This is a genomic window from Bradyrhizobium sp. BR 10261 (genome assembly GCF_019455395.1).
GTDB lineage: Bacteria > Pseudomonadota > Alphaproteobacteria > Rhizobiales > Xanthobacteraceae > Bradyrhizobium > Bradyrhizobium manausense.
Window position 1 is genome coordinate 56,348 of sequence record NZ_JACOFQ010000018.1, and the last position, 56,670, is coordinate 113,017.

Here is a 56,670-nt window from a genome sequence, read left to right on the forward strand (position 1 = left end):
GACAAGCCGTTCGCATCACTCTCGCGGACTTTCGATGCGACGCTTAATTTCGCGTCTTGGGAACACGATCGGCCGCTGCTCGGCTGCCTTCACGACGGTGCGTTCGGCCATGCCACGACGGTGCATCCGCTCCTCGGCAATTTCGATGAACTCGGCTGGGTACGCGGCGCGCTCAAGACAATGTCCGACAAGCGGGGCCACCGCGCCGCCTTGCCGAAGCGCGTGCAAAACTACCACTGGACAATCTTCAAGCCCGAAGCGGCTGCATTGGCCGAGCTGGGGAAACTGGTCGAGCAGCGGCGCATCTATCTCCCGATTGGCCTGCGGGCGCCACTGACGGACGCAGCGCAAGCGTTCGATTACGTTAGGGCCGGCAGGCGAGGACGGGTGCTGATCCTGCCGGACTCGTGACGCCCCCTAACATGTCTCTTAAGCGTCGGGCCACGGGCGCCGATCCGCCCCCTCAGTTCGCCTCCCGCTGCACCTCGCTCGGCACGGCCTGCGCGTTGCCGGGCCCGGGCAGGGCGACGGGGCGGAGGCCGATCAGCTCGGCGGTGCGGATCGCGCTGTCGCGCCAGAACTGGAACGAATTGATGCGGCTGAGCTCGAGGATCGCGATCGCGACCGCGGCCAGGAACGGCAGGCTCTGCAGCACCAGCACGCCGGCGAAGATATAGATCTCGGTGATCTGCCGGAAAGAGTTGGAGGCGATCAGCACGCCGGCGCCGACCAGAAGCAGGACGCCGATCACGGCCTCCCAGAACGCCTGGAACTCGATCGACATCCTGGAGAGGCCACCCTTGGAGGTGCGGGCGAACGCAATGTGTTCCGTGATCAGGCCCTGCGCGACTGCGCGCGACACCGTCCATTGCACGCTCATCGCGGCGATCATGGCGCCCAGCATCTGGCCGGGCTTGATCGCGACGCGGGCGCGATACATCGACAGGAAGTGCGCGAGCGAGACGATGAAGGCGCCGATGATCGGCAGCGTCAGGATCTTGTCGGGAATGGCGATGTCGGCGAAGGCGACGATCGGCACCCAGACGAGGTTGAGCAGCGCCACGACCACGCCGAGGCTTTCGGCCCCCAGCCAGTTGAGCCAGCCAAGGCCGTATTCGCGCTTCTGGTCGGGCGTCAGCCGGCTCCGTCCGGGCAGGAACTGCCGCCAGTGCTTCTTCACGATCTGCAGGCCGCCATAGGCCCAGCGGTGACGCTGCTTCTTGAAGGCTTCGTAGGTGTCGGGCAGCAGCCCCTTGCCATAGCGATAATTGGTGTAGTGGGTGGTCCAGCCGAGCTCCTGGATCGCAAGGCCGAGATCGGAGTCCTCGCAGATCGTGTCGGATGACCAGCCGCCGGCCATGTCCATCGCGGCGCGGCGGATCAGGCACATCGTGCCGTGCACGATGACGGCGTTGAGCTCGTTGCGCTGGACCATGCCGATGTCGAAGAAGCCGGCATATTCGCCGTTCATGATGTAGTGCATGATCGAGAGGTCGCCGTCGCGATGTTCCTGCGGCGCCTGCACGAGGCCAACGCGCGGATCGGCGAAGGCGGGCACGAGGTCCTTGAGCCAGTCGGGCTCGACCACATAGTCGGCATCGAGGATGCCGATGATCTCGGCGTCAACGGCGGTGCGGTCCATGGCGATGCGCAGCGCGCCGGCCTTGAAGCCCTGCACCTTCTCGGCGTTGATGAACTTGAAGCGCTCACCGAGCGCGCGGCAATGATCCTGGATCGGCTGCCAGAACGCCGGGTCCGGCGTGTTGTTGATGATCACGACGCATTCGTAGTTCGGATAGTCGAGCCGCGACAGCGCATCGAGCGTCTGCTTGAGCATCTCGACCGGCTCGTAATACGCAGGGATATGGATCGAGACCTTCGGGTAGTAATTGTCAGGCACGTTCTCGATCGCCTTGCCCTTGGCGAGCAGCCGCTGCGGCGGCCGTCCGAAGGCGACGGCCGCGATCTCGTCGATGCGGGCCATCGCGATGAGGACGAGAGGAACGAGGAGAATCATGCCGAGAGTCAGCGCGAAGGCCGAGCCGAAGATGAAGTAGTGGCCGTTCCAGAATGCGAACACGGTCGCGGCCCAGGCGCCGACGCCGTTCGCCGTGGCCGACAGCAGGAAGGCCTGTTTTGCGGTCGGCTGCTCCAGCCGCAGGATCGGCAACGACATCAGGACGCCGACCAGGAGCGCGATCGTCATCAGCTTCCAATAATCAGGGTTTTCGACCGGGCCGGTCCAGGCGAATTTCGGCTCGCGGCTGGCGTTGAGGATGCCCCAGTACGGACCGACGCCGCCTTCAAAATATTTCCAGGGCTGATCGATCGCTTCGACGATGTTGTATTCCATGCCCATGGCTTCGGCACGGCTGACGAAGTTGCGCAGCGTCAGCGCCTGCTGGAACGGGCCCGGGTCGGCGTTGCGCAGATTGTAGCCCGCGCTCGGCCAGCCGAACTCGGCGATCACGATGCGTTTGCCCGGGAACAGGTTGCGCAGCAGGTTGTAGCGGTCGACGGCCTGATCGACCGCCTGGTCCGAGCGGAAGTTCTCCCAATAGGGCAGCACGTGCGCGGCGATGAAATCGACGTTGGAGGCAAGGTCGGGATTGTCGCGCCAGATGTTCCAGATCTCGCCGGTGGTGACGGGCACGCGCACCGCGCTCTTCACCTTCTTGATCATCTCGATGAGGTCTTCGACCTTCTGCTCACCGCGGTAGATCACCTCGTTGCCGACGACGACGCCGTTGACGTTGCTGTTCTTGCGCGCGAGCTCGATCGCAGCCTTGATCTCGCGCTCGTTACGGTCAGGGTCCTTGTCGATCCAGGCGCCGACGGTGACCTTGAGGCCGAACTCGGCGGCAATCGGCGGCACCAGCTCCACACCGCCCGTCGACGAATAGAGGCGGATAGCGCGCGTCATCGTCGACAGCGTCTTCAGGTCTGAGCGGATTTTCTCGATGGTCGGAATGTTGTCGATATCAGGATGGGCCGAGCCCTCGAACGGCGCGTAGGAGACGCTCGGCAACAGGCCCTTGAAATCAGGCGCGGGTTCCCGGTCGCGCAGGACTCCCCAGATGCCGGCGTGAAGGACGGACACGAGCAACAGAACGGCGGCGACAGCGCGCATCGCGGCTAGACCAATAGGGGCTGAAATGGCAGGGCTGCGGATCCGACCCCGAGATCCGACCGAGTCCGCGGCAAAGGGAGCATACCTCTGCCGCGCGGTTTCTCAACTGTCATGGCCTCATGTCCTTATGAGGGCATGGCCTTTTGGGAGCGCGGCAGTGCCAACCCCAGCTATCGCCCATCGTTCCTGAACGACAGGTGAAACGATCGCGGCTATTTCTGGGGCGCCGGCGAGGGGCTTGCCGCAGGTGCCGGGCTCGTGGGCGGCTGGGGTGGCTGCGAATTGCCGGTCGTGGGCGCCGGAGGCTGGGAGGCTGCAGCCGCCGCCTGCTGCGGCTGGGCGGCTGGATTGATCCAGCAGGCATGGACGCGGCTGTCCAGGGTCTCGGCGACCTTGGGATCGATCTGGGCGCCGAAGCGGGTCAGGCAGCGGAACGCAGCCTGGATGTGGCCGCCGGGGCAGCCGAAGCGATCATAGAGGTCGAGATGGCGGAACGCGGTATCGAGGTCATCCCGCCACATCAGCCGCACCACACGCCGGCCGAGCCAGACGCATTCGGGATTGCCGGCCGGCCCGTTGATGGCCTGGGCGGCCTCGGCGAATTCGTCGGTGCGGCGCTGGTTCTGGGCGGTGGCGTCCTTGGCGGCGTCGGCAGGCTGGGCAGCGGCCTTGCCCTGGTCGGGGGCGGGCGTCCCGCTCTGGGCGGAAGCGCAGCCGAGGCCGGCCAGCAGGACAAGGGAGGAAACGGCCAACGAGGCGGCGAACTGCCGCAGGACCGCATTTCGTAACTCGAACACCCGTCGCCGCATGAATTCCCCAATGTCTCAGCCGTCCGCCCGCGGGAGGACCTCGCGGACGCCGGTCGTGATGGCGTCCAAATGGGTCTCCAATGCGGCGGAAAAGTCCCGCGAAATCCATTGGCCTGTATTTGGATTTTTGTCCAGCAAAGTCACGATCCTATGGGATGGTCGAACCGCCGCAGCCTAATTCGTCGGGGAGAGGGCGCGTGTGGCCGCGGTCCCCCCTTGGCAGACGGCGTGCGAGCGGGTAATCGACGGACCCTTCGCGGAGGACGGAACAAATTTCACTTCGTACGCCACTGGCGCTCCTGCTCGTCTCACTGGGTGCGATTGCTGCCGTGTGGTGGTGGCTTGCCACGCCGATCACGCTCGCGCGCGCCCCCATCGATCCCAATGACAAGGTTCAATGCGTCTCCTATGCGCCGTTCCGCGGCGAGCAGACGCCGTTGAACGCGTGGACTCAGATCGAGGCCGACCAGATCGAGCAGGACCTGCGGCAGCTCAAGGAGATCACCGACTGCGTCCGCACCTACTCCATTGAAAACGGGCTCGACCAGGTGCCGGCGGTTGCGACCAAGGTCGGCGGGCTGAAGGTGATCCAGGGCATCTGGCTCGGCAGCAACCGTGCCAAGAACTTTGCGCAGGTGGCGACCGCGGTCCGCCTCACCAAGGAATTCCCCGACACCATCTCCGCGCTCGTCGTCGGCAACGAGGTGTTGCTGCGCGGCGAGATGACGACGCAGGATCTCATCGCGATCATCCGCTCGGTGAAGGCGCAGGTCACCGTGCCCGTGACCTATGCCGACGTCTGGGAATATTGGCTGAAGAACCGCGAGGTCTATGACGCCGTCGACTTCGTCACCATTCACATCCTGCCTTATTGGGAGGATATGCCGGTGAAGGCGAAATTCGCCTCGTCCCATGTCGAGGCGATCCGCGAGCGGATGGCGGTGGCGTTCCCTGACAAGGAAATCCTGATCGGTGAAACCGGCTGGCCGAGCGAGGGCCGCATGCGCGAAGGCGCGCTGCCGTCGCGCACCAACCAGGCGCGCGTCGTCTCGGAGATTCTGGCGCTCGCGAAGACGCAGAAGTTTCGCGTCAATCTGATCGAGGCTTATGACCAGCCATGGAAGCGGCGGCTGGAAGGCACCGTCGGCGGCTATTGGGGTCTGCTCGATTCCGTGCGGCGCCAGCTGAAATATCCGCCGGGCGAGCCGATCAGCAATTTCCCCCTCTGGAAATGGTACATGGGGTCAGGCATGGGCCTCAGCGTGCTGGTGTTCGCGGTCGCCCTCATCACGCTGCGGCGCCGGCCCTGGACGCCGCGCTTCTCGGCCTGGCTCGCCGTCGGCATCTCCGCGACATCGGCGGGCATCCTGCTCGGGATCGCCGCCGACAAGATGTATTACGAGAGCTATGGCTGGGGCGGCTGGCTGCAATGGGGCGCGCTGCTGCTCGCCGGCATCCTCTCGCCGATCTTCTGCGCGCAGGCGCTCGTCATCGGCCGCAACCTGCCGAGCTTCCTCGATCTGCTGGGGCCGCGCGAGGGCCGCAAATGGTCGAAGCTTTCGGCCGTGCTCGGCCTGACCCTGGCGGTGACGGCGGTGATCGCGGCCGAGACCGCGCTCGGCTTCGTGTTCGATCCGCGCTACCGCGACTTCCCCTATGCCTCGCTGACGATGGCGGTGGTGCCGTTCGCGCTCTTGATGTTGAACCGGCCGCAGATCGGCGCGCGGCCGGTCGCGGAAGCGGTGTTCGCGGGGCTATTGGCGGTGTCGGCGCTCTACGTGCTTCTGAACGAAGGCCGCGACAATTGGCAGGCGATGTGGACCTGCGCGATCTATCTCTTGTTCGCGCTCACGCTGTGGCGGGCGCGGGCCGAGCAAAGCCAAGGATGAGCAGGCCGATCGCAAGGCCCGACAGCACGATGTTGTAGAGCACGATGCCGAGGCCGGCTGCGACCACGCCGAGCGTGAGCAGCACGATCGAAGGCCGCATCAGGTTCAGCGTGGCGATGACAAGCGCGACAATGCCGAACACCGAGTTCTTGAACAGCGACGTCGACACCGAGCGCGCCTTGCAGATCATGGTCTGCAGGCCGGCGTCGCATGCGAGCGCGACTTGCGAGAACTCGATCGCGAGATAGCGCACATAGAGCGCCCAGCCGACGGTGACGAACCCGACGACGATGAGAAACTGGACCTGATAGGGCGTGAGGCGAAACGGCTTCTTTGTCATGCCGGCAATATGGTCGGGATGGCGGGAGGGAGCAACAGGGGGCGGGGCATTTTTACACCGGGCCCATCCCTCGGGTCGCTGGCTTTTTTGCTGCACTCCGCGCCTCGGAACCGTAGCGATACGGATTTGCGAAAGTTTCGACCCGGCCTAACGTTCCACGTGAACGCGCCGAGCGTGACTGCTGATTCGATCAGGAGCGGATCACCTGGTTCCAGAGCGCGCTGATGAGGACGCGAGAGGATTGGCAATGACTGAAGCGTTGCAGATCAATTTTGCGCTGTGGGGCATGATCATCTGTGCGGTGATCAAGATCAGCCAGCTGACGGCCTTTTAGCCGAACGCGTCGCTCACGCGACGCTGAGCTCCGGCTCATCAATCAAGCGTTCTGATAGCCCTATCGCCTGAAGAAGGCTGATATCGTCGATCCCGCCGACGCCGTCTCCGGTGGCTTGGCTGCGGCCGGCGCCGGTTGCGGCGCGGGCGCCGGCTCCTCGCGCTTTGAGCGTTTGGAGGAGTAGCTGCGGCGATGCTTGTCGGGCTTGGCGGTCGGCGCGGGCGTGGGGGCCGTCTCGGCTTGCGGCACGGAGTCTTGCGCCTTCTCGGAGTTCTTCTCCGATCCCTTGTCCTGGGACTTGTCCTGGGATTTGTCTTGGGATCTGTCTTGGCTTTTGTCCTGAGATTTCTCTTGGGATTTGTCCGAGCCTCCGCGCATCGACAGGCGCTGGCCGTCGAACACCGTGGTCTCGCAATGGCGGTCGCTTTCGGCAAGGCCCGCACAGAGCTTTGCCGCGGCGGCGGCGTTGATCAGGGGACCTGCACCGAGCCGGAGCTGCATGCCGAGGCCGTTCGTGCCTTCCTTGATCATGATGATGGGCCGGAGTGCGGCGACCTCGGGGTTGGACTTGCTCAGCCCGCGCCAGAGCGCGCGCAAGCCGTCGACCGAATTCGCACCGCCGAGCTCGATGGCAAAGCGCGTCTGCTGAACTGCGATGGCGGGGACCTCGGCTTCTGTCGCCTCAGCTGGCTTGGCTGCTGCGACTTCGGTCGGAGCTGGCGCCGGCTCGGGCTTCTTGTCGGCGGCCTTTTCGGCTGGCTCCGGCTGGATCAGTTTCGACGCGGCAGGGTCGGGCGGTGCCATGATCGACTTCGATGGCAGCAGCGGAAGCATCGGCGCTGCCGATGGCGTTACCGGCGCCTGCTGAACCAGCGAGGCGGCAGCCGCTGTCTGTGGCGACGGGCTCGGCTGATCCTTCGCAGCCTCTTTCGAGCTGTCCTTGCTCGAACTGTCCTTGCTCGCGACGTCCTTGGGCTCCTTGGCGGCCGCGACGCGCAGCCTGTCGACCAGCGAGGCGGCCGTCGAGGCAACCGGTGCGACCTCCGGTGCCGGGGCCGGGGGCTGTGCAGCGGCGACGGGAACGTCCTGCGGCTTCGAGGCTGGCGCCGGCTGCGATGTCGCGTTCTGCTTGGCGATGGCGCCTGTGACGGAATCGAGCCCCTGCTCGAGCACCGTAACGCGCGAATAGAGCCGGTCGCGATCGGTGTTCAGCGTCTCGATCGCGGAGGCGAGGCGGCGGGCTTCGAGCTGGATTTGCTTGGTCAGCACCTGAATCTGATCGGACTGGCGGGCGAGGTCGGCGGAGGCGACCTGGTCGCGCCGCCAGCCGAGCTGGGCCTGGTTGGCCATCACGGCGACCACGACCGCGCCGACGGCGGCGACGCCCCACGAGCCCAGCCGCCACAGCAAACGACGATCGAACGCCGCTTCCTCGGCCAAAAGTCCGGAGAACAGCCCGCCGGTCTCCTTATCGCCGAAGGCATCCGCCAGTGGGTCGGAATCCTTTGCCATGAACGTTAAGTGCCCAGCCCTGTCTGGCTTCCCCGAATCAATCAAGGAACATTAACAGGAAAACCCACGCGCACTTGAATTCCGGGCGTTTGCGGGGGTAGCAAGGCGGAAAGCTCAGGCGGCGTCGGCGTGTCGCCAGCCGATGTGATGATCGATTCGGCCATATTGACAGGATTGCGATGACCATCCGCTCAAGCCTCACGATCGTGCTCGCCGCCGGCGAGGGCACGCGCATGCGATCGAACCTGCCGAAAGTGCTGCATTCCGTCGCTCACCAGTCGTTACTCGCCCATGTGCTTGGCGCCGCACCGCAGGGAACCGGCACAGCGCTTGCGGTCGTGATCGGCCCCGATCATCAGGCGGTCGCGGACGAGGCCAAGCGTATCCGCCCCGATGCGCTCATCTTCGTGCAGGCCGAGCGGCTCGGCACGGCGCATGCGGTGCTAGCGGCGCGAAAGGCGATTGCGCGCGGCGTCGATGACGTCCTGATCGCCTTCGGTGATACGCCACTGATCTCGGCCGAGACCTTTGCGCGGCTGCGCGCGCCGCTTGCCGGCGGGGCCGCGCTCGCCGCGCTCGGCTTCCGCGCCAAGGATCCAACGGGCTACGGACGCTTCATCGTCGAGGGCAATCGCCTGGTGGCGATCCGCGAGCATGCCGATGCCAGCACTGATGAGCGCAAGATCGATCTGTGCAATGCCGGGGTGATGGCGATCGACGGCCGCCGCGCGCTCGCGATCCTCGACAGAATCGGCAATGCGAATTCCAAGGGCGAGTATTATCTACCCGATGCGGTCGGCGTGACCAACGACAATGGATGGGAGTCCGTGGTGATCGAAACCAGCGAGGACGAAGTGCGCGGCATCAACACCAAGGCCCAGCTTGCGGAAGCGGAGGGCGTGATGCAGACGCGACTGCGCAAGGCCGCGATGGATGCGGGCGTGACGCTGATCGCCCCCGAAACCGTCTTTCTCGCCGCCGACACCGTGTTCGGCAAGGACGTCACCATCGAGCCGTTCGTGGTGATCGGCCCCGGCGTCTCGATCGCCGACGGCACCGTGATCCATTCCTTCTCGCATATCGTCGAGACCACGCTCGGCAAGAAGGTTTCGGTCGGGCCCTATGCGCGGCTCAGGCCCGGCACGTCGCTCGGCGACGGCGCGCGGATCGGCAATTTCGTGGAGACCAAGGCGGCGACTCTCGAGGCCGGCGTCAAGGTCAACCATCTCTCCTACATTGGCGATGCCACCGTCGGTGCCGCCTCCAACATCGGCGCCGGCACCATCACCTGCAACTATGATGGCTTCAAGAAGCACAAGACGGTGATCGGGCAGGGCGCCTTCGTCGGCTCCAACTCCTCGCTGGTCGCCCCGGTCAAGATCGGCAACGGCGCCTATATCGGCTCGGGTTCTGTGATCACGAAAGATGTGCCTGACGATGCGATGGCGCTGGAGCGCAGCCAGCAGACCATCAGGGAAGGCGGCGCGGCGCGCTATCGCGAGATGAAGAGCGGCGGGAAGAAGGCTGAAAAATAAGACGCGTTATTCGTCGTCGGCGAATTCGGAGAAGATGGCGCGCGTCAGGCGCCAGCCGCGCGGCTTGGCGCGCTTGATCGGCTCGCCTTCAGGATGCTTGATGAAGACAGGCTTGCTTTCCTTGCCGCGCTGGGGCGGCGGCCAATGCGCCAGGTGCGTGCCGGACGTCTCACTGGCACGTATATACAGCGATGACCGACCTTTGCGGTCGGACGTGGTGGCTTTCATGGCCTTGATCTCCTGGGCGGGAATCGTTGGCCAAACTTGTTGACGTCGGGTTAATGCGCGAGGTTAAAAGCCGGTCACATCGATACGGGACCCGGGATTGGCGTCAGCGGACGCTTGTCGCAATCGGTCATAATTATTGAGTATCTGGTTCCTTAGGAACTTGGCTAAAAAATGAACGCGTCGTTTAGGCGATTTTTCGACGGATTTGGGGGATATTGATCCGCATGTGCGGGATTGTCGGCATTCTCGGGCGCGAGCCGGTTGCGGAGCAATTGGTGGATTCGCTCAAACGTCTCGAATATCGCGGCTACGATTCCGCGGGCGTCGCCACGCTCGAAGGCAAGCACCTCGCGCGCCGCCGGGCCGAGGGCAAGCTGAAGAACCTCGAGAAGCGGCTGGAGGCTGAGCCGCTTCTGGGCACCACCGGCATCGGTCACACCCGCTGGGCCACGCACGGCAAGCCGACCGTCAACAATGCCCATCCGCATGCGACCGATCGCGTCGCGGTCGTGCATAACGGCATCATCGAGAATTTCCGCGAGCTGCGCGAGGAACTCGAGACGAAGGGCACGGTGTTCCACACCGAGACCGACACCGAGATCGTATTGCACCTCGTCGACGATCTCCTGACGCGCGGCAGCAAGCCGGTGGAAGCAGTCAAGCTGACGCTGGCGCGCTTGCGCGGCGCTTTCGCGCTCGGCTTCATCTTCGCCGGCGATGACGACCTCATGATCGGCGCCCGCAACGGGCCGCCGCTCGCGATCGGCTATGGCGACGGCGAGATGTATCTTGGCTCGGATGCGATCGCGCTCGGCCCGTTCACCGACACGATCAGCTATCTCGAGGATGGCGACTGGGTGGTGCTGACCCGCAAGAGCGCCACGATCTTCGACAAGGACGGCAAGGCCGTTGCGCGCGACAAGATCAAGCACGCCGCCTCGACCTCACTGGTCGACAAGGCCAACTACCGCCATTTCATGGCGAAGGAGATCCACGAGCAGCCGGAAGTGGTCGGCCACACGCTGGCGCGCTATGTCGACATGGCGACCGAGCGCGTCTCGCTGCCGGTCAAGCTGCCGTTCGACTTCAAGGATATCCAGCGCATCAACATCACGGCCTGCGGCACCGCGAGCTATGCCGGCATCGTCGCCAAATACTGGTTCGAGCGCTTTGCGCGCCTGCCGGTCGAGGTCGATGTCGCATCCGAGTTCCGCTACCGCGAAGCGCCGCTGCGCAAGGGCGATCTAGCGATCTTCATCTCGCAATCCGGCGAGACCGCCGACACATTGGCGGCGCTGCGCTACGCCAAGGCGGAGGGCGCGCACACCATCGGCGTCGTCAACGTGCCGACCTCGACCATCGCGCGCGAGAGCGAGACCGTGCTGCAGACGCTGGCCGGCCCCGAGATCGGCGTCGCCTCGACCAAGGCCTTCACCTGCCAACTCATGGTGCTGGCAAACCTCGCGATTGCAGCGGGCAAAGCGCGCGGCGTATTGTCCGATGAGGACGAAACCAAGCTCGTTCACGGCCTCGTCGAGATCCCGCGTCTGATGTCGGATGCACTCACCAATGAGGTTCAGATCGAGAAGCTCGCGCACCGGATCGCAAAATCCCGCGACGTGCTCTATCTCGGTCGGGGCACCAGCTTCCCGCTGGCGCTCGAAGGCGCGCTGAAACTGAAGGAAATCTCCTACATCCACGCCGAAGGCTATGCCGCCGGTGAGCTCAAGCACGGCCCGATCGCGCTGATCGACGAGACCGTGCCTGTTGTCGTCATCGCGCCCTACGATCGCGTATTCGAGAAGACCGTCTCCAACATGCAGGAGGTCGCCGCCCGCGGCGGCAACATCATCCTGATGACGGACGCCAAGGGTGCGGCGGAAGCGACGGTGAATTCGCTCGTCACCATCGTCTTGCCCGACATGGCCGCGGCCTTTACCCCGATGGTCTACGCCGTTCCGGTCCAGCTGCTGGCCTATCATACGGCTGTGGTGATGGGCACCGACGTCGATCAGCCGCGCAACCTCGCGAAATCGGTGACCGTGGAATAGGCAGAAGGGATCACGTCGCACTCTTCCAAAACCTGCTAGAAGCCCCTAGCTTGGACGAAGCGACCGACCTGGAACCCGAATGACCCCCCGCGACGACGCGCCTGCGCCACTTGATCCCATCCCGGAACCGCATACCGGCCTGATGGGCCGTTTTCGCAATTATTTCCTGACCGGGCTGATCGTCACCGGTCCGATTGCAATCACGCTGTATCTGGTCTGGTGGTTCGTCACCTGGGTCGACGGCGTGGTGCGACCCTTCGTGCCGCAGGCCTACCGGCCGGAAACCTATCTTCCTTACGGCGTTCCCGGCTGGGGACTGATTGTCGCATTCTTCACGCTGACGCTGGTCGGCTTCCTCGCGGCGAACCTGATCGGCCGCACGCTGGTCGATGTCGGCGAGACTTTCCTCGGCCGGATCCCTGCGGTTCGTGCCATCTATCGCGGCCTGAAGCAGGTGTTTGAGACGCTGTTCTCGGGCAAGGGTTCGAGCTTCCGCAAAGTGGGCCTGGTCGAGTTTCCTTCGCCCGGCATGTGGTCGATCGTGCTGATCTCGCAATCGCCGAACGAAGAGATCTCGCGCAGCCTGCCGGGGCAGGACGAACATGTCTCGGTATTTCTGCCGTGCTCGCCGAACCCGACCACCGGATTCTTCTTCTACGTGCCCAAGAGCAAGATCATCGAGGTCGACCTCACCGCCGAGGATGCCGCAACGCTGATCATGTCCGCCGGCGTGGTGCAGCCCGGCTCGGCACCCGACTCGAAGAAGGCCGCCGCGCTCGCGGGCATGGCCAATGCCGCGCGCATTGCCAATGCCTCCACGCTCCAGCCTGAGCCTGCGAAGGCGGAGTAGGGCTATTCCCCGTCGGGATGGCCTGCGGTCACGCCGGCGTTGGCGTCCTCTGCTATTGTTCGGTCGGACCGAGCGCAGCGCTCGGACGTCGAACTGGAGCGCTCCCGATGTCGAAGACCATTGCGATCCTCGCGCCCGGTGCCATGGGCAGCGCGGTGGCGCGTCGCCTGAGCGAGAACGGCGCGCGCGTGCTGACGTCCTTGAAGGGACGCAGCGAGGCGACGCTGAAACGCGCGGCGGATGCCGGCATGATCGGCGCCGAGGACGATGCGATCGCGGATGCCGATATCATTCTCTCCATCGTGCCGCCGGGCGAGGCGGAGAGGCTGGCGGAGCGGCTGGCTGCATTGATTGTGAAGCGCCGCAAGAAGCCGGTCGTGGTCGACTGCAACGCCGTCAATGTCGACACGGTGAAGCGGATCGAGGAGATCATCGGCTCGGCGCAGGCGCCCTTCGTCGATGGCGGCATCATCGGCTTCCCGCCGCAGCCGGGCGGCAAGAGCCCGGCCTTCTACATGTCCGGCGAGCATGCCAGGGATCTCGCCGTGCTCAAGGATTTCGGGCTCGACATCCGCATCGTCCAAGGTCCGGTGGGTGCTGCCTCTGCGCTAAAAATGTCCTATGCCGGCATCGTCAAGGGCCTCGCCGGCATCGGCTCGGCCATGGTGATCGCGGCGACCAAGGCGGGGGCCGCGGATGCACTGCGCGACGAGCTCGCGCTCAGCCAGCCCGCGATCCTGGCCCGGCTCGAGGTCGCACTGCCCGACATGATCCCGAAGGCCTATCGCTGGGTCGCGGAGATGCAGGAGATATCAGGCTTCCTCGGGCCGGACCATCCGGCAAGCCAGATCTACGAAGGCTTTGCCAGATGGTTCGAGCATCTGGCCGCCGATGCCAAAGGCGAGGCAGTCGATGCGTCGCTACTGAAGGCGTTCGCGACCGGTGTTGCAAAGAAGGCCTGATCTTCACTTGTTTGGCGGCCAAAGCTTTGGCCTGCCGGGAACATGGCACAGGAGTTCAGATGAGAGTGCTGGTGATCGGCGCAGGAGCGCTCGGAGGCTATTACGGAGCTTGCCTGGTCCGCGCGGGCGCCGACGCGACCTTTCTGGTGCGGGCCGGGCGCGCCGAGCAATTGCGGCGGGATGGATTGCGGGTCAAAAGCCCGCACGGCGACTTTGCCGTGCAGCCGAAGATCCTGATGGCGAACGAGCTGAGCGAGCCCTTCGACGTCGTGCTCGTCGGCGTGAAGGCCTATTCGCTCGACGACGCCATGAGCCAGTTTGCCCCGGCCGTTGGCCCGAGCACGATGATACTGCCGATCCTGAACGGGCTGAAACACATCGACGCCCTGACGGCGCGGTTCGGTGCCGAGCCCGTTCTCGGTGGGCTCGCCAATGTCAGCGCCGGGCTCGATGTGGATGGCCGTGTCGTTCAGTTCATGGCCAATCAGACCATCGTCTTCGGTGAAACCGAGGGGTCGCTGAGTGAGCGCACGCTTGCCCTGGAGAGGCTGTTCCAGGTCCCTGGGATCGACGTGCGCGCCAGCGAAGCGATCATGCAGGACATGTGGGAGAAGTTCGTCCAGCTCTCGACGCTCGCCGGCATTACCTGCCTGATGCGCGCCAGCATCGGCGACATCCTGGCTGTGCCGAACGGCGAGCAATCGATCTTCCGCCTGTTCGCGGAATGCTGCACTGTTGCGACCGCCTCGGGTTTCGAGCCGCGCGCCCCGTTCATCGAGTTTGACCGAAAGCTGTTCACGACCCTGGACTCGCCGCTCAAGGCCTCGATGCTGCGCGACATCGAGCGCGGCTCGATCACCGAGTCCGAGCATATCCTCGGTGATATGGCCAACCGGGCCCGCAAGCTGAATGTCGACACGCCGCTGCTGGATCTGGCGCGAGCGCATGTGGCGGCCTATGAAGTCGGGCGGCGGCGAGCGGCGAGCTAACCCGCCCCGATCAGCGGGATCGCCTCGTCCCGTTCATAGAGATACAGCAGACAGCGCAGCGCTTCGCCGCGCTCGCCTTTCAGTTTCGGATCGTCCTTCATGATGCGAAGCGCCTCGTCTCTGGCCTGCGTGATGAGCTGGCCGTGCACCTCCGAGCGCGCGATGCGGTAGCCGGGCAGGCCGCTCTGGCGGACGCCCAGCACGTCGCCTTCGCCGCGGAGTTTCAGGTCTTCCTCGGCGATGCGAAAGCCGTCGGTGGTCTCGCGGATCACTTTCAGCCGCGCCTTCGACATCTCGCCGAGCGGCTCGCTGTAAAGCAAAATGCAGGTCGAGGCCTCCGAGCCGCGGCCGATGCGGCCGCGCAGCTGGTGCAGCTGGGCGAGGCCAAAACGCTCGGCATTCTCGATCACCATGATGGTGGCGGCCGGCACGTCGACACCAACCTCGACGACGGTGGTCGCGACCAGAAGGCCGATCTCGTGGGCCGCGAACTGGCCCATGACGCGATCCTTCTCGCTGCCTTTCATCTGGCCATGAACCAGACCGACGCGATCGCCGAAACGCTTTTGCAGGCTCTCGAAACGTTTCGTTGCGTTGGTGAGATGCTCGGTGCCCTCGGCCTCGGATTCCTCGACGAGCGGGCAGATCCAGTAGACCAGCTTGCCGGAGTCGAGCGCGCGGCCGACGCCATCCATGACCTCACCGAGCCGGCTCATGGCGACCGCGCGGGTGTCGATCGGCTGGCGGCCGGCCGGTTTTTCGCGGAGCTCGCTGATGTCCATGTCGCCGAAATAGGTGAGGACCAGCGTGCGCGGGATCGGCGTTGCGCTCAGCACGAGAACGTCGACGGCTTCGCCCTTTGACGTCAGCGCCAACCGCTCGCGGACGCCAAAGCGGTGCTGCTCGTCGACGATGGCGAGGGCCAGACCATGGAAGACGACGTCGTCCTGGATCAGCGCATGGGTGCCGACAAGCAGATCGATCTCGCCCTCGGCGAGCTGGGTGATGATCTCGCGCCGCTCCTTGCCTTTTTCGCGGCCGGTGAGGATCGCCACCCGCATGCCGGCGCGCTCGGCCAGTGGCGCAATGGTCTTGATGTGCTGGCGCGCGAGAATTTCCGTCGGGGCCATCAACGCGGCCTGCTTGCCGACCTCGGCAACGGCCGCAGCGGCCAGCAGCGCCACAACGGTCTTGCCCGAGCCGACGTCGCCCTGGAGCAGACGCAGCATGCGCACGGGCTGCTTCAGGTCGTCGGCGATGGCCGCGGCGGCATTGCGCTGGGAAGGTGTCAACGCGTAGGGCAGGGCGTCGATGATCTTGTTGCGCAGATGCCCATCGCCGGCGTTGCGCACGCCGGCAGGCCGCCGCAGCTGCGCGCGGATCAGAGCGAGCGCGAGCTGGCCGGCCAGCAACTCGTCGAAGGCCAGGCGCGACCAGAAGCGCTGATCGGGCAGGATGTCCGTCAACTCGACCGGCTGGTGCACGCGATGGAGCGCTTCGGTCACAGGCGGGAAATTGCAGCGGCGCAGCACATCCGGGCTGATCCATTCCGGCAAGGCGGGAAGCTTCTGCAAGGCCTGCGCAATGGCGCGGCGGAGCGAGCCGAGCGCGAGACCCTCGGTGAGCGGATAGACCGGATCGATCCCGGAGAGTTTTGCGATCGCTTCCTCGTCCAGCACCCGGTCGGGATGGACGATCTGCGGGATGCCGTCATACATCTGCAGCGTACCGGAGACGTAGCGCTTTTCGCCCACCGGCAGCAGCTTCTCGACATAGCCGGGCTTGGCGCGGAAGAAGGTCAGCACGACGTCGCCGGTATCGTCGCTGGCATAGACCAGATACGGCGCGCGCGCATTGCGCGGCGGAGGCGGGCGGTGGCGGTCGACGGTGACTTCCAGTGTCACCATGGTTCCAACGCTGGCGTCGCGGATCTTCGGCCGCGCCCGGCGGTCGATGACCTGGCTCGGCAGATGCAGGAGCAGGTCGACCAGCCGCGGCGTCTCGCTCCGGCTGAGCAGATATTGCAGCAGCTTGTCCTGCTTCGGACCGACGCCGGGCAGGCTGGTCACGGGAGCAAACAGCGGATTGAGCAGGCTGGGGCGCATTCTCGCAACATTCGTCATGCGCGGGCTTGCCGACTTCGCTAGGGCTTCGCCGGCCCAAGATCGAAAGCCCGGCGAAGCCTTTGGCGGAGCAGGGAGCCGCGCATCCATCTTTCAATGACGATGGATTGCCGGGTCAAGCCCGGCAATGACGGTCTCCAAACAATTGCAATAACAAAGGGCTGACACAGCCAGTTCCAATGGCTATATCACCCCGGCCCGGCACGTCCGGGCTTTCGGCGTTTGACTGGATTTGAGACATGACGGGAACGACACGATCGAGCGACGGACTGGACGATCGCCGCAAGCGGCTTCTGTTCCGCTGCTGGCACCGCGGCACGCGCGAGATGGATCTGATCCTCGGCCGCTTCGCGGATGCCGAGATCGGCAACCTGTCCGATGCGGAGCTGACCGAGCTCGAGACCCTTCTCGAGGTCAACGATCCCGATCTCTATGCCGCCATCACCGGTGACAAGCTGCTGCCAGGAGATGTCACCGGCGCGCTGTTCGCCCGCATCAAGGCCTATCCGATCGCGGACGGCAACGTATGAAGCAAGGAATGAAATCTCCGGCCGAGCTGCTTACGCCCGGCCGCGCGTTGACGCTCGCCAATGTCGCGGAAGGAGCCGAAGGTCTCATCGTCTCGGATCTGGCGCGGGCCATCGCGGCGCGGCCGAAGCAGCCGGCCGTCAGCCTCGCGGTGGTCTGCCGCGACGGCGGGCGGATGCAGCAGCTCGAACGCGCGCTGCAATTCTTCGCGCCCGATCTGCCGGTGCTGACCTTTCCGGCCTGGGACTGCCAGCCCTATGACCGCGTCTCGCCGCACGGCGGCATTCTGGCGCAGCGCCTGACCACGCTGGCCCGGCTCGCCGCGCTCACCGGCAGCGACAAGCCGCTGATCGTGTTGACGACCGTGAATGCCGCTGTCCAGCGCGTGCCTGCGCGCGAGCTGGTTGCGGCGCAGGCGCTGTCGGTTGCGCCCGGCAACGTCGTGCCGATGGACACCATCGTGGCCTGGCTCGAACACAATGGTTACGTCAGGTCGTCCACCGTGCGCGAGCCCGGCGAATATGCCGTGCGCGGCGGCATCCTCGATCTGTTTCCGGCCGGCCTTGAGCAGCCTGTGCGTTTCGACTTCTTCGGCGACAGCCTGGAATCGATCCGGTCGTTCGACGCCGAGACCCAGCGCACGCTGCTCGACATGCGCTCGCTCGACCTGGTGCCGATCTCCGAATTCCAGCTCGTCACCGACACGATCAGGCGTTTCCGCATGGGCTATGTCGCGGAATTCGGCGCGCCCGAGCGCGACGATGCGCTCTACGAGGCCGTCAGCGAAGGCCGCCGCCATCCCGGCATGGAGCACTGGCTGCCGCTGTTCCAGGACCGCATGGATACGCTGTTCGATTATCTGCAAGGCGCGGCCGTCGCGATCGAGCCGCAGGCCGAGGACGCCGTCCGCGAGCGTTTCAAGCAGATCCAGGACTATTACGAGGCGCGCCGCGATGCGATGGAGCATCCGGGCGGCGGCGCCATCTACAAGCCGCTGCCGCCGGATAGGCTCTATTTGACCGAGGAGGAATGGGGCAAGCGCGAACGCGATATCCCGCTGATCCGGCTGACGGCATTCTCCGTGCCGGCCGACGGCATCAGCGTCGTCGACGCCGGCGCCCGCAAGGGCCGCGATTTTGCGCCTGAACGTAACGACTCCAAGGTCAACGTATTCGAGTCAGTCGTCGCACATGTCATGGCGCTGCAGGCGCAGCGCAAGAAGGTCGTGATCGCGCTGTGGAGCGAAGGCTCGCGCGACCGCATGACGTCCATGCTGCGCGATCACAAGCTGACCCACACCACCAGTGTCAATTCCTGGCGCACGGTGCAGGCGACGCCGCGCAACGAGACCATGCTCGCCGTGCTTGGCCTGGAGAGCGGCTTCGAGACCGACGAGATCGCTGTCATCAGCGAGCAGGACATTCTGGGCGACCGCCTGGTTCGGCCGCGCAAGGCCAGCCGCAAGCTCGACAATTTCATCTCGGAAGTCACGAGCCTCACCGCCGGCGACATCGTGGTCCACGTCGACCACGGCATCGGCCGCTTCATCGGCTTGCAGACGCTGGACGTCGCCGGCGCGCCGCATGATTGTCTCGAGCTGCATTATGCTGCCGAGACAAAGCTGTTCCTGCCGGTCGAGAACATCGAGCTCTTATCACGCTACGGCTCCGACCAGACCAATGTCGAGCTCGATCGCCTCGGCGGTTCCGGATGGCAGACCCGCAAGGCGAAGCTCAAGAACCGCATCCGCGAGATCGCGGGCGAGCTGATCAAGATCGCAGCCGCGCGCCATCTGCACGAGGCCCCGAAGTTGCCGGTGCAGCAGGGCCTCTACGACGAGTTCTGCGCACGCTTCCCCTATGACGAGACCGAGGACCAGCTCGGCGCCATCGAATCCACCCTCAAGGATCTTGAGCTCGGCCGTCCGATGGACCGCCTGATCTGCGGCGACGTCGGCTTCGGCAAGACCGAGGTTGCCTTGCGCGCGGCCTTCGCCGTCGCGCTCGAAGGCAAGCAGGTCGCGGTCGTGGTGCCGACCACGCTGTTGGCGCGCCAGCACGCCAAGACCTTCACCGAGCGCTTCAAGGGCTTTCCGGTCAACGTGGCGCAGGCCTCGCGCCTGATCCCGGCCAAGGAGCTGAACCAGGTCAAGAAGGGCATCGCCGACGGCTCCGTCGACATCGTCGTCGGCACCCACGCGCTGCTCGGCAAGACGATCAAGTTCCGCGACCTCGGCCTCGTCATCGTCGACGAGGAGCAGCATTTCGGCGTCACCCACAAGGAGCGGCTGAAGGCGCTGCGTTCCGAGGTGCACGTGCTGACGCTGTCGGCAACCCCGATTCCGCGCACGCTGCAGCTGGCGCTGACAGGCGTGCGCGAGCTCTCGATCATCGCTTCGCCGCCGGTCGATCGCCTTGCGGTGCGTACCTTCGTTGCTCCGCACGATCCCCTGATGATCCGCGAGGCGCTGCTACGCGAGCGTTATCGCGGCGGCCAGGCGTTCTACGTGGTGCCGCGCATCGACGATCTCGCGGAGGTCAAGGATTTCCTCGACAAGAACGTGCCGGAGATGAAGGTCGCGGTCGCGCACGGCCAGATGCCGCCCGCCGTGATCGAGGACATCATGACCGCGTTCTACGACGGCAAGTTCGACATCCTGCTGTCGACCACGATCGTCGAATCCGGCCTCGACATTCCCAATGCCAACACGCTGATCGTGCATCGCGCCGACATGTTCGGCCTCGCCCAGCTCTATCAGCTGCGCGGCCGCGTTGGCCGCTCCAAGCTGCGGGCCTATGCGCTGTTCACGCTGCCGTCGCAGCAGAAGATCACCGCGCAGGCCGAGCGCCGGCTCACCGTGCTGCAGTCGCTGGAGACATTGGGCGCCGGCTTCCAGCTCGCTTCCCACGACCTTGATATCCGCGGCGCCGGCAACCTGCTCGGTGAAGAGCAGTCCGGCCACATCAAGGAGGTCGGCTTCGAGCTCTATCAATCGATGCTGGAAGAGGCGATCGTCAACCTCAAGGCCGGGGTGTCCGAGCCCGCCGCCGATCGCTGGTCACCGACCATCACCATCGGCATGCCCGTGCTCATTCCGGAGGATTATGTCGGCGATCTCTCGGTGCGGCTGTCGCTCTACCGGCGCCTCGCCGATCTCGACAGCGAGGAGGAGATCGAGAACTTTGGCGCGGAGATGCGCGATCGTTTCGGCGTGCTGCCGGACGAGGTGCGCTATCTCTTCAAGGTCGCAGCGATCAAGGCGTTCTGCCGAAAGGCCAATGTCGAGAAGATCGATGCCGGCCCGAAGGGCGCCGTCATCACCTTCCGCGACAATTCCTTCGCCTATCCCGATCGTCTGGTGTCGTTCATCAAGAGCCACGGCCAGGCCGCGAAGGTGCGCCCGGATATGAAGGTGGTGTTCCTGCAGGATTGGGAGACGCCGGAAGAGCGGCTTGCCGGCACCACCGAGATCTTGCGGCAATTGGCCCAGCTCGCGACGAGGAAGAAGGCGGCCTAGCGTCCGTAGTATTGCGGAGATGGCGCAGCACGATACCGCTGTGCCGCGTTCCACTCTGAAACAGCGACATACGAGGCCTTGCGGAACGACGAAGCAGCCGCCAGATTCCGAATTCGCTAACTGAGTCCTGCGTACCGTATCCGTCGATCCGCGACTGGTTTACCGGCCGCGGTTTTTTTACACCGGTTTGCGGGTTGGCCCGCACGTCGAAACAGTCGAGGTCGCGCGCGTGTCTATCAGTACCGGTTCGGGTCAGGAAGCAGAGCACGGCCACGACGATGTCATGTATCCGCAGGTTCTGCCGTTCGTCTTGATTCACGCGGGATGCATTGCTGCGATCTGGTCCGGCATCACGTGGCAGGCGGTTGCGATGTGCGCCACGTTGTACGGGCTCCGCATGTTCGGGATCACCGGCGGATATCACCGGTACTTCTCGCATCGATCCTACACAACGAGCCGGCTGTTCCAGTTCATCCTGGCCTTCCTCGCCCAGAGCAGCGCTCAGAAAAGCGTGCTTTGGTGGGCCGCCAAGCACCGCCATCATCATCTGCATTCGGACACAGTGCAGGATGTGCATTCACCCCGGCACAAGGGGTTTGTGTTCAGCCATGTCGGCTGGATATTTTACCGGCAACATGATGCGACTGACCTGGTGAAGGTCGAAGACCTGGCCTCGTATCCCGAGTTGATGTGGCTGCACCGGCTGGAGCTCTTGCCTTCCGTCGTGCTCGCAGCGCTGTGCTTCCTTGTTGCCGGATGGTCGGGGCTCGTGGTCGGATTCCTCTGGAGCACGGTGCTGCTCTATCACGCCACGTTCTGCATCAACTCGCTCGCGCATGTTCACGGGCGCAAGCGTTATGTGACCGGCGATGACTCCCGCAACAACTGGCTGCTAGCTTTGCTGACGATGGGCGAGGGATGGCACAACAACCATCACGCCTATCAGGCCAGCGCGCGGCAGGGTTTCCACTGGTATGAGATCGACCTCACTTATTATGTGCTGGTGGGGTTGTCCTGGCTCGGCATTGTCAGGGATATGAAGATGCCGCCAAGTCAGGTTCTGCGCAATGAGCATCGGTTGGGATCACGGGTGGTCAAGCAGGCAGCCGAGCAGCTCGCCGCTCGCTTCAACCCCGAGCACATCGCGCATGCGATCAGAACGTCGATCCACGAAACCGAATTGTCGGTTCGGGACACGCTCAGTGAGTTGCAGCACCAGGCCGATCTGCGCCTGTCCAGCATGCCGACCCGCGAGCAGTTGCTGGCCGAAGCGCAGCGCATGTTCGCCAAGACGATCTCGCTCGACGACATTGTCGACCGCGCCTACGAGCTGCTGCATGACTCCGTCCGGATTTTCCTGGCCGCGCCCGCTCCCGCTTTGGTGACCAACGCTAAGTCCAGGGGGCGCGTTTAGCGCGCAGATATTTCTTTTGGAGGTGGTGTTCCTCCAGAATTGGGAGACGCGCAGTTCGCGCAAAAGGCGGCGTAAGAATCTCCGCCTGGGTTCCCACGGGACGACGTCCGAACCCTGCTGAGACGATCAATCGAGGTGAAATCCCAGGTAGAGGTTTCCAGCCGGTTCATTCTGGAAATACAAGAGCCCTCGCGCCGCCGCGCCGGTAAAGAAGCGAAGCTTCGGTGGCGGGTTGCTGGGCGCGATCCCCTGTGATCGCGCGCCGAGTTCGAAGAAGCAGCAGCCGGGCTTGCCCTCGATTTGAATGCGTGCATGGCCAAGGTCATCGCGAGACAGGAAAATGATGATCGTCAGGTTCAGCTTGTCGACCTTCACGCGGCAAACCCCATAGGGGCAGACCGTCGAACCTGCATCGCTGTCGGTCGACGTTTCAATGCCGTAGTCCACCCTGTAATCCTTGGCGCAGGCGGCAGACGCCACGAGCAGAGCCCCAGCCATGAATGCCGTTGCGAATTTTACAGATTGCGCCGCAAGCCAAGACATTGAGGCGCATCTAACTGTCATACGTTTTTTCACCCAAAGGTTGTTCCAAACGCGTTGTGGAACATATAGGGAACATTGTCAATCAGTTCGACATCAACGCTTTGGTGACAGCGCTGATGTCGTTGCGGGTGCCCGGTATCTGATGGACTATCTCAATCCGGGGACAATCCTACGGAGCGGATTTCCGCGGTCCCTCGTCCCACCAGGAGCCCTTGCCAGACACGTAGTGATCGATGACGTCGCGCGCGCGACTGGTAATGTCCTCCTTGTCTGACGGATTGATCGTGACAGACCCGGAGCCGATCGGCGGTAGAGGCTTTTTCTCAATTGTCGGCACGCTATTTCTCCTGTGCAAAATGAAAAAGCCCGCAGCGGATTTCTCCGTGCGGGCCGACTGACCTGTTTCGATGATGCCACTATACTGCTGTTTTGCCCGACGGGTCAAATACATTTCGCAAAATCCGCAGCATCTCGCCTCTAGCCATTGACGGTACTTTGCATGGGGTTGATTTTCAGATTCTGTGGGATCTCATGGGCAGCCCAAGGTCCTATGAATGGGTGATCCGTAAAATCAGGTGCGGCAAAAACTACGACGCTGCCCTTGACGCGTCCGCCGACAGCCGTGCCAGCAGCGACCTTGCCGTATCCGACGGCGACAGCGAATCCACTGATACCACGGGATCGCTGCGCATCTCGTGCTTGCCGTTCGACGTGTGCTTCATCACCGCCGACAGGCGTCGGGCGATCATGTGCGCCGTGCGGAAGTCGGTCTCGGCGAACACCACGATCACAGAGCCGTCCTTCTGCGCCGTGCCAAAGTCCATCTGCCGCATCAGCCGGCTGAGGATCCGCGCAGCATCGAGCTGCGCGCGCGGATTACCGGGATCGAAGGCGAAGCGCGCGACCGACAGGCCGCCGCCGCGGGCGAGCGTCTGCTCCACCGCCTTGGCGAAATCGCGCGCGAAGGCTTCTACCGTCAACAGGCCGCTGCGCGGATCGAGCCAGCCGCCGGCATCGATCGAGCGCAGCGTGCGGCTCAGCTGCGCCGCCATGGCGTGCTGGCGGATCAGGGGCAGCGCGTTGGCGGCGATCTTGGCGGGCTCGCCCGGGATCAGCTCGAGATTGGGCAGGTCGTAGCTCTGCGTGAGCTGGTGCGCGGTGACGACCACCGGCAGGTTGCGGAAGCGCGTATCCTCCGCGAGCACCGTGAGGAAGGCGTCGGTGACGCGCGGGGTGAAACCGTCGGACAGAACGACACCGTCGATCTCGCGCGTATTGAGATGCTTGGCGGCAGCCTCGATCGAGAGCGCGCCGACGACGCCGGTGCGTTCGCCGAGCGCAACCGATAGCGCGGGGTAGGCGGCGCCGCGACCGATCAAGAGCACGATGGCATCGCGCACCGGATCGGCCTCGGGCATCGCGACCTTCGCTTCCGGCAGGCGGCGCAGCACGGTGGCGTGCAGCGTGCGGACGCGGATCGCGGCGCTCAGGCGCGCGATCAGGCGCTCGGCGGCATTGCTGCGTGTGGCGAAGGGCAGCGCATTGTGGGGCAGCGCGCCTTGCGCATCCAGCGCGACCAGCGGCAGATAGAGCGGCTGATCGGCGATTTTCTTCGCGAGCAGGGGCATGTACGGCTCGTGCCCGCCGGACATCGCCGCAAGGACGGCGGCCGGCTGCACCTCCTCGACGGCGCGCGACGCGCTCGCCCAATCGCTGTCGACAACAGGAAACAGACGCGCCTCATCCAGCGCCGCAATGAAGGCCGGGCGCTCGGAACTGGACACAAAGAGGATCGGGCCCGCCTGGGACATCAGGAAACTCTGATCACGCAATCGATGCTGCGCAATCTAGTCCGGCCGCCTTAATGCGGCGTCAATGTTCCCGGCAAAACTGCTCTCAAACCGGGCCGGAGCGGTCGCGAAAAGCCTCAACCATCAGAGGGTTAAGCCCGAGTTCGCTGAGCGCCTCCCGGGCCCTCGCATTGTCCTGGGCCCGGCCCGCCAGCCGGTGACCCGAGAGCCGGTCTGGCAGGGCCGTCAGCAGCGCGCCCTGGCCGAGCCGGCGCGCCCATTCCTGCAGCTCGTTGGACAGGAAGCGATAGCCGCCGACCGCCATGATGCCCGATGGCGGCGCGGTGATGCAGATCGCACCGCTGGCGCGGTCGATCCGGGCGGCGTAGCCGGTGTCGACATAGTCGCGCGGCGGCTGCGCCGTCAGCGTCTCGCCGACCGGCTGCGGCGGCGCATAGGCCGCGATCGGCACCATCGGGCCGCGCAGGCCGAGCGTGCCCTTCGGCGTCAGCAGGATCTCGCCGGCGATCGAGGAGCCGGACTGCTCGCGCGGGGCGCCGTGCGGGCCGGGCATCACCGCGACGGGCACGCCGTCCTCGCCGCGCCTTGCGCCGAACAGCCCTGCCTCGCCGAACAGATAGACGTCCGTGAGCGGCGCATGCGGCGCGATCCAGGCCTCGCTCGCCGCCACCTGCTCCGGCGCGCGCCAGAGCCCGATGACGTTGCGCAAGGTCGGCATCCGCGCCGCCAGACCGGAATCGCCGAGGCGCAGGGCGAGCTGGGCCGGCGCGATCAGCACGTCGCAGGCGTGCTCGTTGACCTGCTGCTCCAGCACCTCGCTCTCGAACGGATGATGCAGCGCCAGCGTGCCGCCGCAGAGCAGCCACACCGCGAGCGAGGAGGCGAGACCCGCGAACGACATCGGCATGAACGCCGACATCACGGTCGCGCCCTGCTTGATATCGGCTTCCAGCGACATCGCGAGCCCGCCCGCGATCAGGCTGAAATGTGGCCGCGGCACCGGGCGGAAGCCTTCCGCCGTGACATCGAAGGAGATCATCGCCGCCTTGCGGCCGTCCTGGATCACGGCGCGGGTGGTGCCGGGCGGCCGCGCCAGCACGTCGTCGAGCGAGGCCATGCCTTCGGGCAAATCAGTGCCGAAGCCATACACGTGGCGAATCGAGAACGCCTCGGCGGCTGCGTGCATCGCGAGGTCGGCATAGCTGACGCTGTCGACCTTGCTCATGGTGACGATGGCGCGCGCCGCCGTGCGGTTGAGCGCGGCCGCCAGTTCCGCCTGTCGCCACAGCAATGGCAGCACGGCCACGACCAGGCCGGCGCGATGGGCGGCGAGCACCGTCAGCACGAACTCGACGGTCGAGGGCAGCTGGATTGCGACCACCGAATTGGCCGGCAGGCCCGATTCGACGAAATGCGCCGACAGCGCCTCGATGGCGGTGTCGGCCTCGGCATAGGTCATCCGCCGCGGCTGGTGGCCGGTGATGCGGGACTTGTTGAGGGGGTCGAGCAACGCGGGCGCGTGCGGCTGCCGCATCAGCGTCCGCTGGAACAGCGTGTCGAGCGTCGGCGATACGGCTGGCTGGTTCACGGCGTCACTTCGCTGGACTGGCTTGAGGCTCACCCTTGGACCACCAGGTCTCCGGCAAATAGCCTGAGAGCGCGGTGGCCTGTGGCCGTTCTATCCGATTCCAGCGCGCGATCCATTGTTCGGATACGTTAAACAGGGGGATTGTGTAGAAGCCGGCCATCATGGCGCGGTCGAGCGCCCGCACCGCGTCGACGAAATCCATATGATCGCGGGCCTCGAGCAGGGCCTTGATCATGGCATCGACCGCGGCATCCCTCGCGCCCATGTAGTTGCGGGTCCCCGGATTGTCGGCGGCAGCGCTGCCCCAATAGAAATACTGCTCGTTGCCGGGCGACAGCGACTGGTCCCAGCGGTTCTGGATCATGTCGAATTCGTAGGACAACCGGCGCTGGTCGAATTGCACCGGATCGACCGCGCGGACGCTCACATCGATGCCGGCACGCTTGAGGTCGCGCTGGAACGCGAGCGCGATGCGCTCCTGGTCGCGGGTCGTCACCAGCATCTCGAAGGTGAAGGGCGCTTTTGTCCGGCGGTTGCGCAGCACGGTGCCATCGAGATCGTAGCCGGCGTCCGACAGCAGCTTCAGCGCCGCACGCAGCGTCGTGCGGTCGCGGCCCGAGCCGTCGGTGACGGGCAGACGATAGCTGCCATCCATGATGTCTTCAGGGATCTGCGCGGCGAAAGGCTTCAGCAGCGCGCGCTCGCGCGCATCCGCGGGCCGCGCATAGGCCGAGAGCTCGGAGCCGGCAAAATAGCCGGCGACGCGAGAATAGAGCGAGAAGAAATAGTTGCGGTTGACCAGCTCGAAATCGAACAACAGCGTCAGCGCCTGGCGCACACGGATGTCGGCGAAGACAGGGCGCCGCGTGTTGAACACCAGGAATTCGGAGGGCTGCGGTACGCCCGGCCTGAAGGTATCGCGGATCACCTCGCCGCTTTTGGCAGCGGGAAAATCATAGCCGTCGTGCCAGCGCAACGGTTCGTTCTCGACGCGGAAATCATAGAGGCCGCGCTTGAAGGCTTCGAACTGGCCGTTGGCCTCGCGATAATAGTCGAGCCGGATCTCGTCGAAATTGAACAGCCCGCGATTAACAGGGAGATCGCGGCCCCAATAATCGGGATTGCGTGTGAGGGTCACGCTGGCGCCGGGTTTCACCGTCGTGACGCGGTAGGGGCCGGAGGCGATCGGCCCTGACAGCGTCGTCTCCTCGAAGGTCGCGACGTCCACTGCGTGCTTCGGCAGGATTGGCATCAGCCCGAGGATCAGCGGTATCTCGCGGTCGTTGGCCCCGGTGAGATCGAAGCGGACGGTGAGGGGATCGGGCGCCTCCGCCTTGGCGACCTTGGAATAGTACTGCCGGAGGTTGGGGCGGCCGTGGTCGCGCAGCAGCTGCCAGGAGAACAGCACGTCCACGGCGGTGACCGACCTGCCGTCGGAGAAGCGGGCACGGGGATCGATGTGGAATGTGACGTAGCTCCGCTCGTCATCGGTCTCGACGGATTTGGCGAGCAGGCCGTAGAGCGTGAACGGCTCGTCCTGGCCGCGCGCCAGCAGGCTTTCGACCACGTAGGCGCGGATCGGCTGCACCGCCAATCCCTTCACGATGAACGGATTGAGACTGTCGAACGTGCCGAGAATACCCCAGGTCAGCCGGCCGCCTTTGGGGGCGTCGGGATTGGCATAGGGCATGTGGGTGAAATCAGCCGGCAGCGCTGGTTTGCCGTGCATGGCGATCGCGTGCGCCTCCTCGGCGTGCCCAGCGCTTGCAGTCAGGCCGACGCTGAGGATCGCGGCGAGGCTGCAAAGACGGAGACCGGGCCCCTCGAGCAGGCGCTGGAACATGAACATTCGGACACGTTGATTCGAGGGGTGGTGAGGGCGAATCCTATCACAGGGATTTCACTGGGCGCCCAGTCGGATGTGGCCAAAGACGCTTGTCGGCATTGATCTTTCCGTCGACCACGTTAAGAAGGCACGCAATCGCGCAAGAGCGCCGAGCCCGTCACTTATCCGCCTCAATTGACGGGGAGAGAGCCGCGCCCAAGGCGGCTTGTTCGGTGCTTCGGAGCGGTTCGGGCACTTCCCGTTCAGAAAGGGTTTTCTGCAATGAATTTCCGTTATTTGGCCGCGTCCGTCCGGCCGCGCGGGCGAGTTCTCGCTCTGTTGACGGCGACGGCATTGGCCATCCCGTTTGCCGCCGAAGCCCAGACCCCCGCACCGGCCCCGGGCGCGCCCAAGGCTGCGCCGAAAGCCGCTCCAAAGGCTGCCCCCAAGGCTGCCCCGGCCCCGGCTCCGGCGCCCGCGCCGGCTCCCCAGGCCCAGCAGGCTCCGGCCCAGCAGGGCGCGCCGGCAGCGCAGGGTGGCCAGCCCGCCGATCAGCAGATCCAGCTGATCTACGCGCCCTGGACCAAGTTCTGTCTCAAGGGCCAGGATGCCAACGCCAAGCAGGTCTGCTTCACCGGCAAGGACGGTCGCATCGAATCGGGCCAGCCGGTCATCGCCGCTGTGATCATCGAGCCGGAAGGCGAGCCGAAGAAGATCCTGCGCGTGACGCTGCCGCTCGGCATGCAGCTCGTGCACGGCACCCGCATCATCGTCGACAACAACCCGCCGCTGCAGAGCCCCTATGTGATCTGCTTCCAGAACGGCTGTATGTCGGACTACGAGGCAACGCCCGACCTGATTGCCAACCTGAAGAAGGGCCAGAACCTTGTGGTGCAGGCGATCAACGCCAACGGCGCGCCGCTGACCCTGCCGCTGCCGCTCACCGGTGAATTCCAGAAGGCCTATGACGGTCCGCCGACCGATCCGAAGGTGTTCGAGGAAACCCAGAAGAAGCTGCAGGAAGAGCTTCAGAAGAAGGCCGAAGAGCAGCGCAAGAAGCTTGAGCAGCAGGGTGGCGCACCCGGCGCAGCTCCGGCCGCTCAGAAGTAATCGGGCTCAGATCCCGGACATGAAAAAGGCGCCCGATCGGGCGCCTTTTTTGCTGGCCGCTTTGTCGTCCGCTTGTCGGCGAAATTACTCTAAAGCGCGATGGGATGAGGCTTGATCGCTGCAACGGCGGAGGTGCGCTCCCTCTCCCGCTTGCGGGAGAAGGTTGGGGTGAGGGTGCATCCGCAATGGGACAGTCCCCTAGCGGAGAAAGCCCTCACCAGGCGCTTCGCGCCGACCTCTCCCGCAAACGGGCGAGGTGAACCGAGCCCGCGGCACTCGATCAACCCCAAAGCAATTCCGCTAGTTCAGCGAGGGATTGCGCGGGCGGTAGCCGCCATCCTTGTTCTTGATGAAGATCTCGGCCACCTGGGAATGCCGGATCGGCTCGCCGGATTCATCGGGCAGGAGGTTCTGCTCGGAGACATAAGCCACGTATTCGGACTCCGCGTTCTCCGCGAGCAGATGGTAGAACGGCTGATCCTTGTGGGGCCGAACCTCTTCGGGGATCGACAGCCACCACTCCTGGGTGTTGTTGAATTCCGGATCGATGTCGAAGATCACCCCCCGGAACGAGAAGATCCGGTGGCGCACGACCTGTCCGATCTGGAATTTGGCTGTCCGCGCTTTAATCATCCTCCGTCGATAGACCAGGATTGTGGCCGATGCTAGTGGCCTAAAGCTGGAATTAACCTACCGTTAAGGGGCGGATAGTCCCCAAGCCTTCAGAAAACACTTCATCAATGGCCGATATCCTCAATCTGGCGCTACCTTATTTCGGCTTGATCTTCGTTGGTTTTGCCTGCGGCAAGGTCAAGTCGCTGCCGGAATCGGGGCTCGCATGGATGAACTTCTTCCTGCTCTACGTCTCATTGCCCGCGCTGCTGTTTGCGATCATGTCGAAGACCCCGTTCTCGGAGTTGAACAACCCGCCGTTCCTGCTGGCGACCACGTTGTCGACAGTGGCGGCGTTCACCATCGCGCTGGTGGTCGGCAAGGTGCTCGGGAAGCTGACGCTGCGTGAGGCGACGCTCGCCGGCCTCTCCGGCGGTTACGGCAATATCGGCTATATGGGGCCCGGGTTGGCGCTCGCCGTGCTCGGGCCGAAGGCCTCGGCGCCGACCGCGCTGATCTTCTGCTGCGACAGCATCTTCCTGTTCACGATCGTGCCGCTTCTGATCGAGCTGTCAGACCGCGACCATCCCTCGATCATCCACGCCTTCGGCGTCGTGCTGAAACAGATCGTGCTCAACCCGCTGATCATGTCGGCGTGTTTTGGCGCCGCCGTCGCCGCGTTGCATATCGAGCTGCCGGTCGCGCTCGACCGCACCATCACCTTCCTTCAGAACGCGGCTGCGCCGACCGCGCTGTTCGTGCTCGGCGTGACGGTAGCGCTTCGGCCGTTCGATCGGGTGCCCTGGGAGGTGCCGGGCGTGATCGCGGTCAAACTCCTGATCCATCCGCTCGCAGCATTCGGCCTGATGCTGGCGTTCGGCCCGTTCGCCCAGCCCTGGGCCGCCACTGCCGTCCTGATGGCCTCGCTGCCGCCGGCGCTGAATGTGTTCGTGATCGCCCGGCAAAACGATGCCTGGATCGAATCCGCCTCCGTCGCCGTGCTGCTCGGCACGTTCGCGTCGGTGATCACGCTGACCAGCGTGATGTGGCTGCTGCAGACCGGACGGTTGGTGTTTCCGTAGTCAGCTATCGCCGCCAAATCATTTGCGCCACGTCGGCGTCAGCCCCTCGCGCATGGCAAAGCGGCGGAGCGGGCCGATGGCACCTAACAGGTGCATGCCGACGGCGCGGACCGGCTGGAGCGGCAGGAAATCGTTGAGCAGCGAGCGATTGGCGATGTCGATCGCAAAGGTCCGGCTCAGAATGTCCGGCCGCCGCGCCCGGTCGTAACGCCGCAGCACCTCATTCGCGCCGGGGTCCTGCCCTGATGCGATGGCCTCGCCGGCGAGCCGGGCGATGTCGGCCGCATCTCGCAGGCCAAGATTGAGGCCCTGGGCGCCGATCGGAGGAACCACATGGGCGGCTTCGCCGACCAGCGCGATGCGGTCACGGGCGAAGGATTGCGGCCGCTCGATCGCCAGTGGAAACAGATTGCGGCCGGGCTCGACCGTCATGCGGCCGAGGATGGAATGCGACTGCTTCTCGATCGCGGCGGAGAGATCATCGTCGCTGAGGGCGCGAAGCCGCTCGGCCTCGGCCGGGGCGGAGACCCAGACCACGCTGGAGCGGTTGCCGGGCAGGGGCACAAACACGCAGGGGCCGTGCGGTGTGTGGAACTCGGTCGACACGTTGCGGTGCGGCCTGATATGACCGACGTTGAAGGTCAGGGCGGTTTGCGTGAGCTCGCGCCTCGTCATCGCAATGCCGGCGGCCTCCCGGCACAGCGAATGCCGGCCGTCGGCACCGACCACGAGCCGGGCGCCGAGAAACTGTCCGCCAGCCGTGCGGATCGCGACGTCATCGGCTTCGATGACGACGCTCTCGGCTTCGTCATCGAAACGAACGAGATTGGGTAACTCGGCCGCACGCGCTTCGAGCGCCAGCATCAGTGAGCGGTTGGCGATGTTGTAGCCGAAGGCGTCGAGCCCGATCTCGTGACAGGAGAACCGGACCTCGGGCGCGCGGAACAGGCGGCCGGTGTCGTCTACGAGGCGCATGACCTCGAGCGCCGCGGCCTTGTCCTTGCAACGCGACCAGACGTCGAGGCTCTCCAGGAGATCGACGGAGGCACCGAGCAGCGCGGTGGTCCTGTTGTCGGCGTAGGGCAGGCGCCGCGCCACCAGTGCGGTGCGCGCTCCTCGCTGCGCGAGCGCAATTGCCGCCGCAAGGCCGGCCGGCCCACCGCCGATGACGCTTGCGTCAAAAAGTGTCGATGCGTCTGTCATGGAACGACATTTGACACGCCCTGCGGCAAATTCAAGCCCACCTATTTTGCCGGATTTTATGACTGGTTGCGCGGCGCAATGCCGCGCTGGCGGATGTGCAAACCGGTCCCGTTCTGGTAGCAGAAGCCATGGAAACCCAGATGGACAGCCAAGAGGATTCGCTGAAGCCGACGCCGGTGGTCCGCGCCGCGGCGTTTTCGGTGCACATCTTCACCGCCTTCGGCGCGGCGATCGCGCTGCTCGCGATGCTCGAGGCCGTGCGCGAGCATTGGGCCGCGATGTTCGGTTGGCTTGGCGTTGCCCTGATCATCGACGCCATCGACGGGCCGATCGCGCGCCTGCTCGACGTCAAGACCGTGCAGCCGAACTGGTCCGGCGACGTGCTCGACCTCGTGGTCGATTTCGTCACCTATGTCTTCGTGCCCGCTTATGCGATCGTTGCGAGCGGGATGCTGCTGCCGGTGGCGGCGCCCTTGCTCGGGATCGCCATCATCGTCACCAGCGCGCTGTATTTCGCCGATCTGCGCATGAAGGCGGACGACAATCATTTCCGCGGCTTTCCGGCGCTGTGGAATGCAGCGGCGTTCTATTTATTCCTGCTGCACTGGCCGCCGCTGTCGTCGACGCTGCTGGTCGCGGCGCTGGTGGTGCTGACCTTCGTGCCGTTCCATGTGCTGCATCCGGTTCGCGTCGTGCGACTGCGCTGGCTGACGATGTCGCTGATCGTGCTGTGGGGCGTGCTCGCCTTCTACGTGCTGGAGATGGATTTCCGTGTCGGCACCGGTGTGACGGTGGCGCTCTGCGCCATCGCGTTCTGGATCGCATTCAGCGACGCCTTGATCCGCCTTGTGAGATCGTTCGGATGATGCATCTGTTGACCAGCCCCGAGGCCTGGGTGGCGCTGCTCACCCTGACCTCGCTCGAGATCGTGCTCGGCATCGACAACGTCATCTTCCTGTCGGTGATCGTCTCGCGCATCCCCGAACCGCAGGCCCGTCGCGCCCGTCAGATCGGGCTGGCGCTGGCGCTGGTCTTCCGCATCATCCTGCTCAGCGTGCTGGTCTGGCTGATCGGCCTGACCGCGCCGGTGTTCTCGCTTCTCGGCTACGACTTCTCCTGGCGCGACCTCATCCTGATCGGCGGCGGCCTGTTCCTGATCGCGAAGGCGACGCACGAGATCCATGCCGAAGTCGACGCCGACGAGGAGGAGGGCGAGGGCAAGTCCGCTGGCAGCGCCTTCTTCTGGGTGATCGTCCAGATCGTCATCATCGACATCGTGTTCTCGCTGGACTCGATCATCACCGCGATCGGCATGGCGCAGGATCTCGAGATCATGATCGCGGCCGTCGTGATCGCCTGCCTGATCATGTACATTTCCTCAGGACCCGTGGCGCGATTCGTCGCCGAACATCCGACCACCAAAATGCTGGCCCTGGCATTTCTGGTGCTGATCGGCGTCGCCCTGGTTGCGGACGGATTCAAATTTCACATTCCGCGCGGCTATATCTATTTCGCAATTGCGTTCTCGGCCGCGGTGGAGTTCTTCAACGTGCTGGCCAAGCGCAACCGCAGGAAGGCCGGCAAGCCGTAACCGTTCAACTCTGGGGCGAGTTGACAAGGCAGGCGTGATGTCTTTCGCTGGCTGATGCGAAGAGGAGGTCAGGTGATGACCAAAGCGGTCCGTGTGCACAAGGTCGGAGGCCCCGAAGCGCTGGTCTATGAGAGCGTCGAGCTGCCGGCGCCCGGACCCGGCGAGGTGCGCATCCGCCAGCATGCGGTCGGTCTGAACTTCATCGACGTCTACTATCGCACCGGCCTCTATAAGGCGCCGGTACTGCCCTTCATCGCGGGCAACGAGGCCTCTGGCGAGGTCGTCGCCGTCGGGTCGGGTGTGACGAATTTTCATCCAGGCGATCGCGTCGCCTACTACCACAATCTCGGCGCGTACACGAGCGAGCGCAACATCCCCTGGGAGAGGCTGGTCAAGCTGCCCGATCACATCACCTACGAGCAGGGCGCCGTGCTGATGCTGAAGGGCCTGACCGTCTGGTATCTGCTGCACAAGACCTTCAAGGTCGAGCCGCATCATCGCGTGCTGATCCATGCCGCTGCCGGCGGCATCGGCCTCCTGGCCTGCCAATGGGCGAGGGCGCTCGGCGCGCATGTCATCGGCACGGTCGGCTCGCGCGAAAAGGCCGAGCTCGCGGAGGCCAATGGCTGCGATCACGTCGTCCTCTATAACGAGGAAGACTTCGTCGCGCGCGTCAAGCAGATCAGCCGCAACGAGGGCTGCGACGTCGTCTATGACGGCGTCGGCAAATCGACCTTCCCGGGCTCGTTGTCGTGCCTGAAGCCGCGCGGCATGTTCGTCTCCTTCGGCAACGCCTCAGGCCCGGTGCCGCCGTTCTCGATCGCCGAGCTGAACAACCACGGCTCGCTGTTTGCGACCCGGCCGAAGCTCAACGACTATATCGGCACGCGCAAGGAGCTGCTGGAAGGCGCCGATACGCTGTTCTCCGCCGTCATCAACGGCAAGCTGCACGTGCCGATCAACCACGCCTATGCGCTGAAGGATGCCGCGAAGGCGCATATCGATCTGGAAAGCCGCAAGACGACGGGCGCGTCGATCCTGAAGCCGTAGCTCGCGGCCACGATTCAGGTCTCGTAGGGTGGGCAAAGGCGCAAACCGCCGTGCCCACCATGTCTGAATGGTGGGCACGCGGAGCCTGTCATCGGGCGCGCATTCGCGCCGACTCGGTGGCTTTGCCCACCCTTACGGCAGTCACGCAACTCTTCGCGCCGCGCCCGCTTTGGTCAAGATCTCGTCGAGGCAGCCAATCATCTCCGCGATCTCAGCCTTCGTGACGTTCAGCGCCGGCATGAAGCGCAGCGTGTCGAGCTGCGGTGCGTTCAGCAGCACGCCGGCCTCGAATGCCTGCGCAACGATGCCGGGTGCGATCGGCAGCTTGAGGTCGAGCGCGAGCAACAGGCCGCGGCCGCGCACGCCGCCGAGGCCGTGCCGCACTGATACTTTTTGCAGCTCGCTTTCGAGCAGCAAGCCGGTCTCGGTCACCTCTTTCAGGAAATCCGGCTTGCTGACCTCCTCCAGCACCGCGAGCCCGGCTGCGCACATCACCGGGTTGCCGTTGAAGGTGCCGCCCTGGTCACCGTGCTCGAAGCAGGAGGCGCGTTCGGTCGCAAGCAGCGCCGCGAGCGGCACCCCGCCGCCGATGCCCTTGCCGAGCGTCATGATGTCGGGCGCGATGCCGGTGTGCTCGTAATGGAAAAGCTTTCCGGTCCGGCCCATGCCGGTCTGGATCTCGTCAAAGATCAGCAGCAGGCCGTGCGCCTCGGTCAGCGCGCGCAGCTCCCGCAGGAACTGATCGGTCGCCGGCCACACGCCTGACTCGCCCTGGATCGGCTCCAGCATCACAGCCACGGTGTTGCCGTTGATCAGCGTCTCGACCGAGGCGATATTGTTCAGCTTCGCCTTCTTGAAGCCGGAGACTTTCGGCTCGAACAGCGGCTCGAACGCCCTCTTGCCGGAAGCCGACATCGTCGCCAGCGTGCGGCCGTGGAAGCCGCCTTCGAAGCTGATGATCTCGAACGCGCCGCCTTTGTACAGGCTGCCATATTTGCGCGCGAGCTTGATCGCGCCCTCATTGGCCTCGGCGCCGGAATTGGCAAAGAACACCTGGTCGAACGTGCTGGTCTCGACCAGCGCCTGCGCGAGCTTCAGGCTCGGCTCGTTGTAGAAGGCCGGGCTCGGCGTCAGCAGCCGCTTGGCCTGCGCGGCGAGCGCTTCGGCGACGGCGGGCGGCGAATGGCCGAGGCAGTTCACGGCCCAGCCCTGCACGAAGTCGAGATAGCGCTTGCGGCTGTCGTCCCAGAGGTATGAGCCGGCGCCGCGAACGAACACGGCCTTCGGCCGTGCAGTGATGTCCATCAGCGCCTCATACGGATGGGTGGCGGTCGTCATGTCGAACTCCTCTGGAAGCGGGTGGAAAAGGGACGCAAAAGCAAGAAGGCCGCACTTTGCGGGTGCGGCCTTCTCGAAAACTGAAGCTGAATAACTGGTTCAGCGGCGTCGTCGGACATGGCGCAACCCATCATCGTCGCTGGAGCGACGACGGAAAGCTGCGCGGCGGTGGGTCCGAGAGTTGATCATGGGGCGCGTCCCTACAGCCGAAGGACAGGTCTGTCAAGCCGGTCGTTTTGGCTGCGATGTATCGCTCAGGTCGGATGCGCGGCTTCCTCGGGTGCCTCCTCGCCCCAATCGGCATCGGCAATCGCGCTGTCGATCAGCTCGCCGCGCAGCAGCTTGAGCGGCGAATTCCAGTACAGCGCGATGTTGTGGAAGGGATCGGTCAGCACCTTGAAGACCCAGACCAATCCTATGGTGACGCCGCGCGTCGCGAACAGCTGCAGCATGCGCGCCAGCCCGCCACTGACACCGATCGCAAGCCAGAGCACGCCGACATGGCGGATGAAGTCGAGGCGATCGACCGGTGGAGCAAACAGGCCGAACAGCGTCGGGTATACATACAGCGCAATCGGCGCGCTGCCCCAGACCAGCAAGAGGATGATCTTGCGGGTCTGGTTGTAGCCGACCTTCACCGCCTCCTTGTATTCATTGCTGATGTCGTTGATCGCGTCATAGCCGTTCGGCTCGAAGAAGAAATGGCCGGCCTGCCGCGTCAGCATCGCAAGCCAGCCGACCAAACCGGCGAGCGCGGGATCCCTGAACAGCAGCGCATAGCAAGCCAGGAAGATGATCGCGCTGAACAGATGCAGCGTCTGATTGACGGTGCTCTGGTGGTAGAAGCGGTAGTCGTCGAAGCGCTGTGTGCGCAGCATGTCCGGGAGGCGGCTCATCAAAATCCCTCGCTCGCGTTGAAAGCGCGCGAGGATTAGGTCGAGTCCGTGACCGCTGCGTGAATGCACTATAATGTCACATTCGCGCGCGAGACGGCAGCGAGGGCTACTCGACACCGTAATGCGAAAATACCTCGGCGATTGCGGGATTGATCGCCTTCGCCGCCGCGATATCGCGCTCCGCGCCGTCACTGTCGCCCTTCCTTCGCTTTGCAAGCCCGCGTCCGTAAAGCGATGAGTCGAGCTTCGGCTTTGCGCGCAGCGCGGCGTCGTAGTCGGCAATCGCCGCGTCGAGATTGCCGAGCTTGAGATAAATGAGGGCGCGGCTGTCCAGCGTATCAGGGTCGTTCGGGGCCATCCGCAGCGACTGCTCGCAATCGGCAAGCGCGTCCTGCAATCGGCCAAGGATCGCGCGCGTCATGCAGCGCGAATTGAACACGCCGGAATAGCTTGCATTGGCCTTGAGCGCGCGATCGTAATCCGCGAGCGCCAGCGCGTAATCATGCGTGTCGAAATACATGTTTGCGCGCGCATAGAAATCGCGGTCGTTGTCCGGGTTGAGCTCGATCGACTTGGCGAAATCGGCGAGTGCACGATCGCGATCGCCGCGATCGCGAAAGATGCGCGCACGGTTGCCATAGGCCCGGCCATAGGCCGGATCGAGCTTGATCGACATGTCGAGATCGGCCAGCGCACGATCGGCCTCGCCGTGTTCGCGATAGGCGCTGCCCCGGTTGTAGAAGGCGAGCGCGAATTTCGGATCGAGCTTGATCGCCTTGTTGTAGTCGGCGAGCGCATGCTCGTAGTCGCCTTTGCCGATGTAGGAATTGCCGCGGTTGTTGTAGTACCACGCGTCATCGGGAACGAGGCGGATGGCGCGGGTGTAGTCCATGATGGCGTGGTCGCGGTCGCCGAGATCGTCATGGACGATACCGCGATTGAACCACGCGATGGCATCGGTCGCGTCGAGATCGATCGCGCGGTTGAGATCGGCCAGCGCGCGCTCGGTCTCGCGCTTGCGCCGATAGATCTCGCCACGGTTGGCGAGCGCGCGTTGATTCGACGGATTGGCCTGCAGCACGGCCGAGCACCCGGCCAACCGCTGGTCGTCATTGACCTCGTCGGAACCGAAGCACCATTGCCGCCCCTGCGCGGCCGATGGGGATTGCGCGGCGGCCGGAAACGCGAGCAGGGTCAACGCGGTTGCCAGTGCGCACAGCGCTGGCCGGATATCGATCTTGTGATTGCATGTCATCTGATTGCTGCGCAGAAACCTATGAGCCTCTAGCGCGTTTGTGATCTCGGGATACGAATCGGTTCGAACCGGACTTGGGCCGGGGCAGACCAAAGGGGACGGGACCACCAAGATAGTTTTCAGCCTTGTCCGACACGCCTTACCCGATCGACCTCGACAGCATTCGCGGCGCATTCCCGCCGGGCATCGAGGCGCCGCCTCTGCTGCTGGATTTTGCCGGCTGGCTGAACGGTCGCCCCTGGGGCAGCGTCGGCTGCTTCTCACTGCAAGGCCAATTCTCCGATCATGCCCCGATCTTCGATGGCAGTCCTTTGCGCGACCGCTTCGCGCTGTTCATGCGCCTGCCTGACGGCTCAGCCGTCGGCGGCTGGTATGGCGCTGGCCTGGACCGTGACGATCCCCCCATCGTGGGGCTGGGCTCTGAGGGCGATTACGAGTTGCTCGCGCTGTCGCTCGACGCGCTGCTCGGAAAGTTGACGTCGCAGCAATTCGATACCGCCTGGAGTGACCTGCTCCCGGATGAGGACGTCGAATGTCAGACGGTCGAGCTGGCGCAATGGCTTGCCGGACGGCCGGTGGGCGAGAAACTGCCGTCCGAGGATCCGTCATCGGAGCTGCCCGACTTCCGTGGCTTCGTCGAGAAGTGGAGCCGGGACCGGGAGGAATATTGGACCAATCATCGCCTGATGGCCGAGCTCGGCTGGCGGCTCGCCGCGCATCTGCCCGAGGGCAAGAACGCCTGGGACAAGACACACTTTGAGGTCGCGATCGTTGGCCGGCAATACGAGGCGCGCGTGCTGTCGCGCGGGCCGCAGCCCTTCGAGGAAGCTGCCTCGATCGAATCCCTGCTACGCGATCTGCGCGAGGAGATGCGCCGCGCCCAGCCCGAGCTTGGCCTGTGGTACGCGATGAAATTCGGCCTCTATGCCGACGGTCGCGTCATGCCGAATTTCGAATACGATTTGCGGCCAACCATCGGCGGTGAACCGGCGCTGCTCGCTGAGGCCAAGGCCGATCTCGCCCGCGCCCCGCGCCCGGAGCGCTGGGTGCCGAAATGGCTGCTGGAAGCCTGACTGCCTCCACATCGTCATTGCGAGCGTAGCGAAGCAATCCAGGCTGCCGCTGCGGAGAAACTCTGGATTGCTTCGCGGAGCCTGTCATCGGGCCGCGCTTCGCGCGAACCCGGTGGCTCGCAATGACGGGAGGCGTGGTGACGGAGTCCCTCAGAACCCCGCGACGCTTCCGTGCAGATCGTATGCGTCCGCGCGTTCGATCTTCGCGGTGACGATCTCGCCGACGCGCAAGGGGCGGCGGCTCGACAGATACACCGCGCCGTCGATCTCAGGCGCATCCGCCTTGGAGCGGCCCTTCGCGACCGTCGGCCCGACCTCGTCGATAATGATCTGCTGGCGCGTGCCGACCTTGCGCTTGAGCCGGCGCGCCGAGATCTTCTGCTGCCGCGCCATCAGGGCGTTGTAGCGCTCCTGCTTGACCTCTTCGGGCACGGGATTGGCGATCGCGTTCGAGGTCGCACCGGCAACCGGCTCGTATTTGAAGCAGCCGAGGCGGTCGATCTCGGCTTCATCGAGCCAGTCGAGCAGATAGGCGAAGTCGGCATCGGTCTCGCCGGGGAAACCGACGATGAAGGTCGAGCGCAGCGCCAGATCAGGGCATTCCTCGCGCCAGCGCTTGATGCGCGCCAGCGTCTTGTCCTGCGCGGCCGGGCGCTTCATCGCCTTCAGCACTTCGGGGCTCGCATGTTGGAACGGGATGTCGAGATAGGGCAGCACCTTGCCCTCGTTCATCAGCGTGATGACCTCGTCGACATGCGGGTAGGGGTAGACATATTGCAGGCGGACCCAGGCACCTAACTCGCCGAGCTCGCGGGCGAGATCGAGGAACTTGGCGCGGACCTGGCGGTCCTTCCACGGGCTCTCGGCATATTTGAGATCGACGCCGTAGGCCGAGGTGTCCTGCGAGATCACCAGCAGCTCCTTGACGCCGGCGCCGACGAGGCGCTCGGCCTCGCGCAGCACGTCATTGGCCGGACGCGAGACCAGGTCGCCGCGCAGCTTCGGGATGATGCAGAAGGTGCAGCGGTTGTTGCAGCCCTCGGAGATCTTCAAGTAAGCGTAGTGGCGCGGCGTCAGCTTGATGCCCTGCGGCGGCACCAAATCGAGATGCGGATTGTGGGCCGGCGGCAGCGCGCGGTGCACGGCATCGAGCACGCTCTCATATTGCTGCGGACCCGTGATCGAGAGCACACCGGGATAGGCCTGCTCGATCGCTTCCGGTTCCGCGCCCATGCAGCCCGTGACGATCACCTTGCCGTTCTCGGCCATGGCCTCGCCGATCGCCGAGAGCGATTCCTGCTTGGCGCTGTCGAGGAAGCCGCAGGTGTTGACGATGACGATATCGGCTCCGTCATGCTTGCGGGCGAGTTCGTAGCCCTCGGCGCGCAGGCGCGTGATGATGCGCTCGGAATCCACCAATGCCTTGGGGCAACCTAGTGACGTGAATGATATGCGCGGCGCTCTTTCCATGTAATCGCCTGGAACCTGCATCTGAATTGTTCGGATATGCGATCCAACTAATTGATCCGATGGAAAAAATCAACCGCAACGCAGGAGCTTATGGGCGGATTGATAATGACAAGTTAGAGTTGCGCGATCCTAGTAGCTGTCGGTTACACGGTTAGGATGTATCTGACCAAAGGCGTGGCGGCCGCCATTGTCGGAGCTGGCGAAAGTCCCGTTCTTCCGGCCGACGCTCAAAGTGTGCGACTCGCGTTCGGCGGCATTGTTGGTCGTGCGCAGCCAGTCTCATGCGCAGCCAGTCATTGTCGATGAACCGCGTGAACACAGCGCAGCGCTTGAGGCAGCGGTCGATCGCTTGGCAGTCTCACTGTCGCCGGAGAGCTTGGCGCGGTACCTGCGCAGGAAGGCGTGAATCTCATTGAGCAGCGGGCGGCAACGTTGGTCGCGCACGGCTTTGCGCTCGCGGGGAGGGCATCGATTACGCGCTCGCAGCCTTGGGTTCCCCGCTTGATCACCAACCCGAGCGCCGAGATGTGGGACCAAAGCGGCCGACATGAAAGCGAGTGCCGGCCCGGCCGGCTATGTCGCAAAGACATACGGGAACCCGATCCTGCGTGGTCGCGGCCCTGTCCATGCGACTTCCGCCCCCTCCCGCGCATTTCATTCCGTGGCAGCGACCGGCGCCACCGCTCCTCCCCCTTCAGCAAAACTTGAAAGAGGGCTCTGCAGGCGTATTCAATTATCGATTGTAAAAAGTCCAGAACTCGCCTATGCTGTTTAGATTGAATGGGGGATTTTCGATGAAAGTCCTGTTGATCGCGCCGCCCATTATGGATGATCTGTTCTGGGATCGTCCCGTGTCGATAGCGATGGACGCGGTCCGCGAATGTCCTCCCTACGGGATTTTTCTGTTGCAGGCCGTGCTCCAGCATGCGCAGCACGAGGCTATTGTCGCTGACTTGATTGCCGACGGTTCGCACCGCATCGACCGCTATTCGCAGCAACTGGAGGATTGCGGTCTGGTCGGCATCGCGGCCACTTCAATGTCGTGGCCGACGGCGGTTGCCGTGATCAAGCAGGTTCGCGAACACCGTCCGGATGTCCCGATCGTGCTCGGCGGCATTCACCCTACGATGTTTGACTTTTACATCCTGAGCTCGTTTCCGGTTGACTACATTGTTCGCGGCGAGGGCGAGGTGGCAATCGTGGAGCTGTGCGCGGCGCTGGAACGCGGCGGCGGCGTCGAAGGCGTCCCGAACCTGTCCTGGCGCGATAGCGAGGGCCGGGTCTGCCGCAATCCCATCTCGGCTAAGATCAGCAAATATGAGCTGGCGGAATTCCCGGTTCCGGACTTCAGCCAACTGCCAATGAAGCTCTACAAGGGGTTGTCGATCGAATCGTCGCGCGGCTGCGCATTCGACTGTTCGTTCTGCAGCACGTCCTATCGAAAGACTTGGCGCGGCATGCCCGCCGATCGCTTCGTCGACCGTCTGGCGCAGATGCTGTCCCAGGTCGGGCGAACGCAACTCGGCATGATCCATGTGATCGACGACGAGTTCTCGATGAATCCGAAACGGACAATTGAAATCACCGACATCATGCGCCGTCGCTGCATGAAGGCGGAGCTGATTTACGATTCGCGAGCCACCGACCTGCTCTATGATGGGCTGATTCCCTCGATCGCCGAGTTCACCGGACAGTTCCTGGTGGGAGCGGAATGCGGTTATGACGAGGGACTTCTCAAGATCGGCAAGGGCACGACAACAAAGATCCTGGAAGATGCCGCGGCGCGGCTGCACGCCGAAGGCTTGGCCGGCTACGCGGATTTCTCCTTCGTGCTGGGCCTGCCATGGGAAACCGTCCACGAGGTTCGCAAGACCTGCCAGTTCGCGGCGCATCTGTTCGCCGCCTACGGCGTCCGCATTCTGCTGCAATGGTACTGCCAGATTCCGGGCTCACGGCTGTGGGAGGCCGATCGCGAGGCGGGACTCGTCAACGAGTCGATGTACAATGACTACGGCTTCTTTCGGAATCTCTATCTGTTCCGGACGGGCGTGAAACTTTCGCCTCAGGAAGTCTGGGAGATTTCCGACACGGTCAGCGCCTTGCAGCGGTTGTCGAAGCTACAATATCCCGATCGCCGCATGGTCGAATACGGGCATCCCGAACCGATCGGGCTGTATTATCCGCAGGAAGTGATGACGCGCCGGCCGGATGGACTGGCCAGCCTGCGCGAGGTCGCGCTGCCGGAGAAGAAGCACGCGATGCGGCGGTTCGATCCCGTGGCGCAAAGTGCAGTCTCGATGGAAAGGCCGTTGCGGCACATGTCCAATTGAGATCGGCCGCGACGGGCTGATAGGGACGGGTCAAATCAGAACTTGCGTGAGGCCACAACAGGAGGATCCCATGGCCCAGACGAGCAGTGCGGGAGACAAGGAATTTGCCGAATTGCTGGGGAAGGTCTTTACTGATCCCGGCTTTGCCAAAGCGCTCGAGCAGGACCCCGAGAAGGCGTTGCGCGACGCCGGCTACCAGCTCGATCAGAAGCAACTCGGTGCGATCAAGGCCGGTGAAGCCAAGACCGCCAATGTCGATGCCAACGTGGCGGCGTTTGTGCGTCCGGTCGTGAGCGTGCTTACCAAGGGAACACGGCCGGCGGTGCAAGTCGTGGTCAGCAGCGCGGTGGTAGCATCGAAGGCCGCGAGCGAGGAGAACCCCTGACGGCACAGGGGGCGCGACGACGGCTCGCATGGCGATCGCCGACGATATCCCACGAAGCTGGAGCCTGAGTTCGCTGGCGGCGCTGGTGACGATTGTGGTTGCGCCGCCGTGGCTTGCGATCTCGGCCGGTGCGTCCACGGTCTCGGTGCTGGCCGGGGCGGTGATCTGGTTCGGCTCCGTCATGCTAAAACGCTTCGTCGTGCGAGGCGCGCGGCGATGGAGTCCATGGCAAAACGGATCGCCCATCGCGATCGCGTTGATACAGGGCTTGGTGTCGGCAGTCGTCGAGCTGGCTGCGGCGGCTGCCTATTTGGTCACCTTGCCGGGAGCTACGCTGATTGAGGTGCTGGGATTCGGGGTTGGAGCCGGATCCGGCGAGGCCGCCTACGTTCTCGTGCTCGGCGTTATTTCACCCCAGGTCGATGAGGATGTGTTGCGCGCGTGGGTCGACGGCGCGACCGTATCTTGGTGTGTGCGGTTCGCTGTTCCGATCGAGCGGTTGTTCGCCCTCATCGGGCATGTCGGTGCCCGTGGCCTGCTCTATGTCGCGTTGATGCAGGCGACGCCGCTGCGGTTGCTGTGGGGCGTGGCGGCGGTCTCGCTCTTCGCCGCCATCGATGCGGTTGCGGTCTACGGCCATATGCGCCGGTGGCGTTGGCACGATCCGCAGACCTGCCGGCGCGCGCATTCGTTCTTTGCCGCTCTCAGCATGGTCGAGTTCGCATTACTGATCGCAAGCTTCCGCGAGTAGCCGGATGATCATCGGGTCGAACGGTCGGTGCGGTGCAGCCTGGCGTTTGGAGCCCGCCTGCTACATCCGAAAGTTTGTTTGCGAGGAGCTATCCAGCCCGGACCGCCGCACGTTTCTCACCGCTGCCGGAGGAGGCGACCCGGCTTGCCACCGTCGGTGGAGAAAAGGTGGGGCGGTCCATTCGGTGCCGTGATCGTCAAGGATGGAGAGATTATCGGGCGTGGGCAGAACCGCGTGCTGCTCACCGGCATTCCAGTCTTTCATGCTGAAGTCACGGCAATCATGGACGCGTCCGCACGTCTCAGCCCAAAGGCGCTGCTCGGCGCCGATTATGGAGCGGCACGATTCTCGAGATGATTTCGCGTGAAGCGGATTCGCCCGATCCGGTGGAGCATCGCGCGCATGTTGAAAGGGTGCGAGATCTACATCAACGGCGCGCCATGCCCGATGTGCATGAGCGCGATCTATTGGTCGCGCATCGACCGCGTCTATTTCGCCGCCAGCCTGAAGGACACGAGTACGATCGGATTCGACGATGCCTTCCAGTATGAGGATTTCGCCAAGCCGTGGCCGCAACGCCGGATCGAAGTGGCGGAAAACTTCGAGCGGGAAACCGGTCTGAAGGCATACAAGGCCTGGATGGATAAGAAGGACCGGCATCCCTACTGAGGAGCGTGCGAGACCGAGCTGCTACTCTGGGGCACGAGCCACGACCGGCAAGGACACGACCGGCAAGACTCGACCGGCAAGACTCGGATCGGGCACATGAGTACCGCTTCGCATCCGCGGCATCTCGGCTTAACGAGTACGTGCCCCAATTGACGAGTTGAAAGTCCAGATGACAGCCGCCTTCGGGCGGCTTTTTTCTTTGCGAGTGAGAGGCTCCAAAAGCTTAGGTTCGATGTTTCAGGCGCACCCGAGCGATACGAGGCTGACCTTGGGCGCAGCCGTCTGATCCATGTCTGATCTGCCTGATTGACCGGCCTGAGCTAGTCCCAATTGCCCATAATTACAACCCTTTGCATGGCCCTCCGGCGTGCTATGGATGAATCACCTGCCATGAGTGAGCCATGAGCGCCGAACAGTCGCCCAAGATCGTGATCGTCGACGAAAGCCCGGTCAGGGCCGCGATCCTCGAGGAGGGCTTGCGGGAGGCCGGCTTCACGCAAGTGGTCCATATCGGCGAGATGCAGAGCCTGCTCGCCCGTATTTATGCGGTGGACCCCGATATCATCGTGATCGATCTGGAAAACCCCAGCCGCGACGTGCTGGAGGCGATGTTCCAGGTCAGCCGTGCCGTGAAGCGGCCCATCGCCATGTTCGTCGACCAGAGCGACTCCGCCTCGATCCAGGCGTCCGTGGAGGCGGGGGTGTCCGCCTATATCGTCGACGGGCTGAAGAAGGAGCGGATCAAGCCGATCCTCGACCTCTGCGTGTCCCGCTTCAACGCCTTCGCAAAACTCCAGGAGGAGCTGGAGCGGACCAAGTCGCAGCTCGAGGACCGCAAGGTCATCGAGAAGGCCAAGGGCATCCTGATGAAGGTCAAGGGCCTTACCGAGGACGAGGCCTATGTGCTGCTGCGCTCCACTGCCATGCGCGAGAAGAAGAAAATCGGCGAGATCGCGCAGTCGATCATCACCGCGTCGGAGATGCTGAAATGACCGCACCCCTTCGCATCGGGTTCATTCCGCTGGTCGATGCCGCCGCACTGATCGTCGCCGTCGACAAGGGATTTGCCGCGGCCGAAGGGCTGGAGGTCGAGCTGGTGCGCGAGGTGTCGTGGTCGAACGTCCGCGACAAGCTCAATATCGGCCTGTTCGATGCCGCGCATCTGCTCGCGCCGGTCGCGATCGCGTCCTCGCTCGGGCTCGGTCACGTCAAGGTGCCGATCGCGGCGCCGTTCAATCTCGGCATCAATGGCAATGCGATCACGGTCTCGCCGGCGCTGCACGCCGCGCTGATGGAGGAGATCGGCGGCGACCGCTTCGATCCGATGGCCACAGCAAAGGCGCTGGCGAAGGTGGTGGCAAAGCGCCGCAAGGCTGGCGCCGAACCATTGACGTTCGGCATGACCTTTCCGTTCTCGACCCACAATTACCAGCTGCGGTTCTGGATGGCGGCGGCCGGCGTTGACCCCGACGAGGACGTCCGCCTGGTCGTGCTGCCGCCGCCTTTCATGGTCGACAGCCTCAAGAGCGGCCATGTCGATGCCTTCTGCGTCGGGGCGCCCTGGAACTCCGTCGCCGTCGATCTCGGCATCGGCCACATCCTGCATTTTGTCTCCGACTTTCTTGCGCGCGCGGCCGAGAAGGTTTTGGCCGTGCGTCAAAACTGGGCGGACAAGAATCCGGATGTGGTTGCAGCGCTGGTGCGCGCGGCCGTGAAAGCCGCCGAGTTCATCGAGCATCCGGACAACCGGACCGAGGCCGCGCAGATCCTGGCGCAGCCGGAGCGGATCGGCGTCGATGCCGAAGTCATCCAGCGCACACTCGATGGGCGACTGAAGATCTCGCCGGATGGCACCATGCGCGAGAGCGACCGTTATCTCCTGGTCGGACGTGAAGGGGCAGGGCGGCCGGACCCGGTCCAGGCCGCCTGGCTCTACGCGCAGATGGTGCGCTGGGGGCAGACGGAGCTGACGGCTGACGGCGTCAAGACGGCCATGGCCGTGTTCAGGCCCGATCTCTACGACGCCGCCCTTGGCCATCGGCAGCCCACCGAAGCGCCCGCGCCGTTCGGCGCGTTTGTCGGCCCGGCCTTCGACCCCGAGAACATCAGGGGGCACCTCGAAGCCTTCGAGGTTGGCCGCTGGAAGGCCTGATTCCGACTCTGCACCCGTTTAAGGCACTCGGGATCATCGGCTAAATTTTGAGCCGGCTGCTCGAATTTCGTGAAGGGCGGCCCCCCGCAAGTTCCCCGACATTCAATAACTTATTGAAATCGCGTATCTTTCAATTTCAAGGCGGCTGGCACGCAACTTGTATGGTGCAGTGCGGCCAGCTTGTCGCAGATGCCTGCTGAGCCAAGTCCCACAGCAACGAAGCTGATTGGACCGTGGAGTAACGAAGCAGGCTTCGAGCCAGCTGAGTTCCTCGCGGGTCATTCTCAATTCCGTCGATGCCGCCGCTGGTGGCCGCAGGAGCTTCGTTACCGACCATGAAAATCGAAACGCTCGCAGTCGACTTCACCGACGAACAGAAACGCTATCTCGAAGGCTTCACGACCGGTCTCCAGATCAGCAAGGTTGGTCGTGGTTTTGGCGGCGGCAAGGCGAATGCCGAGCCTGTTGGTCCTGATGCCGCGCATATCAAGGCGCAGGACAAGGTCATCGCCGCAGGCAAGAAGCTCGCCGACCAGGAGAAGTTCAAGCGCGACGAGCATCCCTTCGATGCCTATCCGCGGCTGCGCCAGCAGGCGCTCGACAACGCCCCGCCGAGCCCGGCGGACAATTTCCGCTGGCGCTATTACGGCATCTTCTACGTCGCGCCGACGCAGGACTCCTACATGTGCCGCCTGCGCATCCCGAACGGCATCATGAAGCATTGGCAGCTCACAGGTCTTGCCGATCTCGCTGACGACCTGTGTGGGCCCTACAGCCACGTCACCACGCGGGCCAACCTCCAGCTTCGCGAGCTCCCGCCGAAGAACGCGCTCCTGCTGATCGAGGGCATCCAGGAGCTCGGCCTGTGCTCGCGCGGCTCCGGCGCCGACAACATCCGCAACGTCACGGGGACGCCGACCGCCGGCATCGATCCGCAGGAGCTGATCGACACGCGCCCGTTCGCGCGCGAATGGCACTACCACATCCTCAACGACCGCTCGCTTTACGGCCTGCCGCGCAAGTTCAACGTCGCCTTCGATGGTGCCGGCAGAATCGCGGTGCTGGAGGAGACCAATGACATCGCCTTCACGGCCTATGAGGTGAAGGACGGGTTCGGAGTCGAGCCCGGGGTCTGGTTCCGCCTCGGCCTCGGCGGCATCACCGGCCACAAGGATTTTGCAAAATACTCCGGCATCATCGTCAAGCCCGAGCAGGCGACATCAGTTGCGGATGCCATCGTGCGCGTCTTCATCGAGCATGGCGATCGCACCAACCGCAACAGGGCGCGGCTGAAATACGTGCTCGACGCGATGGGCCATGACGGCTTCCTCAAGCTCGTCGAGGAGCGGCTGAAGACCCCGTTCACGCGGGTGCCGGAAGAAGCGTTTGCCGCGCGGCCCGCGGCGGACCGCATGGCCCATATCGGCATTCACAGGCAGAAGCAGGACGGCCTGAACTGGATCGGCGTGTCGCTCACTCTCGGCAAGATGAGCTGCGAGCAGATGCGGGGCCTCGCCAGGGTCGCGCGCGATCTCGGCGATGGCGAGATTCGGCTGACGGTCTGGCAGAACCTGCTGATATCAGGCGTGCGTGACGAGCACGTTGCGCTTGCGGTTGCCGCGATCAAGGACATCGGGCTCGCGGTCGAGGCCTCCCATATCCGCGCCGGACTGGTCGCCTGCACCGGCAATGCCGGCTGCCGCTTTGCCGCTTCGAACACCAAGCGCAATGCGGCCGAGATCGGCGCCTGGTGCGAGCCGCGTGTCGCCATGGACAAGCCTGTCAACATCCACGTCACCGGTTGCCACCATTCCTGCGCGCAGCACTACATCAGCGACATCGGGCTGATCGGCGCACGCGTGCCTGTTGGCGAAGAGGACACGGTCGAGGGCTATCACCTCTTCACCGGCGGCGGGTTCGGCCCTGACGCTGACGTCGGGCAGGAGGTCTATCACGACCTCAAGGCCGAGGACGCGCCGAAGACGGTCGAGGCGCTGCTCAAGGCCTATCTCGCTCACCGTTCCTCGCCCGACGAAACCTTCCTGGCCTTTGCGCGCCGCCACGACGGCGAAACGCTGCGCAAGCTTGCCGATGCACAGGTGTCCGCATGAACCAGATCACGCCTCCGCCGAAGCTCGATATCATTCCCGCCAGCGCGCCGTTCTCCGACGCGCAGCGTTCCTGGCTGAACGGCTTCTTTGCCGGTCTGCTATCGCCTGACGTGGCGACGCCGCTGTCCGTGGAGCAGGGCGCCGCTGTCATGCCAAGTGGCGATGGCGATGACGGCGAAGCGCCCTGGCATGACCAGACCATGCCGATCGCCGATCGCATGAAGCTTGCGGAAAGTCGCCCCGTCCGCCGCAAGATGATGGCGGCGATGGCGCAGCAGGATTGCGGCCAGTGCGGCTACAATTGCCACGATTATTCGGAGGCGATTGCGAGCCGCAGCGAAGCGCGGCTCAATCTCTGCGTCCCCGGCGGCAAGGAAACCGCGCGGATGCTGAAATCGCTCTACGAGGAGCTGGACAAGGCGCCGGCGGCCAAGGCGGCTGACAAGGCGGCCGCCGTCAAACCGGACGCGGCCGCGCCGGCCGTGACCGTGACCATCGCCGAGCCGGGCCGCTCACGCGACAATCCCGTGACCGCGACCTTCCTGTCGCGCCGCCTGCTCAACAAGGGCAAGTCGGAGAAGGAGACCTATCACGTCGAGTTCGATCTCGCCGAGAGCAAGCTCGACTACGTGGTCGGCGACAGCTTTGGTGTCTTCCCGCGCAACGATGTCGGCCTCGTCGACCAGATCATCGCGCTGCTCGGCGCATCGCACACCACAGAGGTCAACGGCAAGACCTTGCGTGAAGCATTGATCAACGACGTCTCGCTGTCGCCGGCGCCCGACACGCTGTTCGAGCTGATCTCCTTCATCACCGGCGGGGCGCAGCGCGAGAAGGCAAGGGCGCTGGCGCAGGGCGAGGATCCCGATGGCGATGCCGCCACGCTCGACGTGATGGCGGGGCTCCAGAAATTCTCCGGCACGCGGCCGCATCCGGAAGCATTTGTCGAGGCGCTGGAGTCGCTGCAGCCGCGGCTCTATTCGATCTCGTCCTCGCACAATGCGACGCCCGGAAAACTGTCGCTGACGGTCGATTCCGTGCGCTACGTCGTCGGCAAGCGCAAACGCCTCGGCGTCGCCTCGACCTTCCTCGGCGAGCGCATCGCCGAGGGCGACAAGCTCAAGGTTTATGTGCAGAAGGCCCACGGCTTCGGTCTGCCGCAGGATCCGAAGACGCCGATCATCATGATCGGTCCCGGCACCGGCATTGCGCCGTTCCGTGCTTTCCTGCTCGACCGCAAGGCGACCGGCGCGCCGGGCAAGAACTGGCTGTTCTTCGGCCATCAACGCAGCGATTGCGATTTCTTCTATCAGGACGAGCTCAACGCAATGAAGACCTCCGGTCTGCTGACGCGCCTGTCGCTGGCCTGGTCGCGCGACGGCGAGAACAAGTTTTATGTGCAGGACCGCATGCGCGAGGTCGGCCGCGAGCTGTGGACGTGGCTCGCCGAGGGCGCGCATCTCTACATCTGCGGCGATGCCAAGCGCATGGCCAAGGATGTCGAGCGCGCGCTGGTCGACATCGTCGCCCAGTTCGGTGCGCGCTCGACAGATGAGGCCGTCAGCTTTGTCGCCGATCTCAAGAAGAAGGGCCGTTTCCAGGCTGACGTGTACTAAGGCGCGACAAGAACAGCGTGAATCGCCGCCGCCGCGCAATCGCTCCGGCGGCGGCGTTCTACTGTGCATGGGGTTGTTTTCGAGGGTTTGGTCTGGGTGGCACCGGAACCGGTTCCATTTGGCTCGGACTCTAACGAATAGGATTCCTGGAACCCGCGGGTTCCGAGAATTTTCGCCTGCAAAGTGAGCCAGAGAAACAGGTCTATCGCTATTTGCACGACTGTCTTACGGCCGTCGTGGTGAATCGTTCATACTGGACGGATGGTGCGCTGGAAATCGACCATCCGGGAATTGTCGGCGGAAGCCAGGCTTCATCTCTATGCGCGATCGGTCTCGCGCAGGACAAAGGCGAGCGCGCGCCACATCGGCATCTACGGCGCGTGCGCGCTCATCGCGGTGCTTCTCTTCGGCACGCTCTCGGCGCACCCGTTCTGATCAAGACGCGCGCTTGAACGGCGCAACCTCGATGCCGGCATCCTTCAACGCTTGGCGCAATGTCCGCGCGATCTCGACCGCGCCATGCGTATCGCCGTGGATGCACACCGTGTCCGTGCGCATCTTGATCACCTTGCCTGTGACCGACACCACCGCGCCATCCTGCACCATGCGCACCACGCGCTCCGCGATCGCCTTCGCATCGTGCAGCACCGCGCCCGGCTTCTTGCGCGAGACGAGGTTGCCGTCGTCCTCATAGGCACGGTCGGCAAACACCTCGTGCACCATCGGCAGGTTGGCCGCTTCGCCGGCCTTCACCAGTTTCGAATTGGCGAGCACGACGAAGATCAGGCTGGGATCGACCGCCTTGATGCCGGCGGCGATCGCCTTCGCCGTCATGTCGTCCTCGCAGGCGACATTGGAGAGCGCCCCATGCGCCTTCACATGCGTGACCTTGTGGCCGGCGGCAGTCGCGATCGCCTGCAGCGCACCGATCTGGTAGGCGACGAGGTTCTCGATCTCGGAGGCCTTGAGGCCCGCGATCGGATGCCGGCCGAAGCCGTGCAGGTCGCGATAGCCAGGATGCGCGCCGACCGAGACGCCGCGCGCCTTCGCCAGCTCCACCGTCCGCCGCATGATGTCGGGGTCACCGGCATGGAAGCCGCAGGCGACATTGACCGAGCTTGCGAGCTCGATCATGGCGGCGTCGTTGCCCATCTCCCACGCGCCAAAACCTTCGCCGAGGTCGCAATTGAGATCGATCGTCTTCATGGTTGCTCTCCGCCTTTGGCCTTGTTGTCGCTTACGGCTCCGCCACGACCTGCCAGGTCCCGGCATCCATGGCACTCACCGCATAGCCCGCAACATTGGCATCGCTGAGTGCTTCGATGTTGAGCTCGACCGTGTCGGACGAGCGCAGGCGATCGGGCAGGGTGCGGATCAGCTGCTGAAACTTGCGCGCCTCGTCCTGCGCCTCGGCCATGCTGACCGCCTTGAAGCGGAACGCCGTGCCCGCCGAGGTCTGCGCCAGGCGGCCGACATCCGCCGTGATCACGGTCGCAATCTTCGGATAGCCGCCTGAGGTGCCGCGGTCCATCATCAGCGCGATCGGCGCGCCGTTGCCGGGCACCTGGATGCTGCCGTTGACGGTGCCGTCCGAGACGATGTTATGGCCATGCAGATGTTTTATGGCGGGGCCTTCGAGGCGGTAGCCCATGCGGTCCGAGGTCGCCGAGATCTTCCACTCGCTATCCAGGAACAGCGCCTTGTTGGCGTCGTCGAACTCGTCATCCTGCGGACCCAGCACGACGCGGATCGGGCCGCTCATCGGCTTCGGCAATTCGATCCGCAGCTCCGGCGCGCCGCTCGCGGCATCGACCGCGAATTCGTCACCGGCCTGCAGCGGCCGCGGGTAGGGGCTGCCGAGCCCGGCGCGGGCGTTGACCGCGAGGCTGCCGAACACCTCTTCGCCCTTGATGGCGCCTTCGATCGCGAGATAGGTGAACGCGCCGCCGCGGGCAAAGCCCAGCGTCAACGTCTCGCTGTCCTTCAGTGTGACGGACGTGTCCATCGCCACCGGTTTGCCGGCGATGTCGGCATTGCGCGGTGCGCCTGATATGGCGATGCGCACCGCGCCGTCACGGGCCGTGAAGGTGGCGCCGAACGGGCCGATCTCGACGGCGGCTGCGAACGGCGCGTTGCCAACGAGCGTATTCGCCGCGGCCAGCGCCAGCCGATCCATCGCGCCGCTGACAGTGAGGCCATAGCGCTGTGCGCCGAAGCGGCCGCCGTCCTGGACGGAGCTTGCGGGACCGATGCTGGCGACGATGAGCCGGCTCATGCGTCGACCCGCTCGGCGATGATCTCGCCGGCTTCCGCGGCGCGGTCCAGCTCCTCGAACGTCTTGTGGTCGATCGCAAAAAACGTCACGCGATCGCCGGGCTCGGTGAGGAAGGTCGGATTGCGGTGGAGCTGATAGGTCCTGACCGGCGTGCGGCCGAGCAGGTGCCAGCCGCTCGGCGCGGCCAGGCACTGGATGCCCGCTTGAATGCCGCCGATCGAGATCGTGCCGGCCGGCGTGAACAGCCGCGGGCTCTCTCGCCGCGACATATGCAGCGATTTGTCGAGGCCGCTGAGATAGGACCAGCCCGGCGTGAAACCGATCATGGCGACGCGATAATCGCCGCCGGCGTGGCGGGCGACGATGTCGTCGGGCGTGGTGTTCAGTGCCGTTGCGACATCCTCGAGATCGATGCCGTGCTCGCCGCCATAGGCGACGGGAATGCGCCAGCGCCGCGCCTTGGTGGTCGGCGGCAGCGGTCGGCTGGCGATCGCAAGCAGCTTTCCGCCGAGCGCGTCAAAGCCGATCTTGCCGGGGTCGTAATGCACCAGCAGCGAGCGATAGGTCGGGATCGTCTCGGAGATGCCCTCGATGGGGTGAGCTGCGAGCGCCTTGTCGAGCGCGAGCACGCGCTCATTGGCGGCGTCGTCGATGGTGCGGCTGAACTCGACCGTGACGGCGCTGTCGCCACTGGGCAGAAGGCGGGGCGGGGGAAGCGTCGCGGCCATGAGCTGTCGAATTCGGGCCTTGAGAAAATGCGCGGGCTCGACCCTGAGCTCCGCCTCAACCCTGCTTCGCGTAAATGCGCCCGCAAGTCCAATAAATTAATGCCGGGTGTGGCGATAAAGCGTTGTTATCGTGTCGCATAACCAGCCCGGCTGGGCCGCATTCTTGTCAGGGCTTTGGCCCTTGACGGGAAGCCCCCGGCTCGCAAGATGCGCGCGTTCTTTCCTGCACCTTGGAGCTCGTTCTCGTCCATGTCGCTGTCCCCCGAAGCCCGCAAGACCCTCGCCGGCATCACCACCGCCACCATCACCACGGTCCTGCTGAAGAAGGGCCTGCGCAATGTGTGGATGCGCGGCGCGCGTCCACTGCGCCCGGGCCTGCCGCGCCTGGTGGGACCTGCCTTCACGCTGCGCTTCGTGCCGGCGCGCGAGGATCTGGCGACGCCGGAATCCTGGTCGTCGCCGATCTCGACCCGCACCGCGATCGAGGCGATGCCCGAGGGCTGCATCGCCGTGGTCGATGCCATGGGCATCACCGACGCCGGCATCTTCGGCGACATCCTCTGCGCCCGCATGGTCAAGCGCGGCGTCACCGCGCTCGTCACCGACGGCGTCGTGCGTGACGTCGAGGGCGTGCTCGGTACCAATCTGCCGGTCTGGTGCGACGGCTATGCCGCGCCGCCGTCCGTGGCAGGCCTCACCTTTGTCGGCTGGGGCGAGCCGATCGGCTGCGGCGGCGTCGCCGTATTCCCGAACGACATCGTCGTCGCCGATCAGGACGGCTGTGTGCTGATTCCGGCAGCGATGCTCGACCACGTTCTCGCCGAGGGCGTCGAGCAGGAGCGGATGGAAGCCTGGATCGTCAACGAGGTGAATAACGGCGCGGTGCTGCCGGGCCTCTATCCCATGAACGCCGAGACCAAGGCGCGCTACGCCGCCAGCAAGAAGTAACAGGAAACGAGGACCCCATGGACATCACGCTCGCAGGTGCGCGGCCGACCCGCCGCGCGCCCAAGGAACACTTCACCGGCACCGTGTTGCAGGACCCCATCAACATGGCGCCTGCGCCGGCGCGGCTGAATGTCTCGCGCGTCTCGTTCGAGCCCGGCGCCCGCACCAACTGGCATCACCATCCGCTCGGCCAAACGCTCTACGTGATTTCGGGCGTCGGACGCGTCCAGACCAAAGGGGGCCCTGTCAAGGAAATCCGCCCCGGCGACACCGTCTGGATCCCGCCAGGAGAAGTGCATTGGCACGGCGGCTCGCCAGGCAACAGCATGTGCCATATCGCCATGCAGGAAGCCCTCGACGGCATCTATTCGACCTGGCTCGAGCCGGTGACGGACGCCGAATACGGCGCGCCGCTGGGCTAGAGCGCGCCGCCTACATCCGCTCCGCGGTCCACGTGCCCGAGCACATGGCGCCACGCCATGTGCCGGAGCCGGAGGCACCGCTGAGCCGGCCGGAGCCGACGGCGTGCTTGACGCCGGTGCTCAAGGTGACGTTGATGCTGCCGGCATCGGCGACGCGGCCTGACGCCGTCACCGCCGCGCTGCTCGAGGCGATCTGGCCGTTGTTGATGCCGATCGCGACCGTCGCGCCGTTGCCGCAGGTTTCACTGGACGACGAGATGCGAACATTCCATGTCCCGTCGAAGGTTGGGCCCGCGGCATCCGCCTGCGCGAGCGGGAAGGCGATGGCGATAATGCTGGCGAAGAGACCCTTGCGAAATCTGTTCATGACACGCCCCTTTTGGTTGACCGTGCCGGGATCGTGTCACCGCCGCGGAATCCGCGATGTGAGGACTGTCACGCGCGCCAGCTCCTCTGTGAGCTGACGCACATCCGTCGCAAAGCAAGGGAGCCCGGATCACGGGCCCCCAGTCTTTCTCGAAATTGTCGAACGCGAGCTAGTTCACGCGCGTCCAGGTCTGGCCGCCGCAGAACATGCCGCCAAAGGCGCAGCCTTGCACGCGCAGGCGGTCCGTGCCCCGCAACGTGATGGTCGAATCGTAGGTCGAGCCGCTGTTGGGATCGAGGATGCGGCCTGACCATTTCTGGTCCTTCCCGGGCTTCATGTTGATCAAGACCTGCTCGCCATTCTGGTTCGACTTGCTGTCGACCGAATAGCCGCACAGATTATTGCCGCACTGTTCGATGCGGACCTTGCCTTCCTTCTCCTCGGTGAGCCAGACGCCGAGCGGCGAATTGAGATCGCGCGCGGGCGCGGCTGCGGGAGCTGGCGGTGCGACGGCGGCCTGAACAGGAGGAGAAGCCGGCGCGGGGGCTGGTTGCTGGACCGGTGCCGGTGGCGCGGCGGCGACGGTCGGCGCCGGCGGCGGGGGTGGTACAGGCGGCACTGCGGCCACCGTCGGGGCTGCGCTCGGAGCCGGTTGCGGCGGCGGTACCATGTCTTCGGCCGGAGCTGTGCTGGCGGTTGCTGCCGCAGGTGGAACCGCCGGGGGGGCAGGCGGTGGTGCTGCGGCTGCCGGGGCGGGCGGCGCGGGAGCCTGTTCCGCGGCCGGAGGCGCGGCAACTGGAGCGGGGGCCGGCGCGGGAGCAGCCGGCGTTTGCGGATCGACCTTGGCCTGCTGCGGTGCCTGCAGGTCCTGCTTGGTGTCGTTCTTCTTGGCTTTCTTGGCTTTGCCCTGGCCGGTGTTGTCATACACGCCGGGGATCTGCACCGTGCCGCGGTCCGGATCGATGCGGATGGTGCGCCCGCCATACTCGAACGTGTACTGCGCCTGCGCTGCGGTGCTCGCCAAAAGGAATGCGGCCGTGGCCAACAGCTTCCTCATTTCCATCTCCCGAAAAGCTGGTCCCCGCACCGACGCTTACGCCCCGGTTCACCTGCGAAAAGTGATCTAGATCACTGTCTCCGTGTGAGTCGTCTGCCGGGGGTCCCGGGTTCAATAACGCCGAACTCGGTCGAGAGTTGGACGGGTGGCCCAGCTACTTTTCCGGGCAGCGTGAATCGGCGGCCTCCTCGGCACGGGCGA

Annotated in this window: 49 protein-coding genes and 1 pseudogene (2 of these 50 only partly in view); 27 read left to right on the forward strand and 23 right to left on the reverse strand. The window is 64.5% G+C overall.

Annotation, left to right across the window (positions count from 1 at the left end; genetic code table 11):
- On the forward strand, positions 1 to 411 hold the 3' portion of the coding sequence (locus HYH07_RS21340) for an alcohol dehydrogenase catalytic domain-containing protein (RefSeq protein WP_228749694.1). 597 nt of this gene lie to the left of the window's left edge; only the last 411 of its 1,008 coding nucleotides appear in the window; its start codon lies beyond the left edge, outside the window; its stop codon occupies positions 409 to 411.
- Positions 412 to 463: 52 nt separating this feature from the next.
- Here the strand turns inward: HYH07_RS21340 and HYH07_RS21345 are convergent, their stop codons facing one another.
- Positions 464 to 3,130, reverse strand: coding sequence for a glycosyltransferase (locus HYH07_RS21345; RefSeq protein ID WP_220004338.1), 2,667 nt, complete (start codon positions 3,128 to 3,130; stop codon positions 464 to 466).
- 212 nt (positions 3,131 to 3,342) lie between these two features.
- A complete protein-coding gene (locus HYH07_RS21350; protein ID WP_220004339.1) occupies positions 3,343 to 3,939 on the reverse strand; it encodes a beta-1-3, beta-1-6-glucan biosynthesis protein in 597 nt (198 codons plus the stop codon).
- Between the two features lie 329 nt (positions 3,940 to 4,268).
- On the opposite strand from HYH07_RS21350, the gene HYH07_RS21355 reads away from it, so the two are divergent.
- Entirely contained in the window at positions 4,269 to 5,828 is a 1,560-nt protein-coding gene (locus HYH07_RS21355; RefSeq protein ID WP_312016688.1) for a beta-(1-6) glucans synthase, read from the forward strand.
- On the opposite strand, the gene HYH07_RS21360 is transcribed toward HYH07_RS21355, so the two are convergent.
- Positions 5,788 to 6,168: a hypothetical protein gene (locus tag HYH07_RS21360; protein WP_027534560.1), complete on the reverse strand. Its 381-nt coding sequence runs from the start codon at positions 6,166 to 6,168 to the stop codon at positions 5,788 to 5,790. The two genes, HYH07_RS21355 and HYH07_RS21360, sit on opposite strands and share 41 nt — an antisense overlap.
- A 394-nt stretch (positions 6,169 to 6,562) precedes the next feature.
- Complete coding sequence (locus HYH07_RS21365; protein ID WP_220004340.1) at positions 6,563 to 8,014, reverse strand: hypothetical protein; 1,452 nt, start codon at positions 8,012 to 8,014, stop codon at positions 6,563 to 6,565.
- Between the two features lie 179 nt (positions 8,015 to 8,193).
- Here HYH07_RS21365 and glmU point away from each other — a divergent pair, with 179 nt between their 5' ends.
- A complete protein-coding gene (gene glmU / locus HYH07_RS21370) occupies positions 8,194 to 9,549 on the forward strand; it encodes a bifunctional UDP-N-acetylglucosamine diphosphorylase/glucosamine-1-phosphate N-acetyltransferase GlmU (RefSeq protein ID WP_220004341.1) in 1,356 nt (451 codons plus the stop codon).
- 6 nt (positions 9,550 to 9,555) lie between these two features.
- Here the strand turns inward: glmU and HYH07_RS21375 are convergent, their stop codons facing one another.
- The gene (locus HYH07_RS21375) at positions 9,556 to 9,777 is read right to left on the reverse strand and encodes a hypothetical protein (protein ID WP_057755420.1); all 222 of its coding nucleotides are present in this window, start codon (positions 9,775 to 9,777) and stop codon (positions 9,556 to 9,558) included.
- Positions 9,778 to 10,001: 224 nt separating this feature from the next.
- On the opposite strand from HYH07_RS21375, the gene glmS reads away from it, so the two are divergent.
- The 4 genes from glmS (at position 10,002) to panE (ending at position 14,629) form a co-directional block, all read left to right on the forward strand.
- The gene (gene glmS / locus HYH07_RS21380) at positions 10,002 to 11,828 is read left to right on the forward strand and encodes a glutamine--fructose-6-phosphate transaminase (isomerizing) (protein ID WP_220004342.1); all 1,827 of its coding nucleotides are present in this window, start codon (positions 10,002 to 10,004) and stop codon (positions 11,826 to 11,828) included.
- A 79-nt stretch (positions 11,829 to 11,907) separates the two neighbouring features.
- Positions 11,908 to 12,678: a DUF502 domain-containing protein gene (locus HYH07_RS21385; protein WP_220004343.1), complete on the forward strand. Its 771-nt coding sequence runs from the start codon at positions 11,908 to 11,910 to the stop codon at positions 12,676 to 12,678.
- Positions 12,679 to 12,785: 107 nt separating this feature from the next.
- The gene (locus tag HYH07_RS21390) at positions 12,786 to 13,640 is read left to right on the forward strand and encodes an NAD(P)-dependent oxidoreductase (RefSeq protein ID WP_220004344.1); all 855 of its coding nucleotides are present in this window, start codon (positions 12,786 to 12,788) and stop codon (positions 13,638 to 13,640) included.
- 59 nt (positions 13,641 to 13,699) lie between these two features.
- The gene (gene panE, locus HYH07_RS21395; RefSeq protein ID WP_220004345.1) at positions 13,700 to 14,629 is read left to right on the forward strand and encodes a 2-dehydropantoate 2-reductase; all 930 of its coding nucleotides are present in this window, start codon (positions 13,700 to 13,702) and stop codon (positions 14,627 to 14,629) included.
- On the opposite strand, the gene recG is transcribed toward panE, so the two are convergent.
- Positions 14,626 to 16,734 (reverse strand): ATP-dependent DNA helicase RecG, encoded by a 2,109-nt coding sequence (gene recG, locus HYH07_RS21400; protein WP_220004346.1) that lies wholly within the window; start codon positions 16,732 to 16,734, stop codon positions 14,626 to 14,628. The genes panE and recG overlap by 4 nt on opposite strands.
- A gap of 257 nt (positions 16,735 to 16,991) precedes the next feature.
- Here recG and HYH07_RS21405 point away from each other — a divergent pair, with 257 nt between their 5' ends.
- From HYH07_RS21405 to HYH07_RS21415, 3 genes are all read left to right on the forward strand, one after another.
- Positions 16,992 to 17,282 (forward strand): succinate dehydrogenase assembly factor 2, encoded by a 291-nt coding sequence (locus tag HYH07_RS21405; RefSeq protein WP_220004347.1) that lies wholly within the window; start codon positions 16,992 to 16,994, stop codon positions 17,280 to 17,282.
- On the forward strand, positions 17,279 to 20,797 hold the full coding sequence (gene mfd / locus HYH07_RS21410; protein ID WP_220004348.1) for a transcription-repair coupling factor: 3,519 nt from the start codon (positions 17,279 to 17,281) through the stop codon (positions 20,795 to 20,797). The genes HYH07_RS21405 and mfd overlap by 4 nt, the downstream gene beginning before the upstream one ends.
- A 283-nt stretch (positions 20,798 to 21,080) precedes the next feature.
- Complete coding sequence (locus HYH07_RS21415; protein ID WP_220004417.1) at positions 21,081 to 22,211, forward strand: acyl-CoA desaturase; 1,131 nt, start codon at positions 21,081 to 21,083, stop codon at positions 22,209 to 22,211.
- A 126-nt stretch (positions 22,212 to 22,337) separates the two neighbouring features.
- Here HYH07_RS21415 and HYH07_RS21420 read toward each other — a convergent pair whose 3' ends face one another.
- The 5 genes from HYH07_RS21420 to HYH07_RS21440 all read right to left on the reverse strand — a co-directional run bounded on the left by HYH07_RS21420 (position 22,338) and on the right by HYH07_RS21440 (position 28,002).
- Positions 22,338 to 22,754 (reverse strand): hypothetical protein, encoded by a 417-nt coding sequence (locus HYH07_RS21420; RefSeq protein WP_220004349.1) that lies wholly within the window; start codon positions 22,752 to 22,754, stop codon positions 22,338 to 22,340.
- Positions 22,755 to 22,923: 169 nt separating this feature from the next.
- Positions 22,924 to 23,205, reverse strand: coding sequence for a hypothetical protein (locus tag HYH07_RS21425; RefSeq protein ID WP_220004350.1), 282 nt, complete (start codon positions 23,203 to 23,205; stop codon positions 22,924 to 22,926).
- 136 nt (positions 23,206 to 23,341) lie between these two features.
- Complete coding sequence (locus tag HYH07_RS21430) at positions 23,342 to 24,565, reverse strand: GGDEF domain-containing protein (protein ID WP_220004351.1); 1,224 nt, start codon at positions 24,563 to 24,565, stop codon at positions 23,342 to 23,344.
- An 85-nt stretch (positions 24,566 to 24,650) separates the two neighbouring features.
- Positions 24,651 to 26,153: a class I adenylate-forming enzyme family protein gene (locus HYH07_RS21435; RefSeq protein WP_220004352.1), complete on the reverse strand. Its 1,503-nt coding sequence runs from the start codon at positions 26,151 to 26,153 to the stop codon at positions 24,651 to 24,653.
- A gap of 4 nt (positions 26,154 to 26,157) precedes the next feature.
- Positions 26,158 to 28,002 (reverse strand): extracellular solute-binding protein, encoded by a 1,845-nt coding sequence (locus tag HYH07_RS21440; RefSeq protein WP_220004353.1) that lies wholly within the window; start codon positions 28,000 to 28,002, stop codon positions 26,158 to 26,160.
- A gap of 258 nt (positions 28,003 to 28,260) precedes the next feature.
- Between HYH07_RS21440 and HYH07_RS21445 the strand changes: the two genes are divergently transcribed.
- Entirely contained in the window at positions 28,261 to 29,088 is an 828-nt protein-coding gene (locus HYH07_RS21445) for an invasion associated locus B family protein (RefSeq protein WP_220004354.1), read from the forward strand.
- Between the two features lie 300 nt (positions 29,089 to 29,388).
- Here HYH07_RS21445 and hspQ read toward each other — a convergent pair whose 3' ends face one another.
- Positions 29,389 to 29,721: a heat shock protein HspQ gene (hspQ, locus tag HYH07_RS21450; protein ID WP_220004355.1), complete on the reverse strand. Its 333-nt coding sequence runs from the start codon at positions 29,719 to 29,721 to the stop codon at positions 29,389 to 29,391.
- A gap of 107 nt (positions 29,722 to 29,828) precedes the next feature.
- Here hspQ and HYH07_RS21455 point away from each other — a divergent pair, with 107 nt between their 5' ends.
- Positions 29,829 to 30,782 carry an AEC family transporter gene (locus tag HYH07_RS21455; protein ID WP_220004356.1) on the forward strand — a complete coding sequence of 318 codons (954 nt, stop codon included), beginning with the start codon at positions 29,829 to 29,831 and terminating at the stop codon, positions 30,780 to 30,782.
- A gap of 18 nt (positions 30,783 to 30,800) precedes the next feature.
- On the opposite strand, the gene HYH07_RS21460 is transcribed toward HYH07_RS21455, so the two are convergent.
- The gene (locus HYH07_RS21460; RefSeq protein ID WP_220004357.1) at positions 30,801 to 31,985 is read right to left on the reverse strand and encodes a UbiH/UbiF family hydroxylase; all 1,185 of its coding nucleotides are present in this window, start codon (positions 31,983 to 31,985) and stop codon (positions 30,801 to 30,803) included.
- A gap of 140 nt (positions 31,986 to 32,125) precedes the next feature.
- Here HYH07_RS21460 and pcsA point away from each other — a divergent pair, with 140 nt between their 5' ends.
- The 3 genes from pcsA (at position 32,126) to HYH07_RS21475 (ending at position 34,626) form a co-directional block, all read left to right on the forward strand.
- Entirely contained in the window at positions 32,126 to 32,851 is a 726-nt protein-coding gene (gene pcsA / locus HYH07_RS21465; protein ID WP_228749685.1) for a phosphatidylcholine synthase, read from the forward strand.
- On the forward strand, positions 32,848 to 33,576 hold the full coding sequence (locus HYH07_RS21470) for a TerC family protein (RefSeq protein WP_220004358.1): 729 nt from the start codon (positions 32,848 to 32,850) through the stop codon (positions 33,574 to 33,576). The genes pcsA and HYH07_RS21470 overlap by 4 nt, the downstream gene beginning before the upstream one ends.
- A gap of 75 nt (positions 33,577 to 33,651) precedes the next feature.
- Positions 33,652 to 34,626: a quinone oxidoreductase gene (locus HYH07_RS21475; RefSeq protein ID WP_220004359.1), complete on the forward strand. Its 975-nt coding sequence runs from the start codon at positions 33,652 to 33,654 to the stop codon at positions 34,624 to 34,626.
- A 141-nt stretch (positions 34,627 to 34,767) separates the two neighbouring features.
- On the opposite strand, the gene HYH07_RS21480 is transcribed toward HYH07_RS21475, so the two are convergent.
- From HYH07_RS21480 to HYH07_RS21490, 3 genes are all read right to left on the reverse strand, one after another.
- Positions 34,768 to 35,964, reverse strand: a complete 1,197-nt coding sequence (locus HYH07_RS21480) for an acetylornithine transaminase (protein ID WP_220004360.1) — start codon at positions 35,962 to 35,964, stop codon at positions 34,768 to 34,770.
- A 254-nt stretch (positions 35,965 to 36,218) separates the two neighbouring features.
- On the reverse strand, positions 36,219 to 36,860 hold the full coding sequence (locus HYH07_RS21485; protein ID WP_220004361.1) for a hypothetical protein: 642 nt from the start codon (positions 36,858 to 36,860) through the stop codon (positions 36,219 to 36,221).
- A gap of 106 nt (positions 36,861 to 36,966) precedes the next feature.
- Positions 36,967 to 38,115 carry a tetratricopeptide repeat protein gene (locus HYH07_RS21490; RefSeq protein WP_220004362.1) on the reverse strand — a complete coding sequence of 383 codons (1,149 nt, stop codon included), beginning with the start codon at positions 38,113 to 38,115 and terminating at the stop codon, positions 36,967 to 36,969.
- Positions 38,116 to 38,240: 125 nt separating this feature from the next.
- Here HYH07_RS21490 and HYH07_RS21495 point away from each other — a divergent pair, with 125 nt between their 5' ends.
- Positions 38,241 to 39,188, forward strand: a complete 948-nt coding sequence (locus tag HYH07_RS21495; protein WP_220004363.1) for a hypothetical protein — start codon at positions 38,241 to 38,243, stop codon at positions 39,186 to 39,188.
- A gap of 150 nt (positions 39,189 to 39,338) precedes the next feature.
- On the opposite strand, the gene rimO is transcribed toward HYH07_RS21495, so the two are convergent.
- Positions 39,339 to 40,658 carry a 30S ribosomal protein S12 methylthiotransferase RimO gene (gene rimO / locus HYH07_RS21500; protein WP_220004364.1) on the reverse strand — a complete coding sequence of 440 codons (1,320 nt, stop codon included), beginning with the start codon at positions 40,656 to 40,658 and terminating at the stop codon, positions 39,339 to 39,341.
- Positions 40,659 to 41,452: 794 nt separating this feature from the next.
- Between rimO and HYH07_RS21505 the strand changes: the two genes are divergently transcribed.
- The 9 genes and pseudogenes from HYH07_RS21505 to HYH07_RS21545 all read left to right on the forward strand — a co-directional run bounded on the left by HYH07_RS21505 (position 41,453) and on the right by HYH07_RS21545 (position 51,107).
- Positions 41,453 to 42,988, forward strand: a complete 1,536-nt coding sequence (locus HYH07_RS21505) for a B12-binding domain-containing radical SAM protein (protein WP_220004365.1) — start codon at positions 41,453 to 41,455, stop codon at positions 42,986 to 42,988.
- A gap of 70 nt (positions 42,989 to 43,058) precedes the next feature.
- Complete coding sequence (locus HYH07_RS21510) at positions 43,059 to 43,373, forward strand: Os1348 family NHLP clan protein (RefSeq protein ID WP_220004366.1); 315 nt, start codon at positions 43,059 to 43,061, stop codon at positions 43,371 to 43,373.
- Positions 43,374 to 43,401: 28 nt separating this feature from the next.
- Positions 43,402 to 44,124 carry a hypothetical protein gene (locus HYH07_RS21515; RefSeq protein WP_220004367.1) on the forward strand — a complete coding sequence of 241 codons (723 nt, stop codon included), beginning with the start codon at positions 43,402 to 43,404 and terminating at the stop codon, positions 44,122 to 44,124.
- A 234-nt stretch (positions 44,125 to 44,358) separates the two neighbouring features.
- Positions 44,359 to 44,793, forward strand: a pseudogene (locus HYH07_RS36520) (hypothetical protein).
- A 401-nt stretch (positions 44,794 to 45,194) separates the two neighbouring features.
- Positions 45,195 to 45,785 carry an ANTAR domain-containing response regulator gene (locus tag HYH07_RS21525; protein WP_220004368.1) on the forward strand — a complete coding sequence of 197 codons (591 nt, stop codon included), beginning with the start codon at positions 45,195 to 45,197 and terminating at the stop codon, positions 45,783 to 45,785.
- Positions 45,782 to 46,945: a CmpA/NrtA family ABC transporter substrate-binding protein gene (locus tag HYH07_RS21530; RefSeq protein WP_220004369.1), complete on the forward strand. Its 1,164-nt coding sequence runs from the start codon at positions 45,782 to 45,784 to the stop codon at positions 46,943 to 46,945. The genes HYH07_RS21525 and HYH07_RS21530 overlap by 4 nt, the downstream gene beginning before the upstream one ends.
- A 335-nt stretch (positions 46,946 to 47,280) precedes the next feature.
- Complete coding sequence (locus HYH07_RS21535) at positions 47,281 to 49,056, forward strand: NirA family protein (RefSeq protein WP_220004370.1); 1,776 nt, start codon at positions 47,281 to 47,283, stop codon at positions 49,054 to 49,056.
- Positions 49,053 to 50,672, forward strand: coding sequence for a sulfite reductase subunit alpha (locus tag HYH07_RS21540; RefSeq protein ID WP_220004371.1), 1,620 nt, complete (start codon positions 49,053 to 49,055; stop codon positions 50,670 to 50,672). Before HYH07_RS21535 ends, HYH07_RS21540 begins: the two co-directional genes overlap by 4 nt.
- Before the next feature lie 264 nt (positions 50,673 to 50,936).
- Positions 50,937 to 51,107, forward strand: coding sequence for a hypothetical protein (locus HYH07_RS21545; RefSeq protein ID WP_220004423.1), 171 nt, complete (start codon positions 50,937 to 50,939; stop codon positions 51,105 to 51,107).
- On the opposite strand, the gene HYH07_RS21550 is transcribed toward HYH07_RS21545, so the two are convergent.
- From HYH07_RS21550 to pxpB, 3 genes are read right to left on the reverse strand one after another with little or no spacing between them, the layout of a single operon-like run.
- Positions 51,108 to 51,878 carry a LamB/YcsF family protein gene (locus HYH07_RS21550; RefSeq protein ID WP_220004372.1) on the reverse strand — a complete coding sequence of 257 codons (771 nt, stop codon included), beginning with the start codon at positions 51,876 to 51,878 and terminating at the stop codon, positions 51,108 to 51,110.
- Positions 51,879 to 51,909: 31 nt separating this feature from the next.
- Positions 51,910 to 52,947 carry a biotin-dependent carboxyltransferase family protein gene (locus HYH07_RS21555; protein ID WP_220004373.1) on the reverse strand — a complete coding sequence of 346 codons (1,038 nt, stop codon included), beginning with the start codon at positions 52,945 to 52,947 and terminating at the stop codon, positions 51,910 to 51,912.
- A complete protein-coding gene (gene pxpB, locus HYH07_RS21560; RefSeq protein ID WP_220004374.1) occupies positions 52,944 to 53,675 on the reverse strand; it encodes a 5-oxoprolinase subunit PxpB in 732 nt (243 codons plus the stop codon). Before pxpB ends, HYH07_RS21555 begins: the two co-directional genes overlap by 4 nt.
- Positions 53,676 to 53,924: 249 nt before the next feature.
- On the opposite strand from pxpB, the gene HYH07_RS21565 reads away from it, so the two are divergent.
- Both HYH07_RS21565 and HYH07_RS21570 read left to right on the forward strand, forming a co-directional pair.
- Positions 53,925 to 54,623: a ribonuclease activity regulator RraA gene (locus HYH07_RS21565; RefSeq protein WP_220004375.1), complete on the forward strand. Its 699-nt coding sequence runs from the start codon at positions 53,925 to 53,927 to the stop codon at positions 54,621 to 54,623.
- Between the two features lie 17 nt (positions 54,624 to 54,640).
- Positions 54,641 to 55,045 (forward strand): cupin domain-containing protein, encoded by a 405-nt coding sequence (locus HYH07_RS21570; protein WP_220004376.1) that lies wholly within the window; start codon positions 54,641 to 54,643, stop codon positions 55,043 to 55,045.
- Between the two features lie 10 nt (positions 55,046 to 55,055).
- On the opposite strand, the gene HYH07_RS21575 is transcribed toward HYH07_RS21570, so the two are convergent.
- From HYH07_RS21575 to HYH07_RS21585, 3 genes are all read right to left on the reverse strand, one after another.
- Entirely contained in the window at positions 55,056 to 55,412 is a 357-nt protein-coding gene (locus HYH07_RS21575) for a hypothetical protein (RefSeq protein ID WP_220004377.1), read from the reverse strand.
- 169 nt (positions 55,413 to 55,581) lie between these two features.
- Complete coding sequence (locus HYH07_RS21580) at positions 55,582 to 56,469, reverse strand: DUF2147 domain-containing protein (protein ID WP_220004378.1); 888 nt, start codon at positions 56,467 to 56,469, stop codon at positions 55,582 to 55,584.
- Positions 56,470 to 56,623: 154 nt separating this feature from the next.
- Positions 56,624 to 56,670 carry the end of a hypothetical protein gene (locus tag HYH07_RS21585; RefSeq protein WP_228749687.1) on the reverse strand. The gene runs 454 nt beyond the window's last position, so 47 of the gene's 501 nt are visible here — the last part of the coding sequence; its start codon lies beyond the right edge, outside the window — the gene reads right to left on this strand; its stop codon occupies positions 56,624 to 56,626.

Coding starts and splice junctions, on each gene's coding strand:
- pcsA (WP_228749685.1), top strand. CDS start 32,126: ATGGACAGCCAAGAGGATTCGCTGAAGCCGACGCCGGTGGTCCGCGCC.
- HYH07_RS21350 (WP_220004339.1), bottom strand. CDS start 3,939: ATGCGGCGACGGGTGTTCGAGTTACGAAATGCGGTCCTGCGGCAGTTC.
- HYH07_RS21555 (WP_220004373.1), bottom strand. CDS start 52,947: ATGAGCCGGCTCATCGTCGCCAGCATCGGTCCCGCAAGCTCCGTCCAG.
- glmU (WP_220004341.1), top strand. CDS start 8,194: ATGACCATCCGCTCAAGCCTCACGATCGTGCTCGCCGCCGGCGAGGGC.
- HYH07_RS21530 (WP_220004369.1), top strand. CDS start 45,782: ATGACCGCACCCCTTCGCATCGGGTTCATTCCGCTGGTCGATGCCGCC.
- HYH07_RS21565 (WP_220004375.1), top strand. CDS start 53,925: ATGTCGCTGTCCCCCGAAGCCCGCAAGACCCTCGCCGGCATCACCACC.
- HYH07_RS21420 (WP_220004349.1), bottom strand. CDS start 22,754: ATGTCTTGGCTTGCGGCGCAATCTGTAAAATTCGCAACGGCATTCATG.
- HYH07_RS21415 (WP_220004417.1), top strand. CDS start 21,081: ATGTATCCGCAGGTTCTGCCGTTCGTCTTGATTCACGCGGGATGCATT.
- HYH07_RS21570 (WP_220004376.1), top strand. CDS start 54,641: ATGGACATCACGCTCGCAGGTGCGCGGCCGACCCGCCGCGCGCCCAAG.
- HYH07_RS21430 (WP_220004351.1), bottom strand. CDS start 24,565: ATGTCCCAGGCGGGCCCGATCCTCTTTGTGTCCAGTTCCGAGCGCCCG.
- HYH07_RS21460 (WP_220004357.1), bottom strand. CDS start 31,985: ATGACAGACGCATCGACACTTTTTGACGCAAGCGTCATCGGCGGTGGG.
- HYH07_RS21550 (WP_220004372.1), bottom strand. CDS start 51,878: ATGAAGACGATCGATCTCAATTGCGACCTCGGCGAAGGTTTTGGCGCG.
- HYH07_RS21515 (WP_220004367.1), top strand. CDS start 43,402: ATGGCGATCGCCGACGATATCCCACGAAGCTGGAGCCTGAGTTCGCTG.
- mfd (WP_220004348.1), top strand. CDS start 17,279: ATGAAGCAAGGAATGAAATCTCCGGCCGAGCTGCTTACGCCCGGCCGC.
- HYH07_RS21345 (WP_220004338.1), bottom strand. CDS start 3,130: ATGCGCGCTGTCGCCGCCGTTCTGTTGCTCGTGTCCGTCCTTCACGCC.
- HYH07_RS21485 (WP_220004361.1), bottom strand. CDS start 36,860: ATGAGCCGCCTCCCGGACATGCTGCGCACACAGCGCTTCGACGACTAC.
- HYH07_RS21385 (WP_220004343.1), top strand. CDS start 11,908: ATGACCCCCCGCGACGACGCGCCTGCGCCACTTGATCCCATCCCGGAA.
- HYH07_RS21440 (WP_220004353.1), bottom strand. CDS start 28,002: ATGTTCATGTTCCAGCGCCTGCTCGAGGGGCCCGGTCTCCGTCTTTGC.
- HYH07_RS21365 (WP_220004340.1), bottom strand. CDS start 8,014: ATGGCAAAGGATTCCGACCCACTGGCGGATGCCTTCGGCGATAAGGAG.
- HYH07_RS21540 (WP_220004371.1), top strand. CDS start 49,053: ATGAACCAGATCACGCCTCCGCCGAAGCTCGATATCATTCCCGCCAGC.
- HYH07_RS21480 (WP_220004360.1), bottom strand. CDS start 35,964: ATGACGACCGCCACCCATCCGTATGAGGCGCTGATGGACATCACTGCA.
- HYH07_RS21510 (WP_220004366.1), top strand. CDS start 43,059: ATGGCCCAGACGAGCAGTGCGGGAGACAAGGAATTTGCCGAATTGCTG.
- glmS (WP_220004342.1), top strand. CDS start 10,002: ATGTGCGGGATTGTCGGCATTCTCGGGCGCGAGCCGGTTGCGGAGCAA.
- pxpB (WP_220004374.1), bottom strand. CDS start 53,675: ATGGCCGCGACGCTTCCCCCGCCCCGCCTTCTGCCCAGTGGCGACAGC.
- HYH07_RS21390 (WP_220004344.1), top strand. CDS start 12,786: ATGTCGAAGACCATTGCGATCCTCGCGCCCGGTGCCATGGGCAGCGCG.
- HYH07_RS21575 (WP_220004377.1), bottom strand. CDS start 55,412: ATGAACAGATTTCGCAAGGGTCTCTTCGCCAGCATTATCGCCATCGCC.
- HYH07_RS21490 (WP_220004362.1), bottom strand. CDS start 38,115: ATGACATGCAATCACAAGATCGATATCCGGCCAGCGCTGTGCGCACTG.
- HYH07_RS21470 (WP_220004358.1), top strand. CDS start 32,848: ATGATGCATCTGTTGACCAGCCCCGAGGCCTGGGTGGCGCTGCTCACC.
- HYH07_RS21445 (WP_220004354.1), top strand. CDS start 28,261: ATGAATTTCCGTTATTTGGCCGCGTCCGTCCGGCCGCGCGGGCGAGTT.
- recG (WP_220004346.1), bottom strand. CDS start 16,734: ATGCGCCCCAGCCTGCTCAATCCGCTGTTTGCTCCCGTGACCAGCCTG.
- HYH07_RS21455 (WP_220004356.1), top strand. CDS start 29,829: ATGGCCGATATCCTCAATCTGGCGCTACCTTATTTCGGCTTGATCTTC.
- HYH07_RS21580 (WP_220004378.1), bottom strand. CDS start 56,469: ATGAGGAAGCTGTTGGCCACGGCCGCATTCCTTTTGGCGAGCACCGCA.
- HYH07_RS21505 (WP_220004365.1), top strand. CDS start 41,453: ATGAAAGTCCTGTTGATCGCGCCGCCCATTATGGATGATCTGTTCTGG.
- HYH07_RS21475 (WP_220004359.1), top strand. CDS start 33,652: ATGACCAAAGCGGTCCGTGTGCACAAGGTCGGAGGCCCCGAAGCGCTG.
- HYH07_RS21535 (WP_220004370.1), top strand. CDS start 47,281: ATGAAAATCGAAACGCTCGCAGTCGACTTCACCGACGAACAGAAACGC.
- HYH07_RS21405 (WP_220004347.1), top strand. CDS start 16,992: ATGACGGGAACGACACGATCGAGCGACGGACTGGACGATCGCCGCAAG.
- HYH07_RS21525 (WP_220004368.1), top strand. CDS start 45,195: ATGAGCGCCGAACAGTCGCCCAAGATCGTGATCGTCGACGAAAGCCCG.
- HYH07_RS21360 (WP_027534560.1), bottom strand. CDS start 6,168: ATGACAAAGAAGCCGTTTCGCCTCACGCCCTATCAGGTCCAGTTTCTC.
- rimO (WP_220004364.1), bottom strand. CDS start 40,658: ATGGAAAGAGCGCCGCGCATATCATTCACGTCACTAGGTTGCCCCAAG.
- HYH07_RS21375 (WP_057755420.1), bottom strand. CDS start 9,777: ATGAAAGCCACCACGTCCGACCGCAAAGGTCGGTCATCGCTGTATATA.
- panE (WP_220004345.1), top strand. CDS start 13,700: ATGAGAGTGCTGGTGATCGGCGCAGGAGCGCTCGGAGGCTATTACGGA.
- HYH07_RS21425 (WP_220004350.1), bottom strand. CDS start 23,205: ATGTATTTGACCCGTCGGGCAAAACAGCAGTATAGTGGCATCATCGAA.
- hspQ (WP_220004355.1), bottom strand. CDS start 29,721: ATGATTAAAGCGCGGACAGCCAAATTCCAGATCGGACAGGTCGTGCGC.